Genomic DNA, 57,671 nt, shown 5'->3' with positions numbered 1-57,671 from the left:
TGCTTGGACTTCATTTCATTCAGGAAGCCGTCGCGCCGGTCGATGCCCGTGCGGCTCGTCTGGTCGTGCACGATGACGCCGACTTCGCCCGCGTTGCCGATCATCTCCGCCATCTTGTCGGCGGCGAGCGCGGCGGCGGCGAGGTTGTCCGTCGCGCAGGTGGTCAGCGGAATATCGCTGTCGACGCCCGAGTCGAATGCGATCACGGGAATCTTGCTGGACTGCGCGCGCTTGAGCAGTGGAATCGCGGCCTTGCTGTCGAGCGCGGCGATACCGAGCGCCTGCGGTTTTTTGGCGAGCGCCGCCGACAACATGTCGATCTGCTTGTCGACCATCGCTTCCGTTTCAGGGCCCTCGAACGTGATGCGGACGTTGTGCTCCTTCGCCGATTGCTCCGCGCCCGATTTCACCGCTTGCCAGAACTGATGCTGGAAGCCTTTCGAAATAAGGGGTATGTACGGTTCATCGGCAAATGCCAGACTGCTTGCGCCCGCCAGCGCGCCGACTCCGATCGCGATACTGAGTAGTCTTCTTGTCAACATGGGGTATCTCCTCCTAAGGTAGGCCTTGGTCCTCCAGCCGTTCACGTCTCTTCTTCGATGTTGCCCCTTTCGTGCGCTGCGTTAGCGCTTCCTGCGCCGCAGAATATCCGCATAGACGGCGAGAATGATGATGAGACCCGTCACGACGATCTGCCACTCCTGCGCGACCGACATGATGCGCAAGCCGTTGGTCAGCACGCTCATGATGAAAGCGCCGATGATGGTGCCGAGTATCGTGCCCGAGCCGCCGCTCAGCGACGTGCCGCCGATCACGACGGCGGCAATCGCTTCCAGTTCGTAGCCCTGGCCGAGCGCCGGCTGCGCGGAATTCAGGCGCGACGCGATGAGCAGGCCCGCAATGCCGCAAATGGCGCCGCCCAGCCCATAGATCGCGATCTTCCACCTGTCGACATTCACGCCCGACAGGCGCACGGCTTCTTCGTTGCTGCCGAGCGCGAAGGTGTAACGGCCGAGGGCCGTGCGATTGAGCGTGATCGAACTCACGATGGCGAGCACGAACAGGATCAGCACGGCATTCGGCACGGGTACGCCAGGCAGGAAATACGCGATCAGCGAATCCTGCGAGATCATGTAGAAGTTTTCGGTGTCGGTGAAATAGATCGGCTTGTCGACCGACACGACGAGGGAAAGCCCCTTGAGCAGCAGCATCATGCCGAGCGTCGCGATGAATGGCGGAATCTTCATCTTGGCCGTCAACGTGCCGGAGATCGTCCCGCACAGCGCGCCCGTGACGATCGCGGCGAGCACGCCTGTCCACATCGGCAAATGCCAGTACGTGAGAAACACGCCGCAAATGACGGCCGTGAAGGTCATCAACGTGCCCACCGACAAATCGATGCCGCCCGTGATGATCACGAAGGTGCTGGCGATGGCCAGCACGCCGTTGACAGCCGTCGCCTGCAGAATGCCGAGGATATTGTCCATCTGCATGAACGCAGGCGAAGCGAAGCTGAAAAAGATCAGCAGCAGGATCAGGCTCGTGAACGCGAGCAGCTTCTGCATGGCTGTCGGCGAAAAGAGCCGGGCCTTGAGACCCGTTGTGCGTCTTTCGTTGGAAAGGGCTGCCGTATCCGATTGCGATGTCATCGATCTGACCTCTGAAGACTCATGCTGCTTTCAAGGATTCGCGCTGCGTGGCGAGATGCATGATGCTTTCCTGCGTCGCCTCGCTGGCGGAGAGTTCGCCTGTGATACGTCCTTCGCACATGACGACGACGCGGTCGCTCATGCGCAGGATTTCCGGCAGTTCCGACGAAATCATCACGATCGCCTTGCCTTGCGCGGCGAGCGCGCGCAGCAGCTTGTAGATTTCGCTCTTGGCGCCGACATCGATGCCGCGCGTCGGCTCGTCGAAGAACAGCACGTCGCAGTCGCGCTCCAGCCATTTCGCAATGACGATTTTCTGCTGATTGCCGCCCGATAGCAGTCGCACCGGCTGCGTCGGAGACGGCGTGCGGATGGCGAGCAGACTGATGAAGTGCGCAGCGCGTTTGCGTATCTGCATGCGGCGCAGAAACACGCGCAAGGACAAAAATTTGCCGAGGTTCGACATGACGATGTTCGATTCGACGTCCATGCTGGTCGCGAGGCCGAAGCGCTTGCGGTCTTCGGACAGGTAACCGATGCTGTGCGCGACGGCATCGCTCGGTCTTTTGATGTTCGCCTTCACGCCCCGCACGAAGATTTCGCCTGATTCGATCGGGTCTGCGCCGAACACCGCCCGCGCGACTTCCGTGCGGCCCGCGCCCATCAAACCCGCGAAGCCCAGAATTTCACCCTTGTGCAAGCTGAAGCTCACGTCCCGCACGAGCGGACCTGCATTCAGGTGCTTCACTTCGAGCGCGATCTCGCCTGTGCTTTGCGTGCCTTCATAAGGTGCGGTATTGGCGAGCGTGCGCCCCACCATCATGCCGATCACGGCCGACACGGTGGTATCGGCCGTCGGGACGGTGGCCACGTACTCGCCGTCGCGCATCACGGTCACGCGGTCGGAGATCTGCTTGAGCTCATCCATCTTGTGCGAGATGTAGATGATGCCGACGCCGCGCTCCTTCAGTTGCCGGATGATGCGAAAGAGTTCGGCGATCTCGGCATCGTTGAGCGCGGAGGTGGGCTCGTCCATGATCAGCACGCGCGAGTCGAACGACAGCGCCTTGGCGATTTCGACCATTTGCTGGCTCGCGACCGTCAGCGTCCCGACTATCGTGCGCGGATCGAGATTCACGTGCATGCGCGCGAGAATCTCGCGAGCCTGCGCATTGAGCTTGTCTTCGTCGAGAAACACGCCGAAGCCTTTGCGCGGCTCCCGGCCGATGAACATGTTCTGCGCGACGCTCAGATGATTCATCAGTTGCAGTTCCTGATGAATGATGCCGATGCCTAGCGCCTGTGCTTCGCGCGGACTCGTAAAATCGACGGGCTTGCCGTCGTAAAGCATCTCGCCGGAATCGCGCGTGTACACGCCCGCTAGAATCTTCATCAGCGTCGATTTGCCCGCGCCATTCTCGCCCATCAGCGCGTGCACTTCGCCCGCTACGAGCTCGAACTGCACGTCGTGCAGCGCCCGCACGCCGGGAAAGCTCTTGCACAGCCGGTTGACGGATATGAGCGGCGTCATGGCTTGGCAGTGGTGCGAAGAGATGCAGAAGACATTGCAGAAGCCCTTATGCATTGCGGCGCAATTGCTTGTGCTGCTCGCAGGTGATCGAAGTCAAGGCGTTGCGATTCGTGTGCGTCAAATGCATGCGCGGCGCACGGCGCGGTGCTGCCCGCTGCATGGCGCAACGGGCGACGTGTCTCACTCTATGGCGCGAAAAGATCCGGCCTTTCTTTTGCGGACCGATGCAGCTCGGCGACGACTTCGTCCAGATGATCATGCATTGCTTTTGCGGCAGCGTCGGCATTGCCGGCGCTTATCGATTCGAAGATGCGTTCATGTTCGTCGAGCGTATGCGCGAGCCGCTCGGGACTGGCCAGCAATTGCCTCGCGCGATCGAGCGCGTTGCGCGATACGGCGACGATCTCTTTCACGCGCGGCAAGTTCACCGCGTCGAGCATGATTTCGTGAAAGGCGAGATCGAGCACATGAAACGCGAGGCGTTTCCCATTTCCAGCGACCTTGCGCTGCTCGTCGAGGTTCGCGCCGAGCGCGTCGATGGTTGCGCGGTCATGCATGAGCGAGACGGTTCGCACCGTTTCGACTTCGAGCGCGCTGCGTATGAACAGATGCTGACGGATGTCATGCAGCGCGATCGGTTTAACGCGCGTGCCGCGCTGCGGCAAAACCTCGACAAGTCCGGCATGTTCGAGCCGCGCCAAAGCAGCGGAAACAGGAAAGCGCGACACGCCCATCCGTTCGCAGACGGCCAGCTTGTCGATCATCGTTCCGGGTTCCAGCACCAGCGTCACGATCGCTTCTCTTAGCGCCTGTTCCACTGCATCGGTGAGGCTGCCGCGTTCGCCGCCTTTGACCTTTTGCAGTGCGACATACGGATTGCTGGCGGCACTCGCCACATCTGACGAAGAGCTCACGGCATGCTTGATTTTAAGAGGACATGCTAGCATGCTAGGAAGTGGATCAAGCATTGTCAACGCGTGCAAACTCCTAGCGTGAACGTTGGCATCGCTTATCAGGGTGTACCCGGATCAACGCGCGCATAGGGGTTCGTTTTCGCCAGCAGGTCAACGCCGATCGCCATCTCTGGAGTGGAGAGTGCCCATGACCACGATCACGAAGTTGTCCGTTCAGGACATCCGTTTTCCCACCTCCCGCTCTCTCGATGGCTCCGACGCAATGAATGCCGCGCCGGACTATTCCGCTACTTACGTCATTCTCGAAACCGATTCGCCGCAGAAACTGAGCGGTCACGGGCTCACGTTCACGATCGGCCGCGGCAATGAAATCTGCGTCGCGGCCGTCAACGCGCTGGCGCCGCTCGTCGTCGGCAAGAAGCTGGAAGATATCGCGGAGAATATGGGCGCGTTCTGGCGCGCCTTCACGTCCGACAGTCAGCTGCGCTGGATCGGCCCTGACAAGGGCGCGATTCATCTGGCCACGGCTGCCGTGGTGAATGCCGTGTGGGACCTGTGGGCGAAATCGGCCGGCAAGCCGGTGTGGAAACTTCTGGTCGACATGAGCCCGGAAGAACTCGTGCGCTGTCTTGACTTTCGTTACGTGACGGATGCGATTACGCCTTACGAAGCATTGGCGATGCTGCATCGGCATGCGAAAACCAAAGGCGAACGCGAGCAGGCCATGCTCGCGCAGGGCTATCCGGCGTACACGACGTCGGCGGGCTGGCTGGGTTACGACGACGATAAGATACGGCGCCTCGCGCGCGAAGGCATTGCGCAAGGGTGGACGCACTTCAAGCAGAAAGTGGGCGGCAATATCGAAGAAGATGTGCGGCGCGCCCGCATCCTGCGTGAAGAGATCGGCGAGAGCCTCAAGCTGATGATGGATGCAAACCAGGTGTGGGATGTCGACGAGGCGATTGCTAACATGCGGCGTCTGGCCGAATTCGATCCGTGGTGGATCGAAGAGCCGACCAGCCCCGACGATATTCTCGGACACGCCGCGATTCGCCAGCGGCTGGGTTCGATTGGCGTCGCGACGGGCGAGCATTGCCACAATCGCGTGATGTTCAAGCAGCTACTGCAGGCGCAGGCGATCGACTTTTGTCAGATCGACAGTTGCCGCCTCGGCGGGCTGAACGAAGTGATCGTCGTGCTGCTGATGGCGGCGAAGTTCCGCGTGCCTGTGTGTCCGCATGCAGGCGGCGTGGGATTGTGCGAGTACGTGCAGCATATTTCGCTGTTCGACTATATCTGCGTGTCGGCGTCGCTGGAAAATCGTGTGCTCGAATATGTCGATCATTTGCACGAGCATTTCGTCGATCCCGTCGTGATTCGAAATGGGCGTTATATGCCGCCGCAAACACCGGGCTATAGCATCGAGATGAAAGCGGCGTCGCTGGCGGCACACACGTTCCCCGCCGGCGATGCGTGGCGGCCTTGACGACCCGCATTGCTGATATCGCGGCCACGCGTGGAGGCAACGCTTCGGGGCGCGAACGCGCGGCTCGTGCGGCGCGCAAACGCGTCAGCGCAACAGCACGAGTTGCGCGACGGCATCCGCGCCGCACCAGACGATGGCGTTCTGACCATACGCCACGCCGAGCGCGCGAGCATCATCGAGCGACACGCCCAGCACAAGAAAGCTGGGTTCGCCGGGCCAACCATTCGACGGGTGCTCGCCAATACCCTCGATATACGTCGCGCCGCGCTGTGCAATGTCACGGGCGAGCGCCGCTTGCCTGCGGGCATTGGCCGAAGGCTCCAGAGACTGGCTTAGCGGATTGCACGCGGTGATGAACGCGCCCGTGCTCACATGCTGCGCGCGATAAAGTTCGGCAAGCACCGGATTGTGCTCGCCTATCGTTAGCGTGGTGGGCATCGGGCCGAACAGACGATAGTGCGTTTCCAGGTAAGCCTGAATCGTCTCAGGTGAAATAGCGGAATGTGACAACAGGAATCTCTCCGTGCAAGGTATGCCAGTGCGTGATGCCGCTTGCCGCAAGCTAGCGACGCCCGCTGCGGCCCCACACATAGCGCACCCAGCGTTGCCATCTGCTGCGCGGCATCGTCATGGCTTCGCGCGATGCCTGTTCCTGGCGGTCGCGCTCCACGCTCTTTTGCACCTGCTCGTGGATCTGACGCAACGTCAAGCCACCGGGGCCTTTCAGCTTGTCGGGATCGGTGTCGTTTGTCATCTGAATGCTCTCGTCTGGATGGGGCGATTCGATCTTGATACAGACGGATAGCGGGGGCAAGCACATGGCATGCAGTTGCCCGGCGCTGCGCTATCCAAACGCAATGCCCGTCAGCGACTCGCAGGCCTGCCAGAGTTGCCTTGCATCGTGTTCGTTACTTGCCCGAGCGGCGACCTTCGCAGGTCCCACGACTTCACCGCGCATTTCGAACAGGCCGAGCGGGCCATAGTAGCCGCTGTCGACGACATCGTCCGCCGTCGCGGCATAGAGCGTTGGAAGCGAGCCCGTCTGCTCGCTATTCAATAGCGTCTTGATCAGGACGCTCAGCACAGATCGAACCGTCGGGCTCGCAGCAAAATGGTCGGCGCGGAACAGGTTCGTGTCGGCAACGCCGGGATGCGTGGCGACCGACATCACACGGGATCGCGCGGCGCGCAAACGCCGGCTGAGTTCGAACGCGAACATGAGGTTGGCGAGCTTCGATTGTCGATAGGCCGTCATGGGTCCGTAACGACGCGTTGACTGCAGATCGTTGAAGTAGAGCCGCCCGGTCTTGTGCGCGATCGAGGCGACCGTGACCACACGCGGCCGTTCGGACGACGCCTTCGCCGCCAGCTCGAGCGCGGGCAACAGCATGCCCGTCAGCGCGAAATGCCCGAGTACGTTGGTGCCAAACTGCAATTCGAAGCCGTCGGCCGTTTCGACGCGTCGGCGAGGCGCCATGACGCCCGCGTTGTTGATGAGAATGTCGAGCGGCAGGCGTCGTGCCAACTCGCGCTCGCAAAAGCTGCGCACCGAAGCGAGGCTTGCGAGATCGAGCCGTTCGAATTGCAAGCGGGCATCGGGAATTTCCCGCTGCAGACGGCCGAGCGCATCTGCGCCGCGCTGTTCGTCGCGGCAGGCGAGCACCACCTCCGCGCCATTACGAGCGAGTGCTGCAGCGGCGTGGTAGCCGATGCCGCTGTTCGCTCCCGTAATGATGACGCGCCTGCCGTTTTGCGGCGCGACGTCATCGATGGTCCACTGCTTGTTCAGGGTCATCGGCGGCTTTGCGAAGAGGTCAGATGAATCTGCGTACCTTCGACCGTGATGCCGATGAACCGTTCAACAGGCTTGAGTGAGTCGGTATGCCGACATAGAGGGCTGTCTGGATCTCTGCGGGAAAACGCACCAGTCGCCGTCATCGTGCCGGAAGAAATAGAGTTCCCGATGGCCGTTGATCCGCGTTGCAGCGATCTGTACATAGCGCGTGCCGTCCGCCATATGACCGAACCGTGCGACGCGCACGCAATCCGACGGTTCAGGCCTGAGCCATTTCTCGACCTGGTAATGCAACGACGACCGTGCGGTATCCATGACACTCGACTCCTGCGACTACGTCTGCGTGGCCATCTCTATCGGCACTGGAGATGACTGGAGAGTAGGGCAGTGAAACCATTTACGATAATTAATGATTTTTATGATAACAATCATTAATGGTGTATGGAGTCGCGGGAAAGCGGCGCGGTCTATTCCGGCATTTGCGCACCACGCCAGATCTGGCACTGCTGACGTGCAACCTCATGCAACGAGTCATGCCTGCCGTAGATTCGGCGTAAGCACATCGCGTCGCTGAAACCGTCTGTCACGGTGCGCCGGATGATTTCGAGGCCTTGCTCCGCGCCCATATTGCGTGCATGGCCAGCGATTGCCTCTAGCGTGGCAAGGATCTCGCCGCGAATCGGCCCGCGATGCCCCGTCTCCGGATTCAGGTATTGTCCGTCGAGCCCAAAGCGGCAGGCCATGAACCGGTTCGTCCGGTATACCTCGTAATCTTGCTCACTCAGACGCAAAGGCTTTTCAACCAGCAAATAGCAAGCAAGCGCCTGGATATAAGCGGCGATGGCGGCGGCTCTTTCGACACATAAGGGGGTATCCATGACGCGTATTTCAATCGTGCCGTACCCAGGGCTTGGGCGGATGTCCCAGTAAAAGTCTTTTAGACTATTGACGAGCCCCGTCTTCGTCATGCGGTCGAAGTACGCTTCGAACTCGCTCCACCGTGTCACGAATGGCGCCCGACCAGACAAAGGAAAGGGGGCAATTGAATTCAGCCGGGCACACTGAAACTGCGTATCGGTGCCCTGGACGTACGGCGAGGAAGCGGCCAAGGCGATGAAATGCGGGATGTAACGCGAAAGCGAATGCAAAAGAACGAGCGCTGAATCCGCATCTGGGCAGCCGACATGCACGTGTTGGCCGAAGATCGTGAATTGCTGATATAGCGCCCCGTACAGCCCCATCAGGTATTCGGAGCGTTCGCGCCCGTCAGATCGCTGCTCGTACCAGTTCTGGAAGATGTTTGTGCCTCCTCCGCAAACGCCGACATTGAGAAAGTCGGCTGCCCAGACGAGCGTATCGCGAAGTACCCGGAGTTCATTGTTCACCTGATCGAAATCACGACACACGCCTGTCGACAACTCGATCATTCCCTCCGTCGTTTCCGGCTTGATCGACCCGGCAAAGTGCCGCTCGCTCACCTTGCTCAGCAATTCCGTCGCTGCCTTCGTTAGCGTGTAGTCGTGGGTATTGACGATCTGTACTTCAAGCTCGACTCCCATCGTAAACGGATCTGATGACGCAAATGGCTGCAGCATGCGATATCCCTTTTACACGACGATGCCCGCGCCGAACGGTGACGCTTCCAATAAGAGTGCGCTTCAGGCGAGTCAACGCCATCGCATGTGCGGAAAATCGGGCAATTTGACGGCGCCGCATTGTGCCGATACGGCCAAGCTTCACTCTAGGAAAGTGTAAGCTGCTTATCAAGCTTGACGGATGCGGCGGCTAGCGGGCATTGCCACCACGCCAGATGCCGTTATGCCCGCACGTTTTCCACTAGCGCGGCAATCTGCACGAATTCGACGCCAGGGCGTACACCGTAGAGACCGGTTACGCGATCAATAAGCGCTTCGGTGAAGAACGCTTTTGCCGCATCTTCCGATTCCCATACGTAGAAGTTCGTGGCCTCACGCTTGCTGGAATTGAGCGTGAAAGCCTTTGAACGTAACCCAGGCACGCCCTCGAATTTTGCACGCGCGGTTTCAGCGATGGTCCACAGGGATTGTTCATTGAAATCGTCGCCATAGCGAAACGTAACGAATACGCCGATCATGTCGCTCTCCTATAGAACTATTCAGCTAGGTTAGCTTCGACGGAAAAGCCCGTGTCGAGACACTTCGCACGATTGCACACGGGAACACGCCAGCGTCGACATTCGATTGCCTCGCCAGACGCGCCATGCAATGGCCGGGCAGAGCAGCGACGTTGGCGGAGCCATCAGATTGACTACGTTAAGAAACGCGGTTGCCAACGTGCTGTCACCGGTCGCAGCAACATGAAGCCGTCCGATGTACCAGTTGATGAAACGCAGCATCGGCGGCCGCGGACCGTCGATGAGCGGATTGCGAAGGTCGTTGCCGACGGAAATGTCCCACGCAGCGTCGACGATCTTCGCGGCCTCTCTGAAGAACCGCTGCGCAAGGTCTTTAGTTGCCCCGCTCGCGAGGCACCGTTGCAGCGTGAGCGCCTCCTGCGCCGCGACCGTCATACCCTGGCCATAGACGGGATTGAAGCTGCAGATAGCATCGCCGAAAACCAGGTAGTTCGCGGGAAAGCGCGAAAGCGCCTCGTACCGACGGCGCAAACTGTGGGCGAAGCGGTAACGCCGGTAAGCGCTTAGCGGCTCCGCTCGGGCAACCATGTCGTGAATCTCCCTGGTGGGCAGTGTCGCCAGATACGCAAGAAAGTCTTCGTCGTTGTCAGGTGCCTCGTCGCCGAGAAAGCCGCCCGAACTGACAATCCAGCTGTCGCTCTCCTGCGCGAGCATGACGCCGTTGCGCCAGTTCGGCGCACTGCCTGCGACGACGATGCCGAGCTTGCCGTCAAGATCAGTCGGCCGACGCCGGTAAGTACGGGTCGTGTAGCCAATGCCGACCTCGACCTTCTCGCTGGCGGGCGGCGGGTAGCCGAGATCGTCGAGCCACTTCGCGCTGCCCGAGCCTCGGCCGCTCGCATCGACGACAAGATCTGCGTCGACGACCTCTTCCTCTTTGCCGTCGACACAGATGCGCACGCCCGTCACGCGCTCGCGGGCGGCGTCGCTGACGAGTCCACGCACGGCGCAATTCTCGATAGCACGCACGTTCGGCAGTTGCAGCAGCCGCCGTCGCAAATGGCCTTCGAGCACGGGACGGCTCGCAAGCAGTCCCGTCAGGTCGCTCTTGCCGTTGGCGAGCGTGAGGTTGCGGCCAATCCAGATCACATCGTTGGCGACATCGCCGAGCAAGCCGCCGTCGTGTGCGACGACATCGTTGCGATAGCCCGGGAAGAATTCTTCGAACACTGCGCTGCCGCGGGCAAGAAGCCCATGAGTGTGACGACCCTGCGGCACGCCCTTGCGCCAGGTGTCTGCTGCCGCAAACGCATCGCGTTCGAGCACGGTCACGGCGGAATAGAAATCCGATAGCGCGCGTGCAGCCAGCAGTCCACCCATTCCGGCGCCTATCACGATTGCATGCTGACCCAGGTTCTTCATGGCACTCCTCCAGTGCGATCCGCTGCAATGCGTGCAGCGATGATCGTCTGTCGTGCATGTTAGGATCGACGCGTCCCCTGAGCGTCCCCTCGACGCCGTCATGGAGGGTTGCATGACGATGACCTTGTTCAGCGTGCGCACGCTTGGGTATCCGGAGATCCGTCGCGACGACGTGCCTTGTCCGATAGCCTTGCGCAAAGGCCTGGCCCTGCTGGTCTATCTGGCGGAAGCGAAGGGCCCCGTCGGGCGCGACATCATCGCGACCATGTTGTGGCCGGATAGCGGCGAAGATGTCGCTCGGGCACGGCTGCGGCGTCTCATGTACCGTCTCTCGTTCACGCTCGGCGACGATGTCCTCACAACCGACCGGTCGACGGTTCGCTGGTCATCGTCTGTCGATCTGCAAACGGATTCCCAACTGTTCGAGCAAGCCTGTGATGCCGGCGAGTACGAACGGGCATGCCGTTACTATGCCGGCGACTTTCTCGAAGGTTTTTCGCCGGGCGATTGCCCGCAGTTTGAAGAGTGGGCCTTCTTTCGCCGCGAGGCATTGCGGGGCCGGACGATCCACGCGCTGGAACGGGTGGTGCACGACAGACATGCGGTGGGTGACTACGCGGCTGCGGCTGAACACGCCGGGCGTCTCGTTCAACTCGACCCGCTCAGCGAAGCGTTCGCCCGGCACCTGATCCGCAATCTCCTGCTCGCCGGGGACCGCACCACGGCCGAACGCCACTTCGATGCGCTGACGCAGCGCCTTCGCGACGCACTCGATGTGGCGCCGGAAACCGAGACCCGCGCGTTGCTGAACATCGCTACCACGTCCCCCGTCGAATCCCCGCCGCCGACGCGCTATGTCTGCGGCGACGGCGTCCATCTCGCGTTTCAGACCTATGGCGCTGGCGGCATGGATGTATTGCTGCTGCCTGGTTTCGTGTCCCACGTCGAACGGCTTTGGGAAGAACCCCGGTGCCGGGCGTTTCTATCTTCTCTCGCTGAAATGGGCCGGCTCATCCTGTTCGACCGTCGCGGCGTCGGGCTTTCCGACCGGGTCGGGTTCAAGCCCGGCGTCGACGCAACCGCGCAGGACATCGGCACGGTACTCGACGCGGCGGGGAGCCGCCGGGTGGTGTTGTTCGGTGCGTCCGAGGGCGGACCGGCATGCATCAAATTCGCCGCCGATCACGCCGAGCGGGTTGCTGGCCTCATTTTGTTTGGCTCGCTCGCCAAGGGAAGCGCGACGCCCGACTACCCGCATGCGCTGCGTGCCAACCACTACGACGTGTGGCTCCAGCAACTCGTCGCAGGCTGGGGCGGGCCTGCAGGCATTGAAACGTTCGCGCCGAGCTTATCGCGCGATCCTCAGGCGAGAGCGTGGTGGGCGGGCTTGCTGCGGACCGCGTCGAGTCCGGGAGCCATTCGGGGCGTGCTCGAGGCGTTGCGCGATATGGATGTGCGCGATCTGTTGCGACGCATTTCCGTTCCAACTCTGGTGCTCCATCGTCACGACGACCAGGCCGTTCGCGTCGGCGCTGGCCGGCATCTTGCCAGCCACATTGCGAACGCGCGATATGTCGAACTCGAAGGCGCCGATCACTGGGCTTTTGCCGGCGACCAGCGACCCATCCTGGAGAGCATTAGGCAATTTGTCGGCAGCCTCGCGCCCTGATTGGCGTAAGCGGCACGCCGATCACCATGGCGCCGCCGTCCGCTTACACCTTCGGCGTCGTGGGGATGCAATGACCCCGGCACTCGCGCACTATCTGCGCGCGCTGCCATTCGACTCCGATTGTCGGGATACACAGCGCGTCCGTCGCGCAGCCGATCAAGATTGCGCAATTCGCGCCGGACTTCAAAGGGTTCGAAGACAAGGGGCACTACGCGGACTGGGTATTTGTCGCGCCTCTTCGTGCGCCGATGAGGCCGGGTACCGCCAACGCTTCGATGCGGCCTTGACGGTTGTGTCTTGGGAAGGCTTTTGACGGATACGCGGAGCCGGAATCACTCGACGCGGGCTTTCGCCGCTTTGAATGCTTCGCGCCGCTTTTCGCGCTCGGTAGCAAAGGTGGCACTCAACACGGAATCGAGATCGCGTCGCTCGACATATTCGCCGCACACGGGGCACACGTAGTCGAGCCCCACCTCGTGGCCGCATTTGCGATGCGTAAACCGTACCGCGACTTCTTCGCCTCGGCTCTTGCACCAGGTCTCCCCCCACGTGCGTAGCGTCTGGATCACCGGATAGAACGCCTTGCCTTTCTCCGTGAGACGGTACTCATGGCGCAAAGGCCTTTTTTGATAAGGATGGCGCTCGACCATGCCGTCTGCCTCGAGCGACTTCAGGCGCGTGGCCAGCATCTGAGGTGTCGCCTCAGTCTGGATCTGGATTTCCTCGAACCTGGTCGCACCCATGTAGAGTTCGCGCAGGATCAGTATGGTCCACTTGTCGCCGACGACTTCCGTCGATCGAGCAACCGGGCATACCGTGGTCACCCATTTCTCTCTGCGTTTCATCTCGCCTCCGTGTAACTACTATTTTCATAGTACCACAGGGCGGAAATTTTCGTCGAGGGTTCAGGAAACCTGATGGATTGGATGAAAAAGTGCCTTTGTATTGGCGAAATTCATGCGGAACCTGAAACTATGAGGCTCATATTGCGAGCGGCGCGACGCGGCGCCGCTTCAGCCTGACGACAGGCGAGCCGCCATACGGGCGCACTCGCCTGCAACGCGCGCAGGGCCGACTATGCTGCCGCTCTCGCAGGCACATTCGACAGAAGCGGCCCCAGTCCTTCAGCAAAGGTCAGATGTGAAATGACGGCGTCACGCAGCTTCTGATACGGAAGGTTCGCGAGCATCGCCGTCTGCATCGACGCCATCACTTCTCCTGCTTCCGCTCCGATCATCGTGAATCCCACGATGCGATCGTCGTCAGCGCTGACCAGGACCTTCATGAAGCCCTGAGTTTCATCCGTCGCTTCCGTGCGCAGCACATGGCTCATCGGGAGTGTCGCAACGCGAACCGCGATACCGCTGCGATGCGCATCGCTTTCATTCAAGCCGACGCGCGCAAGCGGCGGGTCCGTGAACAGCGTGTACGGCACCAGACGGTCGGTGGTCGCGCGATTGCCGCCCGCCATGTTGTCCCGCACGACCCTGAAGTCATCGACCGATACATGCGTGAATTGCGGACTGCCCGCGACTTCGCCGATCGCCCACACACCCGTCGCCGTTGCCTGTAACCTGTCATTGACACGAATGTATCCGCGTTCGTCGATATCGATGCCTGCCTGTTCGAGTCCGATGCCGGCGGTGTTCGGCACGCGCCCCGCCGCGACCAGAATATCGCTGCCGTCGATCATCTGTTCCCCTGAAGCGGTGCGCAACGTAATGCGCACCTGCTCGCCGGAGCGGCCCTCGACACGGATAGTCTCTGCGTTCGTCACGACATCGATGCCTTCGGCACGCAGAATGCGCAGCATTTCTTCGCTGACGTCGGTATCTTCGCGGGCCATGAGTCGTGCGCCGCGCTCGACGATTGTCACGCGACTGCCGAAACGCCGATACGCTTGCGCCATCTCGATGCCGATATAGCCGCCACCGAGCACGATCAGATGGGCCGGCGCGTAGTCGAGCTCCAGCGCGCCGATATGCGTCAGCGGGTCGGCGACCTGCAAACCGGGTACATCGGGAATGGCGGCATGCGTGCCGACATTGACAACCACCTGGTCGCCGCTGAGCCGACGTGTGCCGCCATCGTTGAGTTGCACTTCGACCGTCTTCGGTCCGACGAACCGCCCGGTGCCCATGATCAGTTCAGCGCCGCTCGAAGCGTACGCTTGTACGTGGAAAGCCGCTTCCCGCTCGACCATGGCGCGCTTGCGTTCGCGCACTTTCGCCATATCGATGGCAACGGGGCCCGTCGTCGTGCCGAAGTCGCCGGCATGTCGCGCCAGATGCGCAACACGCGCGCTCCATATTTCGTTCTTGCTGGGCAGGCACGCGACGGCAGGGCATGAGCCGCCCACCCACTGACGTTCGACGACGGCGACGCGTTGTCCTGTCCGTCCGAGATGCCACGCCAGCAGCTTGCCGCCCTGGCCGCTACCGAGAATCAACGTATCGAAATGTTCAACCTGCGACATGAAAGCCTCCAAGGGATGTGAGCATGGTTCGACCTCATTCGGTGGTGCTTGGGAGCCTCCACTTTAGGGGCGTACATTGATCCTGTTGAGCCTTCAAAGTCGCAATATCATGCTCGAAAGTATCATCCGATGAACGTATGACGCTCACGCTTGATTGGGCGTGGCGCGCAATCGGTGCTGGCAGATAAGACGTGTCAGCCGCGTATCGACTGCGCGCGCAGTCGGCGGCGTGGGTGGTGACTAGCGCTCAGGCAACTGTCTGCATCGAGAGCTCGGCGTCTTTGATGTTCGCGACCGGTTGAAGAATCGAACCATCGAATATTCTCGGTTCGCGTTTGCGTTCGAGCATCTTTGGCAGGTCGGGGTTGGCTAGCGCGCCGCGTCCTATCGTCACCAGGTCCGCACCGTCTTGCAGCGCATTGGCGATCCGGTCCGCCGTATGCAAGCTGCCGTTTGCAATGATCGTGACGCCTGGTGTATAGCGACGTGCCAGCGCGACCAGGCTGTCCGTCGTGCCTTCGAATGCAGGCTGCCACGCTTCATATTCGGTAACGTGGATAAAGTTCGCGCCCGCAGCCGCCAGCGTGCCGAAGATTACTTCGGCGTCGCGCTGCGCGCCCGGCCACTTCGCGGTGAAGTCATTCACCTTTCCCTGAGAAATCCGTATGCCGACAGGTACCGCGTTTCCGACGCCCAGTTTCACTTCCTTGACGACGTCGGCGAGCAACTGGACACGCGCCTGTGTGTCTCCGCCCCAACGGTCTGTCCGGCGATTGGTTTCCGCCGTCAGAAACTGGTCGAGCAGATAGCCGTTGGCGCCATGAATCTCCACGGCATTGAACCCGGCAATGTTTACGGCGCGACGTGCAGCATTCACAAAGCCGTCTACTGCATCGTCGATTTCATGCGCGGTCAACTGCCTCGGCTCGGGGTACTGTCCCTCGCCGAAGTAGAACTCCATCTGCTTGCCTTTGGGCCGCACCGCCGACGGCCCCACCGTACCCGTTCGATGGAAATTGCCCTGACTCAGCGCGCCCGCATGCATGAGCTGCGCGACGACCTGTGCGCCCCGCGCCTGCATGTCGCGAAGGAAGGCGGTCCAGCCCTGTGCCTGTTCGTCGTCCGCCAGACCCGGCTGAAACCGGTATCCTTGCGAGAACGCCTTGTCGGTATAAAGTCCCTCGGTTGTCACCAGACCGAAGCCACCTTCCGCAAAGCGCAGGTAGTAATCGAACATGGTTTGCGTCGGGTGTCCATTTTCCGTAGCGGTAATGCGAGTCATCGGTGCGACTGCAATGCGGTTGCGCACTGCGATGCCGTTGCGCTCGTACGGGGAAAGAATCAGGGAAGTCGTGTCGGTCATTTTGCTGCTCGCGTCGAAGAGAAGGTGAGTGCATGGTAGGTGCCGCGAGCAGCGGGAAACAGATGCTGGAACGTGAAGCCGCCCTAACACTTTTGGATATAAACGATGCTTCTTCCTGACGTTCGAACCTTTCTGGCCGTCGCCTCGGCGGGGAGCCTGTCGGCTGCGGCGCGACAGCTCGACGTGGTGCCGATGCAGGTATCGCGGCGAATCGCGGCGCTCGAAGAGGATCTTGGCGTGCGTCTTTTTCATCGGACGACACGTTCGCTTACGCTGACCGCGGAAGGCGAAGCCTTCATCCCGTTTGCGAGGGAGATGGCGGACGCAGAGGCGGGCGCGCGAGCCGAACTCAGCCCTTCGCCGGGCAGGGCATCGGGCGTGCTGCGCATGACGGCGCCTAGCGGCTTCGCGCAGTCGGTCTTGTTACCGATGCTTCCCGCCTTGCTGGCAGCAAATCCTGATCTTCGTATCGACCTCGATCTGTCGGATCGTCAGGTTGATATCGTGGGACAGGGACTCGACGTGGCGTTGCGGATTGCGCCGCTGGAAGACTCCGAACTGGTGGCGAAGAAGATTGCTCCCAACCCTCGCCTGATCTGCGCTGCGCCTGCATATCTGAAGAAGCGTGGACGTCCCACGAAGGTTTCCGATCTGGACGAGCACGCGTGCATCAGGTTGTGTGCGGTGAGGCAATGGCCGCTCATCGTCGACGGTACGTTGATACGCAAACGCGTCGACGCTTACGTCACGACGACCAGTGTCGAAGCGGCGCGCACGGCTGCCGTGCAAGGTCTGGGGCTTGCCCAGTTGACCTACTGGGATGTATTCAGGCAGTTGGCGGACAACTCGCTGGTGAAGATCGAACTGCAGGACGCGGCGATGGAGGATCTGTCGATCTGGGCCGTCATGCCGAGCCGACGCTATGTGCCGAACCGGGTGAGCGTGTTTCTCGATGCGCTTCAAAAGGAGATTGCACAGCTTGGCCGCAGCCTCGGACACGCATCCTGATGGCTCTCGGCGCGCGGATACTTTCGCCGCTAGTCTACTTGCCCGGCGAGTTGTCATATCAACGCGTCACGTGGACGGTGATTTCAAAATCTGCTGAGCCAGTACTGTTGCTTTCCCATGAACGCGAGCGCTTTAGATAAAGCTGGCCGTCGCCTGAACCCAACGCTTCAAATGTCCATTCACTGATGCCGGGTTTGCCCAACTGCGCACCCGTTGGTGCAATGTATCGCGACCCGATCAAACGAAGTATTCGAGGAACATCCGCAGCGAGTCCCCACCGGTAACCCGTGCCAGGCGTTTCCTCCAGCTTGATTGTCACGCGTTGGCCAGACTTGATTGCAACGTCACGACCTTTGTCGCTCAAGGTGATCTCAGTTGTGGCAATGTCCACTGTTCGGACCCCGTCTTCTCGGTGAGTGCCGGTCGCGCTGCAGCCGACCAGCCACGTGAATGCGGTGCAAAAGATCACTCGACGCACACCGACCACCATGGTCGAGCTCCGAGCAGCCGGCCCTCCCAAGAGCCGGCCGAAGACTTGTGACCGTCAGAGGCAACTCAGGCGGAAACGAGGCGAACCGTCCAGAAATCCGAAGAGAGATTGGGGTCGATCAGATAGGCATATGGCATGGTGCAATAACCATCCATTCCCCAGCCTGTTCCCCAAGAGTTTCTGACGATAAACCGCTGGTGAGCGTCGTCATATCCCACGGCGACGACACAATGCCCGCCTAGCACCTGTTCCCCATGCGCGGGCATGGGCACGACGCCCGTCCGCGTAACCTGCGGACTTTCGAAACTTTCGTAGACGGTGAAGCCAAACACAATCGGATAGCCGCTTGCAAGACACCCTTTCATCTGGCTCAAGTTCTGGACCAACCTCTGGTATTGAACCACCCTGTCCTTGAGCGCCTCGCTATAAGCATTGGATGGCGGCTTGACCGCAAACTTCGAGATGTCATAAGGCCATAGCGTTTCGGGGCAATCCCCTAGCTTTGCGACGCTCTTCATTCCATCGCGGATCATTGCGCCGCTATCCGAATTGACCGTATGTTCGATGACGCGTTCGTTGTAGTAGATGAACAGCCGGGACGGAATGAAATTGGGCGTCAGATTCTGCTTCATCCGCTCGAACTGCATCGCGGCCGCAATGCCGTTTCCGGTGCAACTTCCTAGGTCGCCTTGATCGTAAATGGGAGGACATTGAGTTCGAAGGTCGACACTCGGGGGCAACGCCGCCAACGCAGTTACTGGCGCAGCGTAGAGGTGATCGCGTTGATCGGGCAGATCGCGAACCCACCCGAAGCGTTTGACAGAATAGGGCATGACTACCTCCTTGACTTCGATCGAAGCTGGATATGGCATTGGCACTGTCCGCGCGGAGATTGTTTCAACTTGTTCTGCGTCGCGCGTCAGTTCTTACTCTGGCGTGATGGCGTCGTGGTTCGAGCAATCGACAAGACCACGGACGATGTTTTGGTGTCGATGATTTATCTGGAGAGCACCAGGTGCCGGGAATTCTGGTAAAGCTATAGACGAGCCATGCCCGGTGTTTTTAATGGTACGTACGTCGCCAAACGACAACTGTCGTTCCGGAGTACGTATTTAAAGTGGACAAGATTGCACTACCGCCGGAAAGGGTTGATCCACGAAGAGCGGATTAGTGCTTCCATCTGGCGCGTCATGCATTAGCGCCTGGTGAAACCATTGCCTATAAGAGCGCCTGCGTTCCGTTCGGCGTCGCGGGCGTGGACAGATCGAGGCGCCGGCCGCGCGTGCGATAAAGCACGATGCTCGCGGCAAGCGTCGTCAACTCGGTGACGGCGACGGTCATCCAGATACCGTTCGGCCCGAGCCATCCGGTCAGAAGCCAGAGCATGGTCAGCAGCAAAAGCCAGCTGCGTAACAGCGCGACGATCATCGATGCGAGCGGCGCCTCGATGGCCGTCAAATACCCGCTGATCGCGAGATTGATTGCAGCGGGCAGGAGCGCCAGCGCACACCACGGCAGCGCATCGCGCAGGATCGCTTGCGCTGCCGGACTGTCGGGCACGAAGAGCGCGCCGAGCGGTTGTGCGATGGTAAGAATCGCGAAGGCAGCGACGAGCGCGAATCCCGCCGTCGATGTCATGCCGATCGCGAATGCGCGCGAGACGGCTTGCCGATTGCCGGCGCCGCGCTCGAAGCTCACAATCGGCTGCATGCTTTGTACGAGCGCGACCATCGTGACTAGCGCGATCATCGACATATATTCGACCACTGCAAATGCGACGAGACCTGTGTCGCCAAGCCAGCGCAACACCGCGTGATTGAACGCGAAGAGCGTGACGCTCGGCGCGATTTCGCCGAGAAACTCCGAAGTGCCGTTATAGGCCATGCGCCAGGCGTGATCGAGTCGAGCGAACGCACGAGCGATGGGACGAACGCGTTGCGCCTTGATGAAGTGATAAAGCAGCATTGGCATGCATGCGAGCGCCTGACTGATGCCCGATGCGAGCGCCGCACCGCGCATGCCCCATTGCAGGTGGTCGAGCGCCCACCACGTCAGCACGACATCGGCGATACCGCCAGCGATCAGGCAGCCGAGTCCGAACCTGGCCGCGCCTTCGATGCGCAGGAACAGTTCGAGCGCGTAGCATGCCGTCGGGAACAACAAGAACGGCGCATAGGCGTGCAGGAAGTCTTTTGCGAGGCTCGCGAGTTCGCCGCGCGCGCCTGTCCATTGCACGAAAGTGTCGGCATGGAAATGGATCGCGACTGCAAACGCAACGCCGCACAAGCCGAGCAGACACAGGGCCTGCGTAAAGGCCGCAGCGGCGTCGCGCTCGCGCCCTTCGCCGAGCAATCTGGAAACCAGGGTCGACCCGCCGACGCCGATCATCACGCTGAACGCGTAAGGCAGGTAAAGCAAAGGGACGAGAAGGTTCAATGCGGCAAGCGCATCGGCGCCGATATAACGTCCGATGAATATGCCGCTAATGATGGAATGCATGCAGTACGTCCATGCTGCGAGCACGGTAGGCACTGCGTAGTTCGTGTATTGACGAACGAGGGAAGCGTTGTTGAACGAATGCATGATTGACAACCCAACGTTACTCGCCAGGCACGCCAGGATGAGCACGCGAAATGATCGAGGTGCGAGTCAAAGCGCTGGCATGGCGCGAATGCGCGCTATGGCGCACCCGAGGAAAACCGCGTGAGCCACATATGAATGACAAGACTGTGTAGCGCGCGGACTGGCGGCGCGAGAATACGCCAGCGGGCTACGAGAGGAAATGCGTGACGGGCGACCGGCGAATTTTCGCGGATGCCGCTTCAGGCTTTCACGATGCATCGGCTGCGATGCGGTTGATTAGAGTGCCGACGGCGAATAAAGGTTCCTTGAGGTGTTGCCAGGCGAATCATGATTCGCGCGCGACGTGTCGCATGCGACTTTGCGGAGACAATCGGAACCACTTGTTCCGCTGTGGAAACAGTGGCTTCCCAATCGACGGTTATAGCAACCCGAGGGCCGGCGTCACGCGCGCGGCCGCAACAACAACGTCCGCGCCTGCACACGGCGCTTCAGCTCGAGCGCTCAGAAAAACGAAATGTCGTAGCCGAAGCGCGACGCGGCACTAACGATATGCTGCCCCATGAGTTCGCGTGCAGCCGCTGAATTCTTGTCGATGAACGCCTGCACGAGCGTGTCGTGCTCCGCGCGCGCCGCATTCGGGATGTTGCCGAACATCGGACCCTGCCGCGCAAAGTTTGCAGCGATGAGCGGACGCATCGGTTCGAGCACCGTACGGATCATCGCGGCGAGGTAGTCGTTGCCCGACGCTGCAGCCACCGCGCGGTGAAAGTCCAGATCCGCGTTGACGGTGGCGGCAGTCGGCGCGCCCTCATAGCGCATTCGCTCGACGGCGTCCTGGATGGGCTTCAGTTTGCGAGACGTCATGTGCGCGGCCGCGAGCGCGGCGGCCTGGCTCTCAAGCACGGCGCGCACTTCGAACATGTTGCGGATCGTGTTGTCGCCTTCGAGCAGTTGCGTGCTGCCGCCCTGCAAAGGCTCCGAAGGTTGGCGCGTTGCTGCAACGAATGCGCCGATCCCCTGGCGCGACTCGATCAGACCTTGCGCGCGAAGGCTTGCAATCGCCTCGCGCACGACGTTGCGGCTGACGCCGTAATTCTCCGAGAGGAAATGCTCGGTCGGTAGTCGGTCGCCGGGCTTCAGCCGCCCTGAAACGATCTCGTCGTTCAGCGAGCGGGCGATGTGTTCCGCGAGATGTGGCCGCCGTTCGACGGGCCGCACGTTCAGTTCGCTCATGGTCGTTGGTACCTGTTCCTTGTCTTCTTATTCTACATCCTGAGCGCCGGGCAGGACCTTGGCGCGAGTCCGCCGTTTCGGCGCTCTACCCGCAGATGGCCGTTCTGTCAAGCGGTCCGGTTCTGCATTGCAGTTCACGCCCAGCTGTATTCCAGAAAAAGTACAGGTTGTTCACTTGAAGGACAACAGGATGTCTCATATGATTCGTTGCAAGGAGACGTGCAGAAAAACGAAGCGGGCTCCGCAATCCCTTCGAGGAAACATCCAGATGAAAATCGCCAGCATTGAAACCATTCCACTTCGAATTCCCTTCACGACAGGCGGCAAGTCGGCCGGTGGCGTATGGGGACCTAAAGACCTTCAAGTGGTCGATTCGCTCGTCGTGAAGGTCACGACGGACGACGGCACGGTCGGTTGGGGCGAAACCTTCGGCTTCACTGCAATTCCGTCGGTCAAGCTCGTGATCGACAAGATTCTTGCTCCCGAACTGATCGATCGCGACGTCACCCTGCGCGAGAAATCGATGCTCGATTTGCAGAAGAAATTTCATATCTTCGGTCGAAGCGGCGCGTTCATTTACGGCCTGTCTGCAATCGATATCGCGCTGTGGGATATCGCCGGCAAATCAGCGAACAAGCCGATCTATCAATTACTGGGTGGAAGCGAGGCGACGTCGCTTGCTGCGTATGCAAGCCTGATCCGTTATGCCGATGCGGAACTGATCCGGCGCAACGTGCGACGCGCCGTCGAGAGCGGTTACCGCTATCTGAAGCTGCATGAAGTGGATGTAGAGGTGATTCGCGCAGCACGCGAGGCGGCGGGCCCCGACATCGAAATCACACTCGACGTCAACGCGCCGTGGACCGTGCGCGAAGCGATCGACATGACTGAAAAACTGCGCGAGTTCAATCTGCGCTGGATCGAGGAACCTGTGTGGCCGCCCGAGAACTATTCGGGTCTTGCAGCGGTGCGAAAACAGGGCGGCATTCCCGTCGCGGCAGGCGAGAACGCGTCGACCGTGATGGACTTTCAGCATCTGCTCGAAGCGGGTGCCGTCGATTTCATTCAGCCCAGTCCCGCGAAAATGGGCGGCATTACCGAGCTGCAAAAAGTCTTTGCAATGGCGAACGCGCACAACGTTCCCGTTATGGTTCACACCTTCTACGACGGCCCCGGACTGCTCGCGAGCGTTCATGCGAGTGCGGCGCTGGGTGGTGCGAAGGCGCTGGTCGAATGGCGCTATTTCGACCTCGAGGCGCAGCTGTATGGCGACGCCATCATTCCCCGTAATGGACGCATCGATGTGCCGCAAGGACCTGGACTCGGGATCGAACCCAATCCCGATGTGATCAGGGACTACCGGATCGATCTTTAACCAGCCGCCGCTTCGACATTCAACGGTCGATCAGGTCCAGCGCAAGCCCGGCTCGCGGCGGGACGTGATCGGCCAATACGGCATTCGCATAACAAAGGAAGGAGCAAGGAGAACATGTTAGAAAGGATCGTTGGACCACTTTTACCGGTTGCATTCGTTATCGTGCTTGGCTTCATTGCAGGCAAGCGCGGACGTCTCAATCATTCGGACAGCCTGCTCATCAGCCGGCTCGTACTCGGCTGGATCTTTCCGTCGCTGCTTCTGGTTGGCATGGCGAGCACGCCGCGCTCGCAGCTTTTCGACTTGAGGCTGATCGTCGCGACGTTCATCGGCATCATGGGCATGTACACGATCGCGCTGGTGATCGGCTGGTGGCGCTATCGCGAACTGAAGGCAGCCACGCTCAAAGGCTTTGTCAACGGCTACCCCGATGCGGCATTCATGGGCATTCCAATCCTGCAGGCAATGTTCGGTGCGGGCAGCATCTATTCGGTGCTCATCCTCAACCTGATCGCGAGTCTGGTGATGATCCCGCTGACCACCATGCTGCTGACTGTGGCAAGCGGAAAAGGAAGCGGCGCGCAGGCGTTTTTGTCGAGCATCAGGAGCGCGGTGCGCCGTCCGCTGATGTGGGCGCCGGCGCTGGGCATTGTGATTTCGCTTTTGCAGATCAAACTTCCTCCCGTACTCGCCGAGTCGTTCAATCTGCTCGGCAAGGCGACCCCCGGCGTGTCGTTGCTGTGCCTCGGGCTGATCATGTCGTCGGTCAAGCTGAAGCTGTCTAGCGAGGTATGGGCGAACCTCGGCTTGAAACTGTTCATCCACCCCGCGCTGATGTTCGCTGCAACCGTGCTTCTGGGCGTTCACGGGCTCTACGCACAACAGATGATCCTGCTTTGCGCGCTTCCGTCCGCGACTATTCCGGCCATGTTTGCGAATGAGGCGGGCGCATACCAGAGTGAAGCGGCGACTTCCATTCTGGTCAGCACGGTACTGTCGATCATTACTTTCTCGGCCGCGATCTGGCTCGTCGATGGAGGTCTCGCCGCCGCGTGAAGCCGATAAGAGACGGCGCGCCTTGTGAAATCGCATGGCGCTCGTCTTTCGGCTTCGATAGCGGTACGCCCGTTTGCTTTTCAACGGCTATACACGGTTACGTGGTCGAGATTCGTCGACGTGAACGTACAGGCTGCGCACGAACGTGCTGCGGGACTTGCGTGTTGGCTGTCGAGAGATCAGCGGAATCCACGTCAATGCGAAAGAAGTTGTGCGCTTTCTTCCGCTGCGCGCAGAGCGGTTTCCGCAGTCAACGCGTGGCACACAGGAAGGACATTCCGCGTATGAACGCTAAAAGAATCGGCCGGACGTGGCGAGAGAGGTATCAGTTCGATCAGGCGTCAGTTGCGAGATGCCGCAGCTGTTACCGTCGCGCAAGCGCCGACGGTTTCCATAAACGAGCGCTTGCAGTCTTCAAGGCGGCGGGGCATCGCTCAACTGCGATTGACGCTTTTGCCCCGTTCGTTCCGTCCAGTTCAGCCCTTCGTACGACCATTGACGTAGGGAGACAGTGCATCGGTGATCACGGTGTTGACGGGCACGGGAACATCGACCTCGCGGGCAAGCGACACCACGCCTCCGCCGAGCCAGGGCAGCTCGATGCGATTGCCTTTCTCCAGGTCATGGAACATCGAAGACGTCATCGTGTAGGGCAGATTGTCGACCAGATCCATGCATTGGTCGGCGTAGTCTTCGGGCAACGAAATGCCGTGCGCGCGTCCCACGGACACGCCCTCCGCGATGACGGAACGAAGTACCCCACGGCTGCCTTCGCTTTCGCGAATCGGCCCGATTGTCAGGTGAGTAAGGCAGGTCATGGAGGACAGTCCGACCAGGAATACGAACTTCTCCCACAGCACTCGCGCGATATTGTCAGACAGTGTCGCCTCGATGCCGGAGTCCGCGAAGCTGCGCACCAGTTCTTCCGTGCGCGCGCGTTTTTGTCCGTCGTATTCGCCGAGTTTGATGCGTTGCAGGGCGCCGACCTGCTTGATCACACCCGGGCGGCCAATGGATGTCGCGACATAGCCGACGCCGCCGATCACGTTAGCCTCGCCGAACACACGTCGCAGGACGTAGTCCTTGATGACGCCGTTCTGCAACGACAGTACCGCCGTGTTCGGGCCGGCGATCTTCTTCAGATCATGCGCAATAGCCTCGAGGTCCCACATCTTGACAGCGATGATGATCAGGTCGGGTTTATCCAGCGATGTTATGTCGTCGGTCGCCTTCACCTTCGCAAAGCTGTTGTTGCCAAGATCGTTTTCGATGCGGAGGCCGGATTCCTGCATGGCCTGCAGGTGTGCGCCACGCGCTACGAACGTGACGTCGTGGCCGGTTTTCACCAGCTTCAATCCATAGAATCCGCCCACGCCGCCTGAACCAATCACTGCAATTTTCATAGATCTACCCACCTCTATTTGGCTACCCAATGTGTCGATTGGTCAGATTTTGCTCGAACCAATTCAGAGTGTCAAACGAAAGTTGGCGGCGTAGGCGGGCCAGCATAAGGGCGGCCCGACTGCGCGGCGGCGACAGGCTACGGGTGCAGCAAGGCCGATGTGATGTGTTGCAGATGCTCGCGCGCGGCGTCGAATGCCGCCGCCGAGTCGCGATTGCGGATCGCTGTGAGGATTTTGTCGTGTTCCTTGCGCGATGCGACGCGACGCTCGGCGGTCAGGAAACGCTGACGAATGCCGCCCCATTCCGCTTGCTCATCGGCGGCCATGAACCTTTCATATGCGCTGATCAGCAGCGGGTTGTGCGTGGCGGTGGCGATCGTGCGATGAAAACCTGCGTCGGCCTCCTCGTAGGCTTCGAAATCGTCTGCGCTGTGGTAGCGGCGCGCGCATTCGGCGAGCCGGTCCAGGTCGAGCGTCGTGCAATTCATGGCGGCGAGCGCCGCCAGGTTGGGCTCGAACGCAAACCGGGCCTCGACGATCTGCCTCGGGTTGACATCGCGGGCTTCCACTTGCGCCCGCGAAGGGGTTTCCTGGCCGGCCGGCGCCGCAGACGCCGGCTTGACGAGATAAGTGCCGCTGCCCACCTTGCGCACGACGCGGCCCTCGATCTCCATGATGGACAAGGCCCTGCGGATCACGTTGCGCGAAACCCCGAGCTGTTCCGCCAAAGCGCGCTCGGTCGGCAGCTTCGCGCCCGCAGTGGGACTGGTGTCGAGCAGATGACTGCGCACCCGCTCCACGGTTACATCGTTCTTCACGTTGCCTAAACTCCAAAGCGTAGATGGCCCGGCGGCTTCCCCGTCGATCCAGACGAGCCGCGCAGCTGTCATATTGGGTAACCAATGTACGGAATTATCCCTCACTTGGTTAAGCTCATCTGACCATTTGGTTCAAGATGGTTTATAACTCTACCATTGCTACCAACACGGAGAAATGACGTGATCGCTGCTGGTTCCTCGTCTGGCGTTTCGCCTGTCTTGCATATTTCGGCCATCCGCACCCGCTTCGTAAAGGTGCCCATGCGCTTTCCGTTGGGCACGAGCGCTGCCAGGATGACAGCCGCGCCCTTGCTGCTAGTCGATCTGGAAACAAGGGAAGGGGTAGTGGGCCGCAGCTATCTCTTCTGCTACCGGGAGAGCGGCGCGAAGGCCATCGCGGGAATCATGCAGGAAGCGGCGGAGCTGATCGACGGCATGGCCGTGGCGCCCGCAAAAGTTAGCGAACTGCTTGGGCGCCGCTATGCGCTGCTTGGTGTGTCAGGCGTCACGCGCATGGCGCTGGCGGCGATCGACATTGCGTTGTGGGATGCACTCGCGGTTGCAGCCAACATGCCGCTCGCCACCTTCCTGGGCGGCAGTCTGGACCCGATTCGCGCCTATAACAGTGACGGGCTGGGGTTGATGCCGGCGAAAGAGGCTGCGGAAGAAGCCCTCAAGCTGCTCGAACCCGGCTTCGACGCAGTGAAGCTGAGGCTTGGCCATCCGGACCGTCGCGTGGATCTTCAGGTTGCAGCGGCCGTGCGCGCGGCGATCGGCGTGTCGGTGGAGCTGATGGTGGACTATAACCAGGCACTGACGGTGCACGATGCGATCCAGCGAGGATTGGAGTTGCAGGATCAGAACATCTATTGGCTGGAGGAGCAGATTCGCCACAGCGATCTGCAAGGGTATGCAGCCATCGCAAGTCAATTGACGACGCCCGTCCAGCTCGGCGAAAACCTCGATGGCCCGGAGTCCGTTTATGACGTCGTGGCGGCCAAGGCCGCCGACTATCTGATGCTGGATATCGCGCGTATTGGGGGCGTAAGCGGTTGGCTGCGTGGTGCAGCGATTGCAGCTGCGCGGGGCGTGCCTGTGTCGTCCCATTTGTTCCCCGAAATCAGCGTGCATCTGCTCGCTGCAACACCGACTGCCCACTGGCTCGAATACACGAGCTGGGCGGACTCGATCCTCGAAGAGCCATTGCAGGTATCGAACGGATACATCACGCCACCGAACAAACCCGGTTTGGGACTTCAGTGGTCACAGGAGGGCGTCGAGCGGTGCCGCGCTGATTAACGGGGGCGCCCGGTTTCCGGCGCGTGCGCACAGGCCACGCGCCTGATGACACCGTTTGCACGAACGCCCGTCTTTGCATATCGATTGCAAGCCTGGACAAGTGTCATGAGGCAGAGCGCCGAATGATGCCCAAATGCTCTGGCAGATAAAGCCATACTTTTTACTCTAGCGTGACACCGATCCTGGTCAATTAGTCGTGCGAAGTAACGCCAACGATGGATCGAAATGCAGACAACACAAAGCCTGTTCCTTAAGGGAAAGATTCTTTTTCCACTCGATGGCTTTATCGCCAAAAAAGCGACCCCTAGTATGTTCTCTGCGGTTAACGAACCGCATCACAACAATTTGATTAAGGAGAACACACATGTCATCCGTGACGCGACCCTGGGCGGCGGTGTCGACTGCCATTATTTTGCTGGCTGCTACGGGAGCGAACGCACTTGCTCAGGAGCGAACGGCACTACAGACGATCGACTTCCCACCGGGCTACGAGACAGAGATGATGCTTGCCGAACTCCCGCCAGGCGGCTGCACGGGCCGTCATTCTCACCCCGGGATTGAAAGCGCCTATGTCATGGAAGGAGAGGCTGTCGTGAAGTTCGACAACAAGCCCGACTTGCCGCTCAAAGCCGGGCGACCGCTGCAATTCGCGCCCGGAGAAGTGCATAACGTGTGCAATGTCGGAAGCGGACGGTTCAAGGCGCTGGCCCACTACATCGTTGAGAAGGACAAGCCGCTGGTAACGCGCGCTCCGTGACGCTCGTCTGATCGCCGCACGAAGAACGCGAGTGGGTTTGCTTCAGCCGTTATCCACTGCTTACGTTTTGCGGCGTAACGGGCTCATTGAAGCGCCCAGTCAATCGATTTCAAGTTGAGAGGGATTTTGTGAAATACGCAAAACTCGCAGCACTCTTTTTCGGAGTGTCTATCGCATGCATTTCCGCGCAAGCACAACAGGCACCGCAAGCACAGCAGGCGCCGCAACCGGGATACCACTACACGCTTCCACTCAGTATTGCTATTGAGGCCGCGCAAGAGGCACTGCGTGTCTGCGAGCAGAATCATTACTGGTCGACGGCGACTGTCGTCGATATGGACGGCATACCTCAAGTCGTTTTGCGTGGCGATCATGCACCCGTGGCCACGGGTGAATCGAGCTTCCGGAAAGCATTTACGGTCATCACGCTCGGACCGGAGTTCGGCTTCGATCGCTCAAGCGGATTCTTCGAGCTTGTGAAGAAGAACCCGTACGCGCCGCAACTCGCGACGGTCCATAACGTCATTGCGCTCCCGGGTGCCGTTGCATTCAAGGCGCACGGTGAGATCGTCGGCGCGTTGGGCATCGGCGGTGCACCGGGTGGCGATAAGGACGAAGTCTGCGCTGCTGCGGGTATCGCGAAAGTCGCTGACAAGTTGCCCCAGTGAGCGCGTGCGGGTTGGCCAGAGCTTGATCAGCAAAGAAGGGTGACGGTATTCGTATTACGAGGCAGAAGCTGGCCCTTTGAACACCGTCATCCCCAGGTTATTACGATTCGGCGGCGACGACCTCCGCGTCCTCGCACGGATAGCCGAGCGCTTCAGCCACTTCAGGACACGTCACTTTGCCGAACGCGACATTCAGACCACGACGCAGATGTTCGTCGTCTGCGAGCGCCTTGCGCCAGCCCTGGTCGGCAATCTGCAGCACGAAGGGCAGCGTTGCGTTGTTCAGCGCATAGGTCGAGGTGCGCGGCACGCCGCCGGGCATGTTCGCCACGCAGTAGTGCACGACTTCGCCGACCTTGTACGTGGGCTCCGCATGAGTCGTGGGCCGGGCGGTTTCGCAGCATCCGCCCTGGTCGATTGCGACATCGACGATGACGGAGCCCGGGCTCATTGCCCCGACCATTTCGCGCGTGATGAGTTTGGGCGCCGCCGCACCGGGCACGAGCACGCCGCCGATCACGAGATCGGCACCGAGCACATGGTGCTCGATATTGTCCTGATTCGAATACACGGTGATCACGCGTGCGCCCAGCAGCCGGTCCATGCGTCGCAGCGCATCGACATTGCGGTCGATCACGACGACCTGCGCACCCGTGCCGACTGCGATCTGCGCGGCATTGCTGCCCACCACGCCAGCACCGAGGATGGCGATCTTCGCGGAGGGCACGCCCGCCACGCCGCCTAGCAAAATGCCCTTTCCGCCATGCGCGCGCTCCAGGCAAAATGCGCCCGCCTGGATCGACATACGGCCCGCGACTTCGGACATGGGCGCGAGCAACGGCAGTCCGCCGCCGCGCTGCGTGACCGTTTCATAGGCGATGCATACAGCGTTGCTTTTGACGAGATCGGCGCACTGCTCCGGGTCCGGCGCGAGGTGCAGATAAGTGAAAAGGATCTGCCCTTTGCGCAGCATGGCGCGCTCGCGCGGTTGCGGCTCTTTCACCTTGACGATCATGTCGGCGGCGGCGAACACCGCTTGAGCGTCAGGCGCAACCTGTGCGCCCGCGGTCCGGTATGCGTCGTCCGTTGCGCCGATGCCCGCACCCGCTCCCGTTTCGACACTCACGCTGTGTCCGTGCGCGACGATCTCGCGCACCGACGACGGCGTGAGACCGACGCGGTACTCGTGGTTCTTGATCTCCTTCGGAATACCGATGTGCATATCGCCTCCTGTGTGGGACTGTCTGTGTGCCGCGAATGAATCTGATTCGTCAGACGCTCGAGGCAATTGACGAGCGCTGGTCGTGGAGGCTGTGCGAGTGAGAGGAGGTCCGCGAGAAGCGGTCGGCAGTGGCCACCCGCCGGGCGTCTGATTGCTGCACGGTTGCCGTGCGCTCGGGCGGTATCCAGCGTGGTGACGGTTTGTGTGCCGGCTCGCATGCGGAGTATCGAGCCGGGCGTCAGGACGACGCCGGCTGCGTGGAGTGATTTACGCAATCATATCGATGATATGGCAGTGCTTGTTCATGTAATTGCGCCCCGTTTTGGTTGAAACGACTGAAAACAAGCGGACGGGTCGCGCTGACACATTGCTTGATCGTCCGCTTTTGCGATTGCTGCGACGCATTACGTCTGGCGTGCCGTTCAAAGCCAGGTGCCGCCCTGGCGTTCCGTCGGCTCTTGTGCGAGCGCGTCGAAATCGTGAATCCAGTCCAGATGATGCAGCACGCTGTCGCGTGCGCGAAGACGCGCATTGCGCGCCTGCGCTTCGGGTCCGTCCGGAAGATGCAACACGTCGGCCGTCGTGATCGAGGCGTATTGCACTTTGCGCGTGCGGCCCCGCCGAAGCCGCTCGTACTGCTCCTGCGCTCCGCGCCAGCCGCCCGGGCCCGCTTTGGCCAGTTGCGCGGCCAGCACCACGGCATCTTCGATCGACTGATTGGCGCCCTGGCCGTGGTGCGGGACGAGCGCGTGCGCGGCATCGCCGATCAGCGTCACGCGGCCCTTGCTCCAGCGCCCGAGCGGGGGACGATGGAACAGGCCCCAGCGCTGGCTGATGGGTACCGCTGAGATCATTTGCACGACTGCCGGATGCCAGTCCTTGAACAGGCGCAGTTGTTCGCCCTCGCTTGCAGGCGTGACCCAGTCGCGCGACGACCATGGCGACGGATGGCGCTCGACCAGCAGGAAGTTCTGATCGCCTTTGTCGCCGATGGGATAGTGAAGCAGATGGCCCTGCGGTCCGACCCAGAACTGAATGGCCTCGGGATCGGGCAGCAGATCCATGCGTGCGGCCGGCACCACGCCTCGAAAACCTGAGCAGCCTGAATACAGGGCGTCGTCGTAGCCGAGCATCCAGCGTCGCGTGATCGAGCGCGCCCCGTCCGCGCCAATCACCAGATCGGCGTCGATACGCCGCCCGTTAGCGAAACTCAAACTCACGTGATCCGGATGCTGCACGAGATCGGTCAGCCGATGACCGAGATTGATGCGATCGAGGCCGACCGCGTTCGACAGCACGGCCTGCAGATCCGCGCGGTGCACGCCCCAATAGGCGCCTCCGAACTGCTGGCGATAGCTCGGTTCGCCGCGATGCCGTCCGATGACTTCGCCGTTGCGTCCGTCCCGATAGATCAGCGCTGGAATTTCGGCGCACACGGCATCGAAGGCTGCACGCAGTCCCATGTTCTCGTAAAAGCGCGTGGCATTCGCCGAGAGCGCGACTGCCGCTCCCACCTCGCGAAGTTCATCCGTCTGCTCATAGAGCTGTGCGTTGATGCCGTGTTCTCGCAGTGCAAGCGCGAGCGTGAGGCCGCCGATGCCGGCACCGATAATTGCGATCTTCAGATCCAGCTGTTTCATCAAGTGTCTCCCGTATTCAGACTGCGTGTTTGCGTCGGCAGGGCACCCGTGCTGTGCTGAAGCTGATGCATGTGCCGTGTCTGAATTCTCGGCAGCGGCGGCCCATTTCACAATAAAATGGGCTGAATCCACGACATCACTGAAATCAATGAGCGAGGAATGCCCGCGTCATGAATCTGAGCGAACCCGATCTCAATCTGCTGCTGCTCTTCCAGCGGTTGATGCAGGAGCGGCGCGTATCCACCGTGGCCGAGCAGATGAACATGAGTCAGCCTGGCGTGAGCAATGCGCTCGCCAAACTGCGTCGACGGCTGGGTGACCCGCTGTTCGTGCGCGGGCCCGGCGGCGTCGTGCCCACGCCGTTCGCGTTGAGTCTCGCAGAGCCCGTTTCTCAGGCACTCGCCATCTTGCATGCCGCACTCAATCCCGAGACCGGTTTTGATCCACTGCACGTCACGCGCACAATCACGATCGGCATGACCGACATCGGCGAGGTCGTCTTTCTGCCCGCGCTTGTCGAGCGGCTATCGCGCGAGGCGCCTGGCATCGCGCTCAATACCGTTCGGGACACGAGCGTCAATCTGAGCAACGAGATGGCAGAGGGCAGGGTCGATCTTGCCATCGGTCTGCTGCCCCAACTCAAAGGCGGGTTCTATCAGCGGCGTCTGTTCAATCAGCGGTACGTCTGCGTTTTCAGGCGCGGCCATGCGCTTGAAGATGCGCCGCTCACGCTCGCAGCGTGGCGGGAAGCCGAGCATCTGGTGGTGGTGTCAGCGGGCACCGGACACGGTCAGGTGGACGATTGGCTGAAACGTCGAGGCGTGCAGCGCCGGGTGCGATTGACGGTGCCGCATTTCATGAGCGTCGGCTATATCCTGCAACGCACCGATCTGATCGCCACGGTGCCGGAGCGATTGGCCTTGCAGCTGGCCGCGCCGTTTTCCCTGAGCCTGCGGGCGCTGCCTTCGACATTGCCCGCAGCGCCAATCCATTTGCTGTGGCATGCGCGAGTTCACCACGACGAAGGCAATCGCTGGCTGCGCGGGATGGTGATCGACCTGTTCGCAGACTCGGCGTCGCAAACGCGCAGAACGAAGGCTGCAAAGGTCGGCGTCGGGCGGTGATTCGATCAGCCTGGCAGCACCTAAACCGGGAGCGGCCGCCGCGACGACGCAAGCCGTTTCGACGCGAGACATACTTGGCAAGGCCAACCTCATTCCCTTTTCGCGTCCGGCTGTCTAGGGCGCTGCTGCGGCTCCGAACCGCTTTGCGTCGGTGCACGCGTGCAGGCGTCCGGAGGCGTCAGATGAGGGACGTCGTTGCAGCAGCATGCGTACACGGGGAACCCGTACGCATTCGTGCGAACGATGGTCGTGGGGCCGTGCAGCGGACATATCGCATCCATCGCGCCTCCTGAAAAATGCGTGCGCCGGGGACAGTCACGTCGCCAGCGCGCCGGCGTGCTGCGTTCACGTCACGCCGAAGTGCTCCTTCAACTGCGCGACGCGCGCCCGGCTGACGGGCACGACGCTGCGCTCCGCGTCGCGCATCACGAGATTCATGCTTTCGTCGGCCTTCAACAGCTCACCCCGGATTGAACTGTTCCAGCCAATGCTGAAAAGTTTCGGTGCGATGCGCGTGGCCGGCCGGCAGGGCGTGTTCGAACTGTTTCATCCAGGGTTCTCCTCGATGCACCCACATGTTGTGCGCGTCGTCTGCGCGACGTATTGGATGCATGGGCGGTGCCTCCGTTTTAAGTCTTTTCCTTTTTCCACGCAAGTTTTCCCGCCGTACGCGCAGCCAGGCTGCCGTTTGGGAAATCACATTGAATTGCTGCGTTGCATTGTGAAACGCTCGCTTCGTGAGCGGTCGTGTCAATCCTGGCTGTCAAAAGCGCGCGTCGTTGCGCGGCTTGAACGGACCGGGCAATACGCAAGGCGAGTTCGCATTGGTCGCTAATCGGATGCGCAATGTTCACGCCTTCTCCAATACAAACCGCGTACATCACGCCAGTTTCGCTTCTGGCTACCCGTTGAAAATTGGGCGGACGACGCGTCAATCACCATACCATTCAGTCCCGTACCTACGCCTGAATGGGCACGGCAAATTAGCAACACTCCACAGCAAATCACTATGCTTCGCCGATTTGACCGGCTATTCTGCCCGTCACAATCTTGTGGTTCGAATCCGCGGAAGTATTGACCAGTAGGCTCACTAATTACTGTGGATCGGTGATGAAGAAAATCGTCTACTCCAGTGCCGTTGGCGCACTGTTCGCCGTCGCGACTTCGACGGCTATCGCGCAAAGCTCGGTCACGTTATACGGCATCGTCGATGAAGCAATCCGCTATCAGACGAACGCCGGTCCGGGCGGCGACGACCTCGTCTCCATGACGTCGGGCCCGGAAACCCACAGCCGCTGGGGCTTGAAGGGCAGTGAAGATCTCGGTGGAGGATGGGCCGCACTATTTCACCTCGAAAACGGGTTCGAAGCCTTCAACGGCGAACTCCACGTTCCCAACACGCTTTTTAGTCGGCAGGCTTACGTCGGCCTGTCGAACGACAAGTGGGGCGCGCTGACCTTCGGCCTGCAATACGCGCCCGCTTACGACACGCTGGGCGACATCTTCGATCCGTTGACAGTGGGCAACTATTGGCAGAACAGTTGGCCATACAACGGTATCGGCCCGTACCTGGAGATCAACAACGCGGTCAAGTACAAAGGCACTTTCTATAATCTCGCGATCGACGCGGCGTACGGCTTCGGCAATCAGCCAGGTGCGCTCGGCCTCGGTGCCATCTACGCGGTGGAACTGACGTACACGTTCGGCCCCGCGATGCTCAACGCTGGCTATCAACAGGTCTCCGTGCCCACTGCGGCGACGGGCTCCGCCACGGGCATGGCGGTCGGCAGCGCAGTGAACGGCGCCAAGAACACCTTTCTGCACATCAGCGGCGCGTATCAGATCACACACGACGTACGTCTGCTGGCGGGCTGGCTGCACGCGCAAGACCAGACGGGTCTGACCGACGTCAACATGCAACAGGGCGGCTCGCCGAAGCTGAAAGGCGCAAGCCCCAATCGCATCGACGACACGTACTACATCGGCGCGAACTGGAAAGCGATCCCGCCGCTGCTGTTCACGTTCGCGTATTACTACGGACACGCGCGCAACGCCGAAAGACTCGACGGCTCGCTGGGTGTGGGCGTGAACCAGTCGGCCACGATACTTGCCGAGTACTCGTTCTCGAAGCAGTCAGAGGTCTATGCGATCACCGACTGGGCGCGCGGCACCGGCGCCTTCTCCGCCGACTACCCAGGCGGCGTCGATTCCGCCGGCGTGCCGACCAACACCGTTGGCCGGACCAACCAGCTTGGCGTGGCAATCGGTTTGCGCAAGATGTTCTAAAGACGCCTTACTACGCCTTAGCACGCATTAAGCGCGGGTGCACTGACTGATGCGATTGCGTCGGCCGGTGCACCGCATTTCATCGAGCCGCCATCCTGCGGCGCTTACTTCTGGATCAAGCGGCCCAATGGCGCGAGCGGCCCGACGGGCGTCAGCTCGAACGTCATGAATCCGCCTTCCGTCAGTGGAAGACGATCGACGGCCAGCTTGGCTTCATCGACGGACTTGGCCTGCATGAGAAAAATCACGCCAGGGCGGTCATGGCGAAACCAGAATTGCTCGATCTTTCCGTCGAGATAAAGCTGCAGCGTATCGGGCACTTCCTTCGACATGATCTGCTGCTGTTGTTCCGGCGAGGGCGGAGTGGTGATCGTGCCGACTGCGAAAACCTTCATGAGTTCTCCTTGATCGATCTACGTTGCAAGCTGCAACGGGGACCACTCTAGCCACAACCCTATGAAAACAATATCGTCATAAGTGACAACTTTGGCATCGTTTACGCCACGCGCGCCGGGTGCGCCCGAAAGGGGCGAATACTGCAAGCCTGGCGCACCGAGTCGATGGTTCTTCACGTAGCCGATAAACGCATGGCGGCCTGCATCACCTCGAGGTGAAACAGATCACGGCAGCCAAGTCGGTGCAATGCAAAAGCGGCGATGCGCGTCCGCGGGTACACTGCGCACAATCGGCGCTCGCGACCGAGCGCCGCGTCCATTTCACAACCGAAAGGATTTGAGCATGCCATCGTCGTCCCTCATCCGTATTGCGATACTCGACGACTATCAGAACGTCGCGCTCGACATGGCCGACTGGTCTGCATTGAAAGGCCGCGCCGACATCACGGTCTTCAACGATCACATCGCCGATACAGCGCAGATCATCGAGCGTCTGAGGCCTTTCGACGTGGTCTCTGTGATGCGCGAGCGTACGCCGCTCACGCGCGAAATCATCGAGAGTCTGCCGAATCTGAAACTGATTGCGTCGACGGGGGCCGCCAACGCGTCAATCGACACGGAGGCCGCGGCGCAACGCAACATCAAGGTCGCGCACACCAGCTACTCGTCGACGCCGACGATCGAATTCACATGGGCGATGATTCTCGGCATGGCGCGCAACATCGCGATCGAAAACCAATCGCTGCGCGAAGGCGGCTGGCAACGCACGCTCGGCACTGAGCTTGCCGGCAAGACACTCGGGTTGCTAGGTCTGGGCCACATCGGTTCAGCTGTCGGTGTGATCGGCCGCGCGTTCAGGATGAACGTGATCGCGTGGAGCCAGAATCTCACCGCCGAACGCGCGGAATCGAAAGGCGTACAACTGGTCGATAAAGACACGCTCTTTTCGACCTCGGATTTCCTGTCCATCCATCTCCGTCTGAGCGAACGGACGCGCGGCCTGGTCGGCGCGGCCGAGCTTGCGCGCATGAAGCCGGCTAGCCGCCTCATCAATACATCGCGCGGCCCGATCGTGGATATTGGCGCCCTACGCGCCGCACTCGACAACGGGCAGATTGCAGGCGCCGCCATCGACGTGTACGACGTCGAGCCTCTCGATGCAGCTGATCCTTTGCGCGCGCAGCGCAATCTGCTGGCCACGCCGCACATCGGCTACGTGACGCAGGAGATGTATCAGACGTTCTATCGCGATACCGTGCGAAACATCGTCGAATGGCTCGATCAGACACAACAGACGGACAACGTGTAAGCCGCACCGTGCCTTGCGGCGACGCTCGCCCGCAGCGGGCGTCGCTCACTGAAGCTGGAGCATAACTTGAAGCTCGATCCACTTTCGCTCAGGCTGTTCGTGCGCGTCGTCGAAGAAGGCACGATTGCAGCCGCCGCCGAACTGGAACACATCGCTGCGCCCGCCGTGAGCAAACGGCTAAGAGAACTCGAAGAACTCTTCGGTACGCCACTGCTCGTGCGGACCAACAAAGGCATCACACCGACGGCAGCGGGCGTGAACCTGTCCGTTCTGTCGCGCGATTTGCTGGACGATCTGCGCAATATCGTCTTGCAGATGAAAGCGTTTTCGGACGGCCTGCGCGGTTCGGTACGCGTGCTGGTCAACATTTCCGCCATCTCGACCTGCATGCCGCCTCTTGTGAAGTCGTTCAGCGAACGCTATCCGGACGTGGACGTGTCGCTGCTGGAGCGCGACAGTCTCGCGATCACCGAAAGCGTGGCGGCGAACGTCGCGGAGATCGGCGTTTTTACACGCTTGCCGCATAGCGCCGATATCGAAGTACATCCTTTTCGCAGCGACGAACTGAAGGTCCTGGTCCCCGTCGATCACCCCCTTTCGACCCGCAAGCACGTCACGTTTGCGCAGACGCTCGACTACGAGCACGTCGTGCTGCGCGCGGGTACGCATCTGCGCTTTCAGATGCTGAATGCGGCCGCTCAGGCGGGCAAATCGCTGCGCGCGAAGGTCGAGGTGTCGTCGTATGACGCGCTCTGCAAGATGGTTCAGGTCGGCATGGGAGTCGGCATTCTGCCTGCCGGCAACGCCGAGCTATACCGCTTGCCAGGCACGCGCATGTTGAAGCTGGACGAGCCGTGGGCAACCCGCGAACTCGTCATCTGCGTGCGCCGCGCCGACGCCCTGTCACCCGTTGCTCGCCTGTTCTTCGATCATCTGCGCACGAGTGCCTGACGCGTCTTGCCATCGCGTTTCGTTATGGCGGGCTCGCGAATGGTTGTTGGACAGGCGCGCCCAGCGTCCTTAGCATCAATCCACCCGACGCACATTCGTCGCGCCAGACTCCCTCTCTAACCGGCCACCGCAATCGGCAGGGCACTCACTGCCTTGCGCTTTGCGGCATTCGACAGTCATGGGTTCGTGCAATACGCGTGCGTTCGGGGGTTTCGGATCAACACGGTTCATGCGGCCGTCATCGGAAAAACAATGAACAGTAATGGAGCAGTGGAGACAACGCGGGCAGTGCTCGCCGATTCAACCGGCGAGATGTCAATTGCGAGCCGCTATGTGACGCTGGCCGGTTCGTGGGGCGCCTGGCTATTCGATGCGCTCGATGCAACCGTGTTCGGTTTCGTCATTCTGGCCGTCGCGCATACGTTTACGGCCTCGTTATCCGAGGTCGTGTCGACCGTCGCCTGGTTTCTGCTGGCCACGGGTATCGGCGGTTTCTTTCTTGGCAATATCGCCGACAAGATCGGGCGCAAGAGAACGCTGCTGATCTCTGTCTTGACCTACGCAACGGGCACGCTGCTGTGCGGCTTTGCGCAGAACCTCTGGGAATTGAGTGTGTTCCGCTTTGCAGTCGGGATCGGTGTGGGCGGGCTGTGGTCGGCGGCTGTCGCGCTAGTCAGCGAAATCTGGGCGCCATCGAGCCGCGCGAAAGCCATCGCGGTGATGCAAACCGGCTGGTCGGGTGGCAGCCTGCTGGCGGCGGTTTTTGCGTGGACTTTGCTCGACGCGTCGGATCCAGCTTCGTGGCGCAAGCTTTTCATCCTGTCCGCTATTCCGGCGTACTGCATCGCGCTGTTTATTCTGGTGTTCGTCAAAGAGTCGCCCGTTTGGCTCGCCAACCGCGACTTTCTGAAGAAGAAGAACGCGAGCAAGGGCAATCTGATGCAGATTTTCAAGCCCGAATTTTTCCGCACGACGCTGCTGGCGCTGGCGATTTCCATTCTGGGCATGTACGGCTACTGGATTATCACGACCTTTACGCCGACCTATCTGCAAAGCGTGCTGCATGTGCGCATCGATCAGGCACCCGTGTTTCTCGTCTGGACGGGTATCGGTGCGACGGCCGGCTATCTGGCGTACGGCTGGCTCGCCGAGCGTTTCGGACGACGCGCTGCATTCGCCGGATTCTTCGTCGGCATTGCCATCGCCGTGCCGATCTTCGCCTACGGCGCGACGATGATTCCGCTCACCAACGGCAAGCTCGATTTCAACGCACAGAACATCGTGATTCTCGGCGTGCTGTCGGCGCTGCTCGGTTTTTTCACGGGCTACTTCAGCGGTTTCGGTGCGTGGTACGCGGAGCTGTTTCCAACCAGCATCCGTTCTACGGCAGCAGGCTTCTGCTTTAACTTCGGCCGCGTCGGAGCGATCGCCGGCATCAAGCTCGTCCCCGTTTTGATTCCGTTGATGGGCTTTACGGCGACGTACTGCATCGCATCGATTGCCTATGTCACCGCCGCGATTCTCGTCTTCACGCTTCGGGAAACGCAGGGCGTACAACTCACAAGCGGAAACTGATTGCCAACTCTTAACCTGAATCGACTATGAAGACTTATCGAATCGGCCAGATCGTGCCCAGCTCCAACACGACGATGGAGACGGAAATCCCTGCGATGCTCAACGCGCGTCACGCGCTGTTCCCGGAACAACGCTTCACGTTCCACTCCGCGCGCATGCGCATGATGCATGTCACGCCGGAAGAATTGAAGAAGATGGATGTCGACAGCGATCGTTGCGCGCTCGAACTCAGCGATGCGCGTTGCGACGTTCTCGCCTACGCATGCCTCGTCGCCATCATGTGTCAGGGCGCGGGCTATCACCGCGTGTCAGAAGCGCGTTTGCAGAAGGCGGTTGAAAGCAACAACGCGCCGACGCCGATCATCAGTTCGGCGGGTGCGCTGATCGAAGGCGTGAAGGCGATGGGCTTCAAGCGCGTCGCTATCATCACGCCGTACATGAAGCCGCTGACGCAGCAGGTTGTCGACTACATCCAGAGCGAGGACATCGAAGTCACGGATTCGATGAGCCTTGAAGTGTCCGACAATCTGGCCGTCGGCCGTCTCGATCCGATGAATCTGATTGCTCACGCCGACCGGCTAGACATCAGCAACGCCGATGCCGTCGTGCTGTCGGCATGCGTGCAAATGCCGTCGTTGCCGGCCATCCAGGCCGTTGAAGATCGTCTCGGCAAGCCGGTTCTGTCGGCGGCGGTCTCCACTGTTTATCGTATCCTGAAGACGCTTGGACTGAAGGCTCAGGTGCCGAACGCCGGCTATCTCTTGTCCGGGAAGTTTTAAGGCTTCAGGCGGTCCCGCCTGACGATGCGCGATGGCGCGCGAGGAAGCGGTCCAGTTGTGCCGCGAACGCCTTGCTGTCGTTCGCGCTATAAGGTGAGGGGCCGCCCGTTTCTATGCCCGAACTGCGAAGCTGATCCATCACATCGCGCATCGTCAGGCGTTCCTGGATATTGTCACGGCTAAACCAGCTTCCGCGCGGATCGAGCACATGCGCGCCCTTGTCGAGCGCGGCGGCGGCAAGCGGTATGTCCGCCGTAATCACGAGGTCGCCGTTTGCGGCCAGTTCGACGATGCGGTTATCGGCGGAGTCGAAGCCGGCTGGCACCTGTAGTGCTTTGATAAAGGGGGACGGCGGCGTGCGCAAATACTGATTCGCGACCAGCGTGACGCGAACTTCGACACGCCGCGCGGCCCGAAACAGCATCTCCTTGACGACAACCGGACAGGCGTCTGCATCCACTAGCACTTGCATCGAGGTATTTCCGATAGAGAGAGAACCTCATGTTACTGCGCGCACGCATCTGAGGCGAATCTGCTGTCGGTCGATGCAAGTTGGAAGCTCACCTCCCTCACTCATCGCGCGTTCACGCTGTCGCCGAACATGCCGTTTGATCGCCAAGGGCAATTTTATGAATGTTCGCTGCGTACACCCATTCGCGGGCCTGACGCTCGATAAGGTCCATAAAAGCAGGGGGGCCGCTGCAGTAAATCTGTGTGTTGGCGTGCGTTGGACTCATCGCATGGGCACTCTTTTGCGCGAACAGATCGTCGGACAGGCCGAAATAGTGGGAGACCTTGCCGTGACTTCGAAGCGCGTCGAGATCTTCGCGGAGAACTGCGCGGTCGGCCGATCGGGCGAAGTTGTGCACCTCGAACCTCTGGCCCGCTGATGCGAGCCGCTTCGCGATTCCCGCGATCGATGCCGCGCCTATGCCGCCGGCAAACAGGATAGAGCGCGCGCAATTGTCCAGAATCGTCGGTGGGCTTTTGGGAGCGCCGACAAATACTTCGTCTCGTTCATTCAACAGAAACGGCGATAGCGGACTATCGGTTTTGTCATCGCTTTCCTGTCTTGCGCCGACTACGTAACCATCCGACAGGGACGACACACCAAGCAAGGGATAAATTCTTTCGTTATCGCCGGTGCTATTCACGCACAGCGTGACACACGATCCGTCGTTATACGGCGGAAGCGCCGATCTGGACGTCGTTCGAAGTTCAACGGCATGATATCCGTTGGCGATTTGCCATTTCCTGCTAACGATGACGGGAATCAGATTGTCGCGCATGTCGTCTCCAATAGGACCTGCATCTCAGATGGAACTCTAGCCGATACGGTGTCAAGGATGGACAGTGATGGCGAGCAGTCGTGAACGGGCAGCGATGATTGCGTGCGGAAACCCGCGCGGTTAAAGGCTTTGAGCGATTAGTGCAACGCTGGTATTTTCAGAGCGTACTTTCTGTTTAAGCTGCTGCTGTCATGCTATTTCCAGCGGCCCGAGCCGGACGCCGCACATCTCGCGATGTCGGCGCCGGCTCTCTCGCGCTACATCATGATGGGCGCCATCGCCATTGCGATCCGGGCCGCCTGATTTTCAGTGATCATGCTGTTGAGTGCCCGGCTGAAGCGCGGTTCCTGCACACCGGAGAGGATGTATTGCCACCTGTAGGCGGCAAGCAGGCTGTTGCGCACGGCGTCTTCTTCCGTCATCGTGAGGGACCGTCCGCAGATCGCGGAAAAGTAGCTGGCATCTGCATGCGCCTGCGTTTGCAGCATGCCGTCAATGGCGCCGACCAGTTCGATCAGATCGTCGACTGCCTTGTCACGCTCGTCAGGTGAGAGCTTTGCGTCTTCGCGCTGCCATTCGAGTTCGTCGAGGATGGCATGCTGCGACTCCTCACGCCAGTGATAAAGAAAGACATCCTTCCAGAGCTCGGATGAGTTCGTGTCGCCATCGATGCTCCCCCGATAATGCGCAAGCACGAACAGTTCGATATGACAGGTCAGCGCGAGCACGGCCCACGTGGACTTCGCGAGCACGTACGAGGCGACGCTGTTCGCTTCCGGCAGGAATGCGTAGCCGGCCGGCATGCCTTGCGCGCACATCTGCTCGATGCGGCGAAAGAGTTCCTGATGCTTGATTTCTTCATCGCTGAACCGGACCAGTGCTTCGAGCGCGATCTGATCGCCAAGACGGTACGGACCGCTCATATCGAGTACCTTCGCTGCAATGAAGCGCTCGACGAGACCGAACATGTTCGCGTAAGTGCGCCCCTGGATCTGACTGAGCAGACGCCGCTCGTCGGGACTGACGAGCGCGAGGGAATCGACTTTCGACAGGGCGTCCGGCAAGAATTTCTTCGTGAAGTCGAAGCTCCGGCCGCGGATGACGTCCCGGTCGATATCCCAGCGCACGCGCCTGGATGCGGCAATACATTTGGCGTAGCGATTGGTTTCGAGCGATTGCTCTTCGATCATGGTTTCCATTGAAACAACTCCTTCAATCGTGATGTACCTCTGGTCTCATGTGCCGCTGCCACCTGGCATGTCCGGGCCGTTGAACGTGTTGCTGGACCGGGCTTGAGGCATCGTCACGCCTTTACTGTCGTCGACGGACGTGATGGAACCGTGAACAGCGCGCCCGGCAGCGTAAAAACGTCGTCAAAAAGAATGCTCGCGAGGTCCGATCACGCGTGCCGCGCGGGGTAAACTGTTTGTCAGGTATCCCATTTCGCGCATGACATGGCCCGGCTTACGATCCAAGTCCTCGGCGGCTTGCACATTCAGCTTGCCGGGACGCACGCGCCGCTGGAATTTCCTACAAGGAAAAGCAGGGCTGTCCTTGCGTACCTCGCGCTGTCGCCGGGCATGCTGCGCACGCGCGAACAGCTCGCCAGCGTGTTCTGGGACCGCAGCGCCGACGAGCAGGCGAGAGCCAGCTTGCGGCAGACCCTGTCGAGCTTGCGCCGACTCCTGCCGGACGCGCCGCTGCTGAATGCCGAAACGGATGCCATCTGGCTCGATGCCCACCTCGTCGAGGTCGACGCGCTGCAGTTCGTCCATCTCGCGAGCCAGCGCTCTGCCGATTCGTTGAAACAGGCCGTGTCGCTTTACCGCGGTGCGTTGCTGGACGGCTTCGGCTTGCGCGAGGACTCGTTCGAACAGTGGATGACCGTGGAGCGCCGCTGGTATCACGAACGCGCGATGGAGGTTTTCGCCGAACTCGCGGGCCTGTATGAACAATCTGACGAATGGGACCGGGCGATTGAGACCGCGAGCAAAGCGCTGATCGTCGACCCGTTGCTCGAGTGGGCACACGCCGCGCTCATCAGGCTCTATGCGAGGACAGGGCGCCGGGATGCCGCTGTGCGGCAGTATCAGGAATGCGTGCGGGTGCTCAATGCCGAACTCGGCATCGCCCCCGCCGAGAGCACGCAACGCCTGGCCGCGCGCATCCAGCATGAGTCAGTTCCGCGCGACGTGCCTCAGACGCCAGCCCGGTCTGCCGGCAATACAGCGCAAGAGCCAGAGCGCACGTCGAGCGGACGTGAATTGCCGGCGGAGCGAAAGCAGCTGAGCGTGCTGTGCGTGCGTGTGCGCGAACCGATCGACGCCAGCGACGCCAGCGATGCCAGCGATCCCGAGATCGCGCTTGGACGCATCGACCCGGTACTGAAGGCCATGATCGAGGTCGTCCAGCGTTTCGGCGGTCTCGTCACGCAGCTGCGAAGCGATGGCATGACCGCGCTGTTCGGCGCGCCCGTCGCACATGAAGATCACGCCGTGCGCGCCTGTTACGCGGCCCTTGAAATGCGCGAAGCCGTGCTGACACGCAGCGCTCCGTCGCTGGAGGCGCGGATCGGCATCCATTCCGGCGAGGCCGTGGTCCGGACGATCGGCAATGACCAGTTGCAGCACTACGACGCGCTCGGCGCCGTGCCCGAACTCGCCAACCGGATCGATTCCGTACTGGCTGCAGGCGAAATCGGCGTGAGTGCCGACACAGCGCGAAGTGCCGAAGGATTCATCGAACTTGCGGATGCTCCCGCGCGAACGCTCGTGGGTGCAACCCCCGCCATGGGGATCTCGATCCTGCAGACGAAGTCCGCGCTGCGTCTTCGCTGGAATGCGCGCTCGGCGCGCAGTCTGTCGCGCTTTGTCGGTCGCGACGCGGAGATGGCCAATTTGCGGTGGCTGCTCGAGCGTGCCGCGCGCGGCGCGGGCCAGGTGTGCGCGGTGATTGGAGAGCCGGGGGTAGGGAAGTCCCGGCTCGTGCACGAATTCGTCGACGCGGCGCGCGCGGCCGGGTGGACGACGCTCGAAACGGGGACGATCTCGCACGACACGAGCGCAATCTATCTGCCGTTCGCCAATCTGTTGCGGTCGTGGTTCGGCATCGTCGAGCGCGATACGATCGCCGAAGTGGCCGACAGACTGCGCCAGGGCATCTGTGCGATCGATCCAGCCCTGGCGCCGACGCTTCCCGCGCTCGCCGCGCTGCTGGACTTGCCGTCTGAAGATTCGCAGTGGGACAAGGCGAGTCCACCGCAGCGGCGCAAGCATACGCTTGAGGCCATCGCCGCGCTGGTGATGCGCGCCAGTGAAAATGCGCCGCTGATTCTGGTCGTCGAAGATCTGCACTGGAACGACGACGGCACGCAGGCCGTGCTCGATCATCTCGTCGACTGCCTTGGTGCGTCGCGGGTGTTGTTGCTCGCGACCTGCCGCCCGGAGTATCGGCACGCGTGGTCGGGCAAGAGCTACTTCTCACAGCTGCGCGTGGACAATCTCGACGCCGGCAGCGGAGAGCAACTGCTGCATTCGCTGCTCGGCAATGCCAGCGATACAAGCGAGGCCCGCGAGCTACGCGTGCTGTGCAGACGCCTGATCGAGCGCACAGAGTGCACACCGCTCTTTCTGGAGGAGTCGGTTCGCGCACTGGCCGATGCGGGGGCGCTGGTCGGCCAGATGGGTGCGTACCAGGTGGTCCGGACCATCGACACGTTCGATATTCCATCGACGGTACATGCCGTCCTTGCTTCGCGGATCGATCGTCTGTCCGCGCAGCAGAAGACGCTGCTGCAACTGGCTGCCGTGATCGGACACGAGTTCTCGATTGATCTGCTGCAGCCGATCGCGCAACTCGATCAAGAGCGGGTGCTCGATCTGATTGGCGATTTGCAGGCGGCTGAATTCATCTACCAGACGCGTTTGCTGCCGCAACGGCAGTACACCTTCAAGCACGCGCTCACGCATCGCGTCGCTTATGCGAGCGTGCTCAAGGAGCGCAGACGTTCGGTGCATCGGCATCTCGTGCAGGTCGTCGAGTGCCTGCATGCGCAGCGTCTGGACGAGCATGTAGAACGTCTCGCGCATCACGCGCTTGCGGGCGAACTGTGGGACAAGGCTGTCGTGTACCTATACCGGTCGGCAGGCAAGGCGCTGCAGCGGTCTGCGTTTCAGCAGGCAATCGAACACGTGAACAAGGGGCTCGCGATCATCCGGACGTTGCCGCGTACGCCGGCGCTGCTCAGACACGAACTCGAACTCCACAAGGTGCTCGGCGTGACCATGATGGCGGCGAAGGGCTGGGCGGCCACGGAAGTGCTCGACGCCTATACGCAGGCCCGCGCGCTATGCGAGGAGCTAGGAGACGATAGCGAGCTGTTCACCGTGCTGCGAGGCGAAGGGCAATATCGGATGATCCGCGGCGAGTCTGCCATCGCGCGTGAACTGGGCAATCGCTGCACTGCGCTGGCGGAGCATGCCGACGACCGCGGCATTCGTATCGAGACACATCATCTGTTCTGGACCAACAGCTTTTTCATGGGTGAATACGCGACTGCCGAGTTTCATGCTACGAGCGGAATGGCGCTTTACGAGCGCGAGCGAGACCACGCACTCACATTCAAGTACTCCGGACATGATCCCGGCGTGTGCTGCCGATGCTTCACCGCGCTCGCGCAATGTCTGCGCGGCTACCCGGACAAGTCGCTGTCGACGTGCGACGGTGCACGTCAGCTCGCGCAAGAACTGGATCATCCGCTGACGACGGCACTGGCTTACTGGACGTCCAGCTTTGCGCATCTTCTGCGCGGCGAGCCGGAATTGGCAAAGCAATGGGCACAGAAGGAAATCGCGGTTTGCGAGCAGTACGACTTGCCTTTGCTGTTGTCGCAAGGGACTTTCCAGCTTGGCTGTGCGCTCGCGCAACTGGGCAGTCTCGACGATGGCATTCGAAGGATGCGCGACGGCATCGCGGCGATCAGTGCGACGGGCGCCGAAATGGGCCTGCCGTACTTCAACGCGCTGCTGGGCGAAGCGCTAGGCCGCGCGGGCGAACCCGAGGCGGGGCTTGTCGAGATCGAACGAGCGCTTGCTGCTGTCGCGCAACACGGGGGACGCTTTCAGCTTCCGGAAATGCTGAGAATCAAAGGCGAATTGCTGGCGGCGCGCTGGCCGGCGCGACGCGACGAAGCGCTGGCGTGCATGCGCGAGGCGATCGTCATTGCGCAAATGCAGGGGGCGCAGTCTGCGCTGCTTCGCGCGGCTGTGAGCCTGGCTCGCCAGTTGGCATCGTCGGGGGATATGGAAAGCGCGCTTTCCGTGCTGTTGCCCGCCTGCGAAGGCGTCAGAGAAGGCAGCGAACTCGCCGACTCGCGCACGGCGCAAGCACTCCTGGATCAACTGAACAGCCGGTAAAGAGGAAGTCTGCGAGGCTGTAAAAGCATCATGCAGACCTGGAAGCGCGTGACGCACACTCGCTCGCGTTTCCGAACCGCTCCAACAGTCGAGCGGGCCGCGCCATCAAACGGGACGCTATCGACGCGATGTCGTCATGGCCCGGCCTGAAACTGAACGTCTCCATACCACGCGCGAGTCGTGCTGCCCGTGTTGTCGGTGTCGCTCAGCAGGCCATATCCGGTGATCCGTCCAGGCGGTTCGTGAAAGACCTTCTCATAGTCCTGCACGATGTTGCGGCGCAGACTCTGCCACTGACCTGCATCGCCGGGCTGACCGGAAACGACGATCATCTGGACCCGCCCGGTATGAGGGTTAGGAATGACGCTGCCTGGCGCGGCCGTAGGCGACCAGATATACATGAGCGTGGCATAGGGCAGTTCCTGACCGCCCAGGCGCTTGGCCAGGTCCATGCTTGCCCGGTCGAACAGCGACAGCTTGCTCTTGTCGCCGTCGAAGGCGAACACGAGTCGCGCGGGCGCGTCCTCTTTCGATCCGGAACGGTTGTCGGCGCCCGCGACCGGGCCTTCTGCTTTCCAGCGCCATGTGACAACGGGTGTGCGGGTCAGGTCGATATTGCCCTCATGCATCAGCGCCGAGGCGGAATGGATCGCGTCGGCTTGCAGGACGGTTGTACTGTCGTCGCGTACCAGCGTGTAGCGTGTTACCGCTTTCCCGCTTACGACGGGCAGATTCTTCCATCCCGGGGGCAGTGGTGCGCCAGGCTCGTTGGCGGAGAAGGCAACACCCGGCTTGTCGTCCTGAGCGAGGAGCGCCGTTGGCAACAGCAGAAGCGCGATGCACGCGCCGATCCGGCGTGGCCACGGTGTTCCTCTCTGTACTCGCGCGATCGAGGTCGGGTGCATGGCTGTTTCCGTTCGGTTCATGTCTGGATATCCACTGTGTTGACTTAACTGACGGCAGTCCTGGTGAGCTTTGAAATGAAGGTGCGCGGAAAAGTTCGACTATCAAATGACTGCCGTTTATTCGCTGGGTCTTTGTCCCGACGTGTCGTTACGCCAGGTCCGCGATGCCGGGAAATCCCTCCGTCGCCGCTTTCTTGATGGCGATATCGAAGCGGTCGCTCGCGCCTCCCAGCGCGACGGTCGCGCGTCTCGCGGCTTCGAGCAGGGCCGTCAGCGCGGCGGTAATCGTCGACGCCATATCGAAGCGGGCTTTCGGCCCCGACAATGCGAGCGCGCCGATCAGTTCGCCCGTCGCACCGAAGACGGGCACCGAGACGGAGGCCGTTTCTGGATCACGCTCGCCATGCGAGACAGCCCAACACTGTTCGCGAACTGCCTGCCAGCGCGGATCATCCTTTTCCGTGAACGCGAGCAGGACTTTGCCCGATGCGCCCCGGTCGATGGGAAATTCTTCGCCCACCCGGATCGACACGCGCACCGCCCGCGCGGGTTCGACGCGAAACAACACCAGTCGCAGGCTTTCTTGCCTGATGTACAGCGAGGCGGTCTCGCCCAGGTCGCGGCTCAACTGCTGAAGTATCGGTTCGATCACGGGCCCGACCTGGAATGACCGTTGATACAACGCCGCGAGGCGCAACGGCTGTGGTCCGATGGCGTACTGCCCGTCACTGAGCCTGCGGATGAATCCGCCGTGCTCGAGCGCCGCCAGCAGTCGCAGCACCGTGCTCTTGTAGAGGTCCGTGCGACGCGACAACTCGGCAAGGGAGAGCCGGTCGTCGTTGGCGCCAAAGGCTCTCAGGATCGCGAACGCGCGATCGAGGACGGCCACGCCGCTGGTGCCATCGCTAGCTGCTGTCGACTGCCGTGATGTCGATTCCTGCGTTTCCTTGACCACGTCCTCGTCCTTCTCGTGCGAATGCAAGCGACTCTAGCGTTCTATTGGATAGAACGCAAGCACGCGAAAGTGCATGAAAACCGGGGTTAACCCACCTTAAACCACCTCGTTTTCAGTTCTATAGTTCTATCTAACGAAATAAAATTCTTTCAGATAGAACGAATCGAAGGAGTTTGCATTGAAAAATCCGTCCCGCCCCGCGGTGCTCGTCAGCGAAGTCGGTCCCCGCGACGGGCTGCAGAGCATCAAAAGCGTCATGCCCACGGCCGCCAAACTGCGCTGGATCTCCGCGCTCGCGGCTGCGGGTTTGAAGGAGATCGAGGTCGGCTCGTTCGTGCCCGCGCGGCTGTTGCCGCAAATGGCAGACATTCAGGAAGTCGTGGCGCATGCATTGACGATTCCGGGCCTGCACGTCGCCGTTCTCGCGCCGAATCTGCGCGGCTCGCAGCATGCCTTCGAAGCGGGCGTCCATAAGCTCACGTTGCCCGTCTCGATCACGAACGAGCACTCGATGGCGAACATCCGCAAGACGACCGCGCAGATGGTCGACGAAGTGCGCGCGATCGTTGCGTTGCGAGACGCGCGGTTTCCCGGCGTGCAAATCGAAGCCGGCGTGTCGGTCGCGTTTGGTTGCACGATTGCGGGCGCCGTCAGCGATGACCAGACGATGCGCATGTGCCTGGCGATGGCCGAATGCGGCGTCGACGAAGTGGGCCTGTCGGACACGAGCGGTTATGCGAACCCTGCACAGGTCCGGCGTCTTTTCCGCCGTTTGCAGACGGAACTCGGCAGCAAGGCGGGCGGCGCGCATTTCCACAACACGCGCGGTCAGGGACTGGCGAACGTCGTCGCCGCACTCGACGCCGGCGTCACGACAATCGACGCAAGCCAGGCCGGTCTCGGCGGCTGCCCCTATGCGCCGGGTGCGACGGGCAACATCGTCACGGAAGACCTGACGTTCCTGCTCGAAGCAATGGGTTACGACACGGGCATCGATATCGACGCGCTTGTCGCTGCGCGCGCGATTCTGGCGGACGCGCTGCCGGGCGAAGTGTTGTACGGGCATGTGCAGGACGCAGGCCTGCCCAAAGGATTCCGTTACGCCGACGGGCGCGAGCCGAGCGCTCCGCGACCGGAAGGCTGTCTGCTGGGAGCGGCGCAATGAGCGAGATTTCGTCGAATCAATCGCTGCCTTACAGCGGCGTGCGTGTCGTCGAGATGACGCATATGGTGATGGGCCCGACATGCGGCATGGTGCTCGCAGACCTGGGCGCGGAAGTCATCAAGGTGGAGCCCATTGCGGGCGACAGCACGCGCGCGCTGCGAGGATCGGGGGCCGGTTTCTTCGGCACCTTCAATCGCAACAAGAAGAGCCTCGCCGTCGACGTCAAAGACCCGCGCGGACTCGAAGTCGTGCACAGGCTCATCGCGGGCGCCGACGTCTTCAGCGAGAACTTCAAGAGCGGCACGATGGACAAGCTCGGTCTCAGCTATGCGTCGCTGTCGAAGCTCAATCCGCGTCTCGTCTATGTGTCCCACAAGGGATTTCTGCCGGGCCCCTACGATCATCGGACCGCGCTCGATGAAGTGGTCCAGATGATGGGCGGTCTCGCCTACATGACGGGCCCTGAAGGCCGTCCGCTGCGCGCGGGCGCCAGTGTCAACGACATCATGGGCGGCATGTTCGGCGCTATCGGCGCGATGGCGGCGCTCGCGCAGCGCGAGCGCACCGGCGAGGGCCAGGAAGTGCAGAGCGCCCTGTTCGAAAACAACGTGTTCCTCGTCGCGCAGCACATGATGCAGTACGCCGTGACGGGCAAGCCTGCCGCGCCGATGCCCAGCCGCATCTCCGCGTGGGCCGTCTATGACGTGTTCTCGGTGAAGAACGGCGAGCAGATCTTTCTGGCCGTCGTATCGGACACGCAGTGGGCGTTGTTCTGCGATGCATTCGGTTTGTCCGAACTGAAGCGCGACGAGCGGATCACGACCAACAATCAGCGCGTGCAGGCCCGCGACTGGCTGCTGCCCAGGCTTCGCGCGCACATGGAAGCCTTCACGGCAGCGGAGATCAGCGCGATCTTCGAACGCATCGGGTTGCCCTATGCGCCGATTACCAAACCTCAGGACCTGTTCGATGATCCGCATCTGCTGGCGACGGGCGGACTCGCCGATGTGACGTTGCCGCCCGATGCCAGCGGCGCGGGCGAGGCGGTGTCGACGCGCACGGCACTGCTGCCGCTGACGATGGACGGCGAGCGGCTGCGTCTGGCGCGCCGCGCCGCCCGCGCTTGGCCAGGACACCCGCGCGCTGCTGTCGGAACTCGGATACGCCGACGCGGAACTGATGCAGCTGGTGGACGCGGGTGTCGTCCGATGCCAGGAGCTGGACGGGGGCGATCCATCGAGTCCTTCCGCCAACGAGCTCGCCAGCGCCTGACCCCCCGACGCTTCGCATCAAACGTAGCGCAGCCGCGGCCGCATTTACGGCCGGGCCGCATGAGAATTGTTTGGAGACGACAATGACATCCATTACTTCGGGCATGACGGCAGACACGTCTGCCAGCCTCGAGCAGCAGGCCGTCAGAAAAGCTGCGTGGCGTTTCATTCCACTGCTCGCCCTGGCCTATTTCTTCAATTATCTCGACCGCACCAGCGTCGGTTTCGCGGCGCTGACGATGAATCGCGACCTCGGCCTGACCGCGACGCAGTTCGGCTGGGGCGCGGGGATCATGTTCGCCGGATACTGCATTTGCGAAGTGCCGAGCAATCTCGCGCTGTATCGCTTCGGTGCACGGCGCTGGCTTGCCCGCATCATGATCACGTGGGGCTTGATGGCGGCAGCGACGGCGCTCGCCGTCGGACCGACCAGCTTCTACGTGATCCGGCTGCTGCTTGGCATCGGCGAAGCAGGCTTCTTTCCCGGCGTGATCTTCTTTCTTGCGGTCTGGTTTCCTTCCAGCTACCGAACCCGCGTGCTCGCATGGTTCACGGTCTCGACGCCGTTGTCGTCGCTGGTGGGCGGTCCGTTGTCGTCGTGGCTGCTTCTTATGGATGGCGTGCTCGGACTGGCAGGCTGGAAATGGATGTTCATTGTCGAAGGACTTCCCGCCTGCGTGCTCGGCTACCTGGTGCTGAAGCTGCTCGCCGACAAGCCAGCCGACGCGCAATGGCTGTCGCGCGACGAGCGAGCCGCCCTGCAAAGCGCATTCGACCGCGAGGGATCATCGGCCCAGAAGAAGAAGGATTTACGCGCGGCACTGAGGGACGTTCGTGTGTACATCCTCGCGACGATTTCGTTCGGCTTCACGATGGGTTCGTACGGCATCGGCATCTGGCTGCCGCAGATGCTCAAGGCACACGGCATGAGCGTGACGCAGACAGGCTGGATCTCGGCCGTGCCGTATTTCTTTGCGACGATCGCGTTGCTGTGGTGGGCGAAGCGGGTCGATCGACGCGGCGGGCATATCGCGAACCTCGCCGCAGGACTTTTGATCGGCGCTGTCGCGCTCGGCGTGTCGACGCACTTCGATCAGCTGTTGCCCGCGATGGTCGGCATCACGTTGGCATTGATCGGCACGATCGCGGGGCGGACCATTTTCTATACGCTGCCTGCGCGATTCCTGTCGGGCCAGGCGGCGGCGGGCGGCCTCGCGTTGATCAATTCCATCGGCGCGCTTGGCGGCTTTGCGGGACCGTACCTCGTCGGCTATCTGAAGGACAGTTTCGGTACGTTCACGGCGGGCATGTTCGGTCTCGCCGTCGTATTGCTGATCACGACGATGCTGACGCTCTCTCTGTTTGCGTTCAACCGGGAGGCGCAATGACGACGGCACCGCACTCGCCCAGGCGCAGGCGGATGCTTCGGGCCGCGGCCGCTTCGGTCGCCGTTCCTGCTTTTCCCACTATTGCCGCTATCGTCAGTACGCAGGCCTTTTCCAAGGAAGAGACGGTCACCATGAAGCCAAGCAGCAACTATCTCCCCGTTCGATCCGAGTGGCTGGCTTCCGGGGCAGAAGCGGCGCTCGAGCCGGACTTGCCGATTATCGACGCGCATCATCACTTCTACGATCGTCCGGGCTGGACGTATCTGCTCGACGAATATCTTGCCGACGCGCAGTCCGGCCATAACATCACGGCGTCGGTGTTCATGCAGGGGCTGACGCACTACCGTCAGTCGGGACCGGACGCATTGCGGCCCGTTGGCGAGACCGAGTATGTGACTGCCTCGACAGCGCCGATGCAGTCGGGCAAACCGCAGGTGGCCAAGGGCATTGTCGGGTACGCGGATCTGCGGCGGGGTGCGGCGGTGCGCGACGTGCTCGAAGCGCATCTGCAGGCGGCAGGTGGCCGGTTTCGAGGAGTACGGCACCTCGTGACGTGGGACCCGGATCAGTCGCTGGTCAATCCGCTTTCAGCGGTGCCTGGCGGGTTGCTGCTCGATCCCGACTACCGTGCTGGCGTTGCGCAACTGGGCGCGCTGGGTTTGTCGTACGACGCATGGCTTTTCTTTCCGCAGCTTCCCGAACTGTTCGATCTCGCCAAGGCTTATCCCGACACGCCGATCATCATCAATCACTGCGGCGGCGTGGTGCGAATCGCCAGTTACGCGGATCATCGCAAAGAGGTGTTCGGGAACTGGTCGCGCTCCATGCGCCAACTGGCGCAGCTACCCAATGTCTATGTGAAGGTTGGCGGACTGGGCATGCGCATCAACGGATTCGATTTCGAAAAGGGCGAGCGGCCGCCTTCGTCGATGCAGTTGGCGCAGGCATGGAAGCCCTGGATGCATACATGCATCGAAGCGTTCGGCGCGAACCGCTGCATGTTCGAAAGTAATTTTCCGGTCGATAAGGGTTCTTATCCCTATAGCAACGGCTGGAACGCTTTCAAGCGATTGACCGCGCAGGCCAGCGCGCAAGAAAGGGACGCGCTGTTTCGAGGCACGGTTAGCAGCGTGTATCGGCTGGGGGCCACTGCGAACGTGTCCGGCTGATCTTGGCGCTTCGGGTCGAGTTGCGCGATCACAAGCCAGCGGAACGGTCCGGACCGTGGATAGAGGGTGGCTCACCGGCTCTATGGGAAGAAGCGCGCAAACGCATTAGCGAGTTTTTTGACGCTGGGAGCGGCGGCTAGCAGTTTCCGTCCGGCTGCCGCCGTGTTACGAGTCCTGCTTCAATCGATGCTCCGCACGTCGCCGCGTGATGCATCCGTCTGGATGTCGACCAGCGGGGCAACCGTTATCGTGGCGGCCACATGCTCCGATGCTGGCAGTAGTCCTGCGAACGCCGCGATGCCGGTTCCGCATACCACGGCAAGTACGAGGCAAACGAGGGCAATAATAATCCGGTTCGACGGTGCGGCGGATGTGTGAAGAAGGGCGCTCATGACTCACTCCGGTTGACGCCTCCCCATCTGCAAGGGTCGTGCCGACATCAATGGAGTTTGCAGGATCGCCGTGCGGGCGGCGCGCCGCAACGGTCGCCGAGGCTTGGGCGCGTCGCAGCAGGAGGAGATGTGTCTGTGACGGCGCGACACTTCGTGATGTGAGACTGTCAGCAACCGACACTGCCACTCTTGATTGTGGGCGTCTGCCGCTATCGACGTTGCGCCACTTCGCTACAGCACGTCTTGACCTTGAACCGTTCATCGTTGCGTCGCGAAGCAAGACGTCCGCGAGTGCACGGACACGGGTCCGTCCGGAAGATGGCAGCGCGGCGCATGGATCTCAGTACGCCAACCTGCCGGACGGCGACGGCAGCGACCCGGAGAGGCGTTCAGAACCCGACACCTACCCCGACGCCCACCCCGCCGCCGAAGCTGCCGCCCCCCACGCCGACGCCGATGGTTGGACCCGGCGTGTAGTAGCCGGGCCCGTAAGCTGGGTCGCTGTAACCGTACGGCGCAGCGGCAACGCATCCCGAGATGGCCGTCATCAGCGCCACGATTGCGAGAAGTCTGATCATGATCGTCTCCCGTGTAGGGGCGTGCAGCAAGACGTGATCCCGATACTGCATCGACTGCGACCGCGCGGACGGTCACTTCAAAGATACCACTGCGCCATCGAGCTGGATGGCTGTCCTTTCATCTGTGTGCGGATCACGGAAGAGCGCGCCATTTTCGGCACTGCCATGCATTCCGCCTGCTGCAAAAACAAACGCGCCCGGAGCAATGCTCCGGGCGCGTTCGCGACGGCATCAGGTATAGGCCGGGTTGGTTACCGTCAGGCCTGGTCGTTGTTGAGCATGCTCTTCGGAATGGACAGAATGAGCGCGCAACTGATGAGCAGGCACGCCCCGAGTGCGTAAGTCCCGTTGTTGATGTTGCCCGTCAGATCCTTCGCCACGCTCGTAATCATCGAACCCGTGAAGCCGGACAGGTTGCCGACGGAGTTGATGAGGGCAATGCCTGCCGCCGCCGCCGTTCCCGACAGAATCTGGCCAGGAAAGGTCCAGAAAATGGGCATCAAACCGAGGATTGCGCAGGTGGCAATCGTCAGGAAGAAGATGGACAGCGGCACGTTGTTCGCGAAGGTGGCGCTGAGGATCAGGCCAACGCCGCCGATGCAGGCGGGAATCGCGGCATGCAGCCGGCGCTCGCCTGTCTTGCGCGAGTGGCGCGCGTTCAGAATCATCGCGACGACGGCGCTCAGGTACGGGATGGCCGTCAGCAGGCCGATATTGAGCGCACTCTTGACGCCGGATGCCTTGATGATGGAAGGCAGCCAGAACGCGAGACCGTAAAAGCCCGTGTTGAACGTGAGCAGGATGAAAGTCAGCAGCCATACGCGCGGGCTGTTGAGCGCGGCACCAATGTGGTGGGTCTTCTTCGCGCTTTCCTGCTCAAGATTCTTCTGCAGCAGCGCCTTTTCCGATGCTGTCAGCCATTTCGCCGACTGGATGCCGTCGCCCATGCGAAAGAGCACGAGGAACGCGACGAGGATCGACGGAATGCCTTCGACCAGCAGCATCCATTGCCAGCCGTCCATGCCAAGCGCGCCATGGGTGTTTTCCATGAGCCAGCCGGAGATGACACCACCCAGCGTCAGGCTCACGGGAATGGCAATCAGGAACCCCGACATGGCGATGCTCTGGCGCCGCGCCGGAAACCAGTAGTTCATGTAGAGAATGATGCCGGGGAAGAAGCCCGCTTCACAGACGCCCAGCAGGAAACGCAGGATGTAGAACATCGTGGACGTCTGGACATGAAAGAAGCTGGCGAGCGGTGCGATGAAGGCGAGGGAGGAGGAGACGATACCCCACGACACCATGATGCGAGCGATCCAGAATCGCGCGCCATACCGGTGAAGGAGAAGATTGCTGGGCATCTCGAAGAGGAAGTATCCCCAGAAGAAGATACTTGCGCCGAAGGCGTACACGGCGTCGCTGAGCCCCAGTGAATCGAGCATCTGCAGTTTGGCGAAACCGACGTTCACGCGGTCGAGGTAAGCCACGACATAACAGAGCAGCAGCAGCGGCAGAATCCGCTTCAGTACCTTGCGGTATAGCAGTTCTTCGGTCTCATTGACCGCCGCAGACGAGGCCGCGGTCTGAGCGATTGTTGGCATTGGAGTGTCTCCTTTTTGCATGTCTTGAGCGGTATGGCGGTGCGGGGTCGCCTGTATAAATCAGGGATTGATCAGGGATTGCCCGCTGGCGAGCCTCGATCTGTTCATCGCCGTCGAACAATCGGGCTCATATGTTACCGATAACAATTCGGGTTCCAGCTTTTCCGTCGGCTCGGGATGTTATCGGTAACGAAATTATCACGTTGTGCCCCGAAGAGGCAAGCCAGGGGAATTTCCCTGGTGCAGGATCGACGTGTTTCTTTTCGCGTTTCGGAGAATGCGCACCGCGTTCGCGCGTGCTAATATCGATGGATGTTACCGATAACAGAAATGTGCGAATAGTCCCTCACGAGTCCGGCGCGAGCGCATGTCGTGTCGAAGGCGCATCGGAACCGGGGGCAGCACAAGAGACGATTTGCGCCTGACGATACCTGAACAGGCCACGACAAGGAGTACAGCATGACCACATCCAACCCACGCCGCCTGCGCAGCCAGGAATGGTTCGATGATCCCTCGCACGCAGACATGACCGCGCTTTATGTCGAGCGCTTCATGAATTACGGGCTCACGCGCGAGGAGCTGCAATCGGGACGCCCGATCATCGGCATTGCGCAAACGGGCAGCGATCTCGCGCCGTGTAATCGTCACCACATCGAACTGGCAGAGCGAACGAAGGCGGGCATCCGCGACGCGGGCGGCATTCCGATGGAGTTTCCCGTCCATCCCCTCGCTGAACAGAGCCGCAGGCCCACGGCCGCGCTGGACCGTAATCTGGCCTATCTCGGCCTCGTCGAAATCCTGCATGGCTTCCCGCTTGACGGCGTGGTGCTCACCACCGGCTGTGACAAGACCACGCCTGCATGCCTGATGGCGGCGGCGACAGTCGATCTGCCTGCCATCGTGCTGTCCGGCGGCCCGATGCTCGATGGTTGGCATCAGGGCAAGCGTGTCGGCTCGGGCACGGTCATCTGGCATGCGCGCAACCTGCTTGCAGCCGGAGAGATCGATTACGAGGGGTTCATGGAACTGACGACGGCTTCGTCGCCCTCCATCGGGCACTGCAATACGATGGGCACGGCGCTGTCGATGAACAGTCTCGCGGAAGCACTCGGCATGTCCTTGCCGGGCTGCGCGAGCATCCCCGCTGCGTATCGC

At 61.1% G+C, this 57,671-nt stretch carries 50 protein-coding genes and 1 pseudogene (2 of these 51 cut by a window edge); 20 read left to right on the top strand and 31 right to left on the bottom strand.

The features are described 5' to 3' along the window. From H3V53_RS01315 to H3V53_RS01300, 4 genes are all read right to left on the bottom strand, one after another. Window positions 1-542 carry the 5' portion of an ABC transporter substrate-binding protein gene (locus H3V53_RS01315; RefSeq protein ID WP_336596360.1) on the bottom strand. 400 nt of this gene lie to the left of the window's left edge, so only the first 542 of its 942 coding nucleotides appear in the window; it begins with the start codon at window positions 540-542; its stop codon lies beyond the left edge, outside the window. A gap of 81 nt (window positions 543-623) precedes the next feature. After that, window positions 624-1,649 carry an ABC transporter permease gene (locus H3V53_RS01310; protein ID WP_336596359.1) on the bottom strand — a complete coding sequence of 342 codons (1,026 nt, stop codon included), beginning with the start codon at window positions 1,647-1,649 and terminating at the stop codon, window positions 624-626. Between the two features lie 19 nt (window positions 1,650-1,668). Then, window positions 1,669-3,180, bottom strand: a complete 1,512-nt coding sequence (locus tag H3V53_RS01305) for an ATP-binding cassette domain-containing protein (protein ID WP_054926112.1) — start codon at window positions 3,178-3,180, stop codon at window positions 1,669-1,671. A gap of 185 nt (window positions 3,181-3,365) precedes the next feature. Beyond that, entirely contained in the window at window positions 3,366-4,127 is a 762-nt protein-coding gene (locus H3V53_RS01300) for an FCD domain-containing protein (protein WP_054926089.1), read from the bottom strand. Window positions 4,128-4,281: 154 nt separating this feature from the next. On the opposite strand from H3V53_RS01300, the gene H3V53_RS01295 reads away from it, so the two are divergent. Further along, complete coding sequence (locus H3V53_RS01295) at window positions 4,282-5,580, top strand: L-fuconate dehydratase (RefSeq protein WP_336596358.1); 1,299 nt, start codon at window positions 4,282-4,284, stop codon at window positions 5,578-5,580. Window positions 5,581-5,664: 84 nt separating this feature from the next. Here the strand turns inward: H3V53_RS01295 and H3V53_RS01290 are convergent, their stop codons facing one another. The 7 genes from H3V53_RS01290 to H3V53_RS01260 form a co-directional block, all read right to left on the bottom strand. Beyond that, window positions 5,665-6,093 (bottom strand): DUF3293 domain-containing protein, encoded by a 429-nt coding sequence (locus H3V53_RS01290; RefSeq protein ID WP_336596402.1) that lies wholly within the window; start codon window positions 6,091-6,093, stop codon window positions 5,665-5,667. Window positions 6,094-6,142: 49 nt separating this feature from the next. After that, the gene (locus tag H3V53_RS01285) at window positions 6,143-6,334 is read right to left on the bottom strand and encodes a hypothetical protein (protein WP_336596357.1); all 192 of its coding nucleotides are present in this window, start codon (window positions 6,332-6,334) and stop codon (window positions 6,143-6,145) included. Between the two features lie 90 nt (window positions 6,335-6,424). Continuing rightward, on the bottom strand, window positions 6,425-7,375 hold the full coding sequence (locus H3V53_RS01280; protein ID WP_336596356.1) for an oxidoreductase: 951 nt from the start codon (window positions 7,373-7,375) through the stop codon (window positions 6,425-6,427). Window positions 7,376-7,438: 63 nt separating this feature from the next. Next, window positions 7,439-7,690 carry a hypothetical protein gene (locus H3V53_RS01275; protein WP_336596355.1) on the bottom strand — a complete coding sequence of 84 codons (252 nt, stop codon included), beginning with the start codon at window positions 7,688-7,690 and terminating at the stop codon, window positions 7,439-7,441. 152 nt (window positions 7,691-7,842) lie between these two features. Continuing rightward, the gene (locus H3V53_RS01270; protein WP_336596354.1) at window positions 7,843-8,970 is read right to left on the bottom strand and encodes a YbdK family carboxylate-amine ligase; all 1,128 of its coding nucleotides are present in this window, start codon (window positions 8,968-8,970) and stop codon (window positions 7,843-7,845) included. Between the two features lie 221 nt (window positions 8,971-9,191). Beyond that, the gene (locus tag H3V53_RS01265) at window positions 9,192-9,488 is read right to left on the bottom strand and encodes a hypothetical protein (protein ID WP_336596353.1); all 297 of its coding nucleotides are present in this window, start codon (window positions 9,486-9,488) and stop codon (window positions 9,192-9,194) included. Window positions 9,489-9,518: 30 nt separating this feature from the next. Continuing rightward, the gene (locus H3V53_RS01260) at window positions 9,519-10,910 is read right to left on the bottom strand and encodes an FAD-dependent oxidoreductase (RefSeq protein ID WP_336596352.1); all 1,392 of its coding nucleotides are present in this window, start codon (window positions 10,908-10,910) and stop codon (window positions 9,519-9,521) included. Between the two features lie 118 nt (window positions 10,911-11,028). Between H3V53_RS01260 and H3V53_RS01255 the strand changes: the two genes are divergently transcribed. Beyond that, a complete protein-coding gene (locus H3V53_RS01255; RefSeq protein WP_336596401.1) occupies window positions 11,029-12,579 on the top strand; it encodes a bifunctional AfsR/SARP family transcriptional regulator/alpha/beta hydrolase in 1,551 nt (516 codons plus the stop codon). Window positions 12,580-12,911: 332 nt separating this feature from the next. Here H3V53_RS01255 and H3V53_RS01250 read toward each other — a convergent pair whose 3' ends face one another. The 3 genes from H3V53_RS01250 to H3V53_RS01240 form a co-directional block, all read right to left on the bottom strand. Beyond that, entirely contained in the window at window positions 12,912-13,424 is a 513-nt protein-coding gene (locus H3V53_RS01250) for a winged helix-turn-helix transcriptional regulator (protein ID WP_336596351.1), read from the bottom strand. 230 nt (window positions 13,425-13,654) lie between these two features. After that, window positions 13,655-15,055, bottom strand: coding sequence for a mercuric reductase (locus tag H3V53_RS01245; RefSeq protein WP_336596350.1), 1,401 nt, complete (start codon window positions 15,053-15,055; stop codon window positions 13,655-13,657). Window positions 15,056-15,302: 247 nt separating this feature from the next. Continuing rightward, on the bottom strand, window positions 15,303-16,418 hold the full coding sequence (locus H3V53_RS01240; RefSeq protein WP_336596349.1) for an NADH:flavin oxidoreductase: 1,116 nt from the start codon (window positions 16,416-16,418) through the stop codon (window positions 15,303-15,305). 105 nt (window positions 16,419-16,523) lie between these two features. On the opposite strand from H3V53_RS01240, the gene H3V53_RS01235 reads away from it, so the two are divergent. Then, window positions 16,524-17,426 (top strand): LysR family transcriptional regulator, encoded by a 903-nt coding sequence (locus tag H3V53_RS01235; RefSeq protein ID WP_336596348.1) that lies wholly within the window; start codon window positions 16,524-16,526, stop codon window positions 17,424-17,426. A gap of 58 nt (window positions 17,427-17,484) precedes the next feature. On the opposite strand, the gene H3V53_RS01230 is transcribed toward H3V53_RS01235, so the two are convergent. The 4 genes from H3V53_RS01230 to H3V53_RS01215 all read right to left on the bottom strand — a co-directional run bounded on the left by H3V53_RS01230 (window position 17,485) and on the right by H3V53_RS01215 (window position 21,732). Continuing rightward, window positions 17,485-17,916: a protease inhibitor I42 family protein gene (locus tag H3V53_RS01230; RefSeq protein ID WP_336596347.1), complete on the bottom strand. Its 432-nt coding sequence runs from the start codon at window positions 17,914-17,916 to the stop codon at window positions 17,485-17,487. A gap of 65 nt (window positions 17,917-17,981) precedes the next feature. Further along, window positions 17,982-18,749, bottom strand: coding sequence for a C1 family peptidase (locus tag H3V53_RS01225; RefSeq protein WP_336596346.1), 768 nt, complete (start codon window positions 18,747-18,749; stop codon window positions 17,982-17,984). A gap of 385 nt (window positions 18,750-19,134) precedes the next feature. After that, window positions 19,135-20,499, bottom strand: a complete 1,365-nt coding sequence (locus H3V53_RS01220) for an MATE family efflux transporter (RefSeq protein ID WP_336596345.1) — start codon at window positions 20,497-20,499, stop codon at window positions 19,135-19,137. Window positions 20,500-21,000: 501 nt separating this feature from the next. Beyond that, on the bottom strand, window positions 21,001-21,732 hold the full coding sequence (locus H3V53_RS01215) for an FCD domain-containing protein (RefSeq protein WP_054926065.1): 732 nt from the start codon (window positions 21,730-21,732) through the stop codon (window positions 21,001-21,003). A gap of 268 nt (window positions 21,733-22,000) precedes the next feature. Here H3V53_RS01215 and H3V53_RS01210 point away from each other — a divergent pair, with 268 nt between their 5' ends. Continuing rightward, window positions 22,001-23,107 (top strand): mandelate racemase/muconate lactonizing enzyme family protein, encoded by a 1,107-nt coding sequence (locus tag H3V53_RS01210; RefSeq protein WP_336596344.1) that lies wholly within the window; start codon window positions 22,001-22,003, stop codon window positions 23,105-23,107. A gap of 114 nt (window positions 23,108-23,221) precedes the next feature. Continuing rightward, window positions 23,222-24,163, top strand: a complete 942-nt coding sequence (locus H3V53_RS01205) for an AEC family transporter (RefSeq protein WP_336596343.1) — start codon at window positions 23,222-23,224, stop codon at window positions 24,161-24,163. Between the two features lie 476 nt (window positions 24,164-24,639). Here H3V53_RS01205 and H3V53_RS01200 read toward each other — a convergent pair whose 3' ends face one another. Together H3V53_RS01200 and H3V53_RS01195 are read right to left on the bottom strand one after the other, a co-directional pair. Beyond that, entirely contained in the window at window positions 24,640-25,566 is a 927-nt protein-coding gene (locus tag H3V53_RS01200; protein WP_336596342.1) for a ketopantoate reductase family protein, read from the bottom strand. A gap of 137 nt (window positions 25,567-25,703) precedes the next feature. Continuing rightward, the gene (locus H3V53_RS01195) at window positions 25,704-26,384 is read right to left on the bottom strand and encodes a FadR/GntR family transcriptional regulator (RefSeq protein ID WP_336596341.1); all 681 of its coding nucleotides are present in this window, start codon (window positions 26,382-26,384) and stop codon (window positions 25,704-25,706) included. 180 nt (window positions 26,385-26,564) lie between these two features. Between H3V53_RS01195 and H3V53_RS01190 the strand changes: the two genes are divergently transcribed. The 3 genes from H3V53_RS01190 to H3V53_RS01180 all read left to right on the top strand — a co-directional run bounded on the left by H3V53_RS01190 (window position 26,565) and on the right by H3V53_RS01180 (window position 29,108). Further along, a complete protein-coding gene (locus H3V53_RS01190) occupies window positions 26,565-27,683 on the top strand; it encodes an enolase C-terminal domain-like protein (protein WP_336596340.1) in 1,119 nt (372 codons plus the stop codon). A 364-nt stretch (window positions 27,684-28,047) separates the two neighbouring features. Beyond that, window positions 28,048-28,440 carry a cupin domain-containing protein gene (locus H3V53_RS01185; protein WP_336596339.1) on the top strand — a complete coding sequence of 131 codons (393 nt, stop codon included), beginning with the start codon at window positions 28,048-28,050 and terminating at the stop codon, window positions 28,438-28,440. Between the two features lie 86 nt (window positions 28,441-28,526). Further along, window positions 28,527-29,108 (top strand): GlcG/HbpS family heme-binding protein, encoded by a 582-nt coding sequence (locus H3V53_RS01180; RefSeq protein ID WP_336596338.1) that lies wholly within the window; start codon window positions 28,527-28,529, stop codon window positions 29,106-29,108. Between the two features lie 100 nt (window positions 29,109-29,208). Here the strand turns inward: H3V53_RS01180 and ald are convergent, their stop codons facing one another. After that, on the bottom strand, window positions 29,209-30,330 hold the full coding sequence (gene ald / locus H3V53_RS01175; protein ID WP_336596337.1) for an alanine dehydrogenase: 1,122 nt from the start codon (window positions 30,328-30,330) through the stop codon (window positions 29,209-29,211). Window positions 30,331-30,752: 422 nt separating this feature from the next. Next, window positions 30,753-31,970, bottom strand: coding sequence for an FAD-dependent monooxygenase (locus H3V53_RS01170; RefSeq protein WP_336596336.1), 1,218 nt, complete (start codon window positions 31,968-31,970; stop codon window positions 30,753-30,755). A 170-nt stretch (window positions 31,971-32,140) separates the two neighbouring features. Here H3V53_RS01170 and H3V53_RS01165 point away from each other — a divergent pair, with 170 nt between their 5' ends. Both H3V53_RS01165 and H3V53_RS01160 read left to right on the top strand, forming a co-directional pair. Then, complete coding sequence (locus H3V53_RS01165) at window positions 32,141-33,094, top strand: LysR family transcriptional regulator (protein WP_336596335.1); 954 nt, start codon at window positions 32,141-32,143, stop codon at window positions 33,092-33,094. A 1,110-nt stretch (window positions 33,095-34,204) separates the two neighbouring features. Continuing rightward, the gene (locus H3V53_RS01160; RefSeq protein WP_336596334.1) at window positions 34,205-35,380 is read left to right on the top strand and encodes a porin; all 1,176 of its coding nucleotides are present in this window, start codon (window positions 34,205-34,207) and stop codon (window positions 35,378-35,380) included. Between the two features lie 104 nt (window positions 35,381-35,484). Here the strand turns inward: H3V53_RS01160 and H3V53_RS01155 are convergent, their stop codons facing one another. Further along, on the bottom strand, window positions 35,485-35,775 hold the full coding sequence (locus tag H3V53_RS01155; RefSeq protein WP_336596333.1) for a hypothetical protein: 291 nt from the start codon (window positions 35,773-35,775) through the stop codon (window positions 35,485-35,487). Window positions 35,776-36,118: 343 nt separating this feature from the next. Here H3V53_RS01155 and H3V53_RS01150 point away from each other — a divergent pair, with 343 nt between their 5' ends. The 4 genes from H3V53_RS01150 to H3V53_RS01135 all read left to right on the top strand — a co-directional run bounded on the left by H3V53_RS01150 (window position 36,119) and on the right by H3V53_RS01135 (window position 40,389). Continuing rightward, window positions 36,119-37,084, top strand: a complete 966-nt coding sequence (locus H3V53_RS01150; RefSeq protein WP_336596332.1) for a D-2-hydroxyacid dehydrogenase family protein — start codon at window positions 36,119-36,121, stop codon at window positions 37,082-37,084. Window positions 37,085-37,150: 66 nt separating this feature from the next. After that, a complete protein-coding gene (locus tag H3V53_RS01145) occupies window positions 37,151-38,035 on the top strand; it encodes a LysR family transcriptional regulator (protein ID WP_336596331.1) in 885 nt (294 codons plus the stop codon). Between the two features lie 252 nt (window positions 38,036-38,287). Beyond that, window positions 38,288-39,610 carry an MFS transporter gene (locus H3V53_RS01140; protein ID WP_336596330.1) on the top strand — a complete coding sequence of 441 codons (1,323 nt, stop codon included), beginning with the start codon at window positions 38,288-38,290 and terminating at the stop codon, window positions 39,608-39,610. 26 nt (window positions 39,611-39,636) lie between these two features. Next, complete coding sequence (locus H3V53_RS01135) at window positions 39,637-40,389, top strand: maleate cis-trans isomerase family protein (RefSeq protein WP_336596329.1); 753 nt, start codon at window positions 39,637-39,639, stop codon at window positions 40,387-40,389. 4 nt (window positions 40,390-40,393) lie between these two features. On the opposite strand, the gene H3V53_RS01130 is transcribed toward H3V53_RS01135, so the two are convergent. From H3V53_RS01130 to H3V53_RS01120, 3 genes are all read right to left on the bottom strand, one after another. Then, window positions 40,394-40,861: a YaiI/YqxD family protein gene (locus H3V53_RS01130; RefSeq protein WP_336596328.1), complete on the bottom strand. Its 468-nt coding sequence runs from the start codon at window positions 40,859-40,861 to the stop codon at window positions 40,394-40,396. Window positions 40,862-40,973: 112 nt separating this feature from the next. Continuing rightward, on the bottom strand, window positions 40,974-41,678 hold the full coding sequence (locus tag H3V53_RS01125) for a ferredoxin reductase domain-containing protein (RefSeq protein ID WP_336596327.1): 705 nt from the start codon (window positions 41,676-41,678) through the stop codon (window positions 40,974-40,976). A gap of 257 nt (window positions 41,679-41,935) precedes the next feature. Further along, complete coding sequence (locus H3V53_RS01120; protein ID WP_336596326.1) at window positions 41,936-42,877, bottom strand: hypothetical protein; 942 nt, start codon at window positions 42,875-42,877, stop codon at window positions 41,936-41,938. A gap of 255 nt (window positions 42,878-43,132) precedes the next feature. On the opposite strand from H3V53_RS01120, the gene H3V53_RS01115 reads away from it, so the two are divergent. Next, on the top strand, window positions 43,133-47,092 hold the full coding sequence (locus tag H3V53_RS01115) for an AfsR/SARP family transcriptional regulator (protein ID WP_336596325.1): 3,960 nt from the start codon (window positions 43,133-43,135) through the stop codon (window positions 47,090-47,092). Window positions 47,093-47,226: 134 nt separating this feature from the next. Here the strand turns inward: H3V53_RS01115 and H3V53_RS01110 are convergent, their stop codons facing one another. Both H3V53_RS01110 and H3V53_RS01105 read right to left on the bottom strand, forming a co-directional pair. After that, window positions 47,227-47,997, bottom strand: a complete 771-nt coding sequence (locus H3V53_RS01110; RefSeq protein WP_336596400.1) for a DUF3047 domain-containing protein — start codon at window positions 47,995-47,997, stop codon at window positions 47,227-47,229. Window positions 47,998-48,145: 148 nt separating this feature from the next. After that, window positions 48,146-48,952, bottom strand: coding sequence for an IclR family transcriptional regulator (locus tag H3V53_RS01105; RefSeq protein WP_336596324.1), 807 nt, complete (start codon window positions 48,950-48,952; stop codon window positions 48,146-48,148). Window positions 48,953-49,130: 178 nt separating this feature from the next. On the opposite strand from H3V53_RS01105, the gene H3V53_RS01100 reads away from it, so the two are divergent. The 4 genes and pseudogenes from H3V53_RS01100 to H3V53_RS01085 all read left to right on the top strand — a co-directional run bounded on the left by H3V53_RS01100 (window position 49,131) and on the right by H3V53_RS01085 (window position 53,945). Further along, the gene (locus H3V53_RS01100) at window positions 49,131-50,117 is read left to right on the top strand and encodes a hydroxymethylglutaryl-CoA lyase (protein ID WP_336596323.1); all 987 of its coding nucleotides are present in this window, start codon (window positions 49,131-49,133) and stop codon (window positions 50,115-50,117) included. Further along, window positions 50,114-51,389 (top strand): annotated as a pseudogene (locus H3V53_RS01095) (CaiB/BaiF CoA transferase family protein). The gene H3V53_RS01100 and the pseudogene H3V53_RS01095 overlap by 4 nt, the downstream one beginning before the upstream one ends. A gap of 82 nt (window positions 51,390-51,471) precedes the next feature. After that, the gene (locus tag H3V53_RS01090) at window positions 51,472-52,776 is read left to right on the top strand and encodes an MFS transporter (RefSeq protein ID WP_336596322.1); all 1,305 of its coding nucleotides are present in this window, start codon (window positions 51,472-51,474) and stop codon (window positions 52,774-52,776) included. Next, a complete protein-coding gene (locus H3V53_RS01085) occupies window positions 52,773-53,945 on the top strand; it encodes an amidohydrolase family protein (RefSeq protein ID WP_336596321.1) in 1,173 nt (390 codons plus the stop codon). Before H3V53_RS01090 ends, H3V53_RS01085 begins: the two co-directional genes overlap by 4 nt. 179 nt (window positions 53,946-54,124) lie before the next feature. Here the strand turns inward: H3V53_RS01085 and H3V53_RS01080 are convergent, their stop codons facing one another. From H3V53_RS01080 to H3V53_RS01070, 3 genes are all read right to left on the bottom strand, one after another. Next, window positions 54,125-54,337, bottom strand: coding sequence for a hypothetical protein (locus H3V53_RS01080; protein ID WP_336596320.1), 213 nt, complete (start codon window positions 54,335-54,337; stop codon window positions 54,125-54,127). A gap of 389 nt (window positions 54,338-54,726) precedes the next feature. Further along, window positions 54,727-54,915: a hypothetical protein gene (locus H3V53_RS01075; protein WP_054926037.1), complete on the bottom strand. Its 189-nt coding sequence runs from the start codon at window positions 54,913-54,915 to the stop codon at window positions 54,727-54,729. Between the two features lie 257 nt (window positions 54,916-55,172). Beyond that, window positions 55,173-56,516, bottom strand: coding sequence for an MFS transporter (locus H3V53_RS01070; protein ID WP_336596319.1), 1,344 nt, complete (start codon window positions 56,514-56,516; stop codon window positions 55,173-55,175). 459 nt (window positions 56,517-56,975) lie between these two features. Between H3V53_RS01070 and H3V53_RS01065 the strand changes: the two genes are divergently transcribed. Further along, window positions 56,976-57,671 carry the 5' portion of an IlvD/Edd family dehydratase gene (locus H3V53_RS01065; protein WP_336596318.1) on the top strand. 1,089 nt of this gene lie beyond the right edge of the window, so 696 of the gene's 1,785 nt are visible here — the first part of the coding sequence; the start codon lies at window positions 56,976-56,978; the stop codon falls past the right edge of the window.

Origin of the sequence: Paraburkholderia bengalensis, assembly GCF_037126505.1 — a bacterium.
GTDB lineage: Bacteria > Pseudomonadota > Gammaproteobacteria > Burkholderiales > Burkholderiaceae > Paraburkholderia > Paraburkholderia bengalensis.
The sequence above is the reverse complement of the archived record's forward strand: the minus strand, read 5'-3'. Positions and strand labels throughout refer to the sequence as shown.

Coding starts and splice junctions, on each gene's coding strand:
- H3V53_RS01310 (WP_336596359.1), bottom strand. CDS start 1,649: ATGACATCGCAATCGGATACGGCAGCCCTTTCCAACGAAAGACGCACA.
- H3V53_RS01305 (WP_054926112.1), bottom strand. CDS start 3,180: ATGACGCCGCTCATATCCGTCAACCGGCTGTGCAAGAGCTTTCCCGGC.
- H3V53_RS01300 (WP_054926089.1), bottom strand. CDS start 4,127: ATGCTAGCATGTCCTCTTAAAATCAAGCATGCCGTGAGCTCTTCGTCA.
- H3V53_RS01295 (WP_336596358.1), top strand. CDS start 4,282: ATGACCACGATCACGAAGTTGTCCGTTCAGGACATCCGTTTTCCCACC.
- H3V53_RS01285 (WP_336596357.1), bottom strand. CDS start 6,334: ATGACAAACGACACCGATCCCGACAAGCTGAAAGGCCCCGGTGGCTTG.
- H3V53_RS01280 (WP_336596356.1), bottom strand. CDS start 7,375: ATGACCCTGAACAAGCAGTGGACCATCGATGACGTCGCGCCGCAAAAC.
- H3V53_RS01275 (WP_336596355.1), bottom strand. CDS start 7,690: ATGGATACCGCACGGTCGTCGTTGCATTACCAGGTCGAGAAATGGCTC.
- H3V53_RS01270 (WP_336596354.1), bottom strand. CDS start 8,970: ATGCTGCAGCCATTTGCGTCATCAGATCCGTTTACGATGGGAGTCGAG.
- H3V53_RS01265 (WP_336596353.1), bottom strand. CDS start 9,488: ATGATCGGCGTATTCGTTACGTTTCGCTATGGCGACGATTTCAATGAA.
- H3V53_RS01260 (WP_336596352.1), bottom strand. CDS start 10,910: ATGAAGAACCTGGGTCAGCATGCAATCGTGATAGGCGCCGGAATGGGT.
- H3V53_RS01255 (WP_336596401.1), top strand. CDS start 11,029: ATGACCTTGTTCAGCGTGCGCACGCTTGGGTATCCGGAGATCCGTCGC.
- H3V53_RS01250 (WP_336596351.1), bottom strand. CDS start 13,424: ATGAAACGCAGAGAGAAATGGGTGACCACGGTATGCCCGGTTGCTCGA.
- H3V53_RS01245 (WP_336596350.1), bottom strand. CDS start 15,055: ATGTCGCAGGTTGAACATTTCGATACGTTGATTCTCGGTAGCGGCCAG.
- H3V53_RS01240 (WP_336596349.1), bottom strand. CDS start 16,418: ATGACCGACACGACTTCCCTGATTCTTTCCCCGTACGAGCGCAACGGC.
- H3V53_RS01235 (WP_336596348.1), top strand. CDS start 16,524: ATGCTTCTTCCTGACGTTCGAACCTTTCTGGCCGTCGCCTCGGCGGGG.
- H3V53_RS01230 (WP_336596347.1), bottom strand. CDS start 17,916: ATGGTGGTCGGTGTGCGTCGAGTGATCTTTTGCACCGCATTCACGTGG.
- H3V53_RS01225 (WP_336596346.1), bottom strand. CDS start 18,749: ATGCCCTATTCTGTCAAACGCTTCGGGTGGGTTCGCGATCTGCCCGAT.
- H3V53_RS01220 (WP_336596345.1), bottom strand. CDS start 20,499: ATGCATTCGTTCAACAACGCTTCCCTCGTTCGTCAATACACGAACTAC.
- H3V53_RS01215 (WP_054926065.1), bottom strand. CDS start 21,732: ATGAGCGAACTGAACGTGCGGCCCGTCGAACGGCGGCCACATCTCGCG.
- H3V53_RS01210 (WP_336596344.1), top strand. CDS start 22,001: ATGAAAATCGCCAGCATTGAAACCATTCCACTTCGAATTCCCTTCACG.
- H3V53_RS01205 (WP_336596343.1), top strand. CDS start 23,222: ATGTTAGAAAGGATCGTTGGACCACTTTTACCGGTTGCATTCGTTATC.
- H3V53_RS01200 (WP_336596342.1), bottom strand. CDS start 25,566: ATGAAAATTGCAGTGATTGGTTCAGGCGGCGTGGGCGGATTCTATGGA.
- H3V53_RS01185 (WP_336596339.1), top strand. CDS start 28,048: ATGTCATCCGTGACGCGACCCTGGGCGGCGGTGTCGACTGCCATTATT.
- ald (WP_336596337.1), bottom strand. CDS start 30,330: ATGCACATCGGTATTCCGAAGGAGATCAAGAACCACGAGTACCGCGTC.
- H3V53_RS01170 (WP_336596336.1), bottom strand. CDS start 31,970: ATGAAACAGCTGGATCTGAAGATCGCAATTATCGGTGCCGGCATCGGC.
- H3V53_RS01165 (WP_336596335.1), top strand. CDS start 32,141: ATGAATCTGAGCGAACCCGATCTCAATCTGCTGCTGCTCTTCCAGCGG.
- H3V53_RS01160 (WP_336596334.1), top strand. CDS start 34,205: ATGAAGAAAATCGTCTACTCCAGTGCCGTTGGCGCACTGTTCGCCGTC.
- H3V53_RS01155 (WP_336596333.1), bottom strand. CDS start 35,775: ATGAAGGTTTTCGCAGTCGGCACGATCACCACTCCGCCCTCGCCGGAA.
- H3V53_RS01150 (WP_336596332.1), top strand. CDS start 36,119: ATGCCATCGTCGTCCCTCATCCGTATTGCGATACTCGACGACTATCAG.
- H3V53_RS01140 (WP_336596330.1), top strand. CDS start 38,288: ATGAACAGTAATGGAGCAGTGGAGACAACGCGGGCAGTGCTCGCCGAT.
- H3V53_RS01135 (WP_336596329.1), top strand. CDS start 39,637: ATGAAGACTTATCGAATCGGCCAGATCGTGCCCAGCTCCAACACGACG.
- H3V53_RS01130 (WP_336596328.1), bottom strand. CDS start 40,861: ATGCAAGTGCTAGTGGATGCAGACGCCTGTCCGGTTGTCGTCAAGGAG.
- H3V53_RS01125 (WP_336596327.1), bottom strand. CDS start 41,678: ATGCGCGACAATCTGATTCCCGTCATCGTTAGCAGGAAATGGCAAATC.
- H3V53_RS01120 (WP_336596326.1), bottom strand. CDS start 42,877: ATGGAAACCATGATCGAAGAGCAATCGCTCGAAACCAATCGCTACGCC.
- H3V53_RS01115 (WP_336596325.1), top strand. CDS start 43,133: ATGGCCCGGCTTACGATCCAAGTCCTCGGCGGCTTGCACATTCAGCTT.
- H3V53_RS01110 (WP_336596400.1), bottom strand. CDS start 47,997: ATGCACCCGACCTCGATCGCGCGAGTACAGAGAGGAACACCGTGGCCA.
- H3V53_RS01090 (WP_336596322.1), top strand. CDS start 51,472: ATGACATCCATTACTTCGGGCATGACGGCAGACACGTCTGCCAGCCTC.
- H3V53_RS01085 (WP_336596321.1), top strand. CDS start 52,773: ATGACGACGGCACCGCACTCGCCCAGGCGCAGGCGGATGCTTCGGGCC.
- H3V53_RS01080 (WP_336596320.1), bottom strand. CDS start 54,337: ATGAGCGCCCTTCTTCACACATCCGCCGCACCGTCGAACCGGATTATT.
- H3V53_RS01075 (WP_054926037.1), bottom strand. CDS start 54,915: ATGATCAGACTTCTCGCAATCGTGGCGCTGATGACGGCCATCTCGGGA.
- H3V53_RS01070 (WP_336596319.1), bottom strand. CDS start 56,516: ATGCCAACAATCGCTCAGACCGCGGCCTCGTCTGCGGCGGTCAATGAG.